Origin of the sequence: Vogesella facilis (genome assembly GCF_042648525.1) — a bacterium.
Taxonomy (GTDB): Bacteria; Pseudomonadota; Gammaproteobacteria; order Burkholderiales; family Chromobacteriaceae; genus Vogesella; species Vogesella facilis.
Genome location: NZ_JBHRXN010000022.1, coordinates 55,675 through 111,858 on the forward strand (window position 1 = coordinate 55,675; position 56,184 = coordinate 111,858).

The 56,184-nt window shown below is 66.3% G+C and carries 49 protein-coding genes (2 of these 49 cut by a window edge); 28 read left to right on the forward strand and 21 right to left on the reverse strand.

All coding sequences use genetic code 11. From position 1 onward, the window contains the following. The 4 genes in view from ACFOLG_RS08530 to ACFOLG_RS08545 are tightly spaced (at most 3 nt apart) and all read left to right on the forward strand, a layout consistent with a single transcriptional unit that may run on beyond the window. A protein-coding gene (locus tag ACFOLG_RS08530) for an ABC transporter permease (protein WP_386090745.1) crosses the window boundary here: on the forward strand, positions 1 to 1,088 show its 3' portion. Its footprint begins 97 nt before the window's first position; the window shows 1,088 of its 1,185 coding nt (coding positions 98-1,185); the start codon falls outside the window, past its left edge; its stop codon occupies positions 1,086 to 1,088. Next, entirely contained in the window at positions 1,072 to 2,007 is a 936-nt protein-coding gene (locus ACFOLG_RS08535) for an ABC transporter ATP-binding protein (protein WP_386090747.1), read from the forward strand. The genes ACFOLG_RS08530 and ACFOLG_RS08535 overlap by 17 nt, the downstream gene beginning before the upstream one ends. Then, positions 2,004 to 2,762 carry an ABC transporter permease gene (locus ACFOLG_RS08540; protein WP_386090749.1) on the forward strand — a complete coding sequence of 253 codons (759 nt, stop codon included), beginning with the start codon at positions 2,004 to 2,006 and terminating at the stop codon, positions 2,760 to 2,762. The genes ACFOLG_RS08535 and ACFOLG_RS08540 overlap by 4 nt, the downstream gene beginning before the upstream one ends. A gap of 3 nt (positions 2,763 to 2,765) precedes the next feature. Further along, a complete protein-coding gene (locus tag ACFOLG_RS08545; protein WP_386090751.1) occupies positions 2,766 to 3,557 on the forward strand; it encodes a phosphate/phosphite/phosphonate ABC transporter substrate-binding protein in 792 nt (263 codons plus the stop codon). Between the two features lie 145 nt (positions 3,558 to 3,702). Here the strand turns inward: ACFOLG_RS08545 and ACFOLG_RS08550 are convergent, their stop codons facing one another. Next, entirely contained in the window at positions 3,703 to 5,739 is a 2,037-nt protein-coding gene (locus ACFOLG_RS08550; protein ID WP_386090753.1) for a methyl-accepting chemotaxis protein, read from the reverse strand. 358 nt (positions 5,740 to 6,097) lie between these two features. Between ACFOLG_RS08550 and mnmC the strand changes: the two genes are divergently transcribed. The 11 genes from mnmC to ACFOLG_RS08605 all read left to right on the forward strand — a co-directional run bounded on the left by mnmC (position 6,098) and on the right by ACFOLG_RS08605 (position 22,451). Further along, the gene (mnmC, locus tag ACFOLG_RS08555) at positions 6,098 to 8,083 is read left to right on the forward strand and encodes a bifunctional tRNA (5-methylaminomethyl-2-thiouridine)(34)-methyltransferase MnmD/FAD-dependent 5-carboxymethylaminomethyl-2-thiouridine(34) oxidoreductase MnmC (protein ID WP_386090755.1); all 1,986 of its coding nucleotides are present in this window, start codon (positions 6,098 to 6,100) and stop codon (positions 8,081 to 8,083) included. A 179-nt stretch (positions 8,084 to 8,262) separates the two neighbouring features. Then, positions 8,263 to 10,836, forward strand: coding sequence for an ATP-dependent chaperone ClpB (clpB, locus tag ACFOLG_RS08560; RefSeq protein ID WP_386090757.1), 2,574 nt, complete (start codon positions 8,263 to 8,265; stop codon positions 10,834 to 10,836). 247 nt (positions 10,837 to 11,083) lie between these two features. After that, on the forward strand, positions 11,084 to 13,066 hold the full coding sequence (locus tag ACFOLG_RS08565) for a site-specific recombinase (protein ID WP_386090760.1): 1,983 nt from the start codon (positions 11,084 to 11,086) through the stop codon (positions 13,064 to 13,066). Between the two features lie 684 nt (positions 13,067 to 13,750). Further along, positions 13,751 to 14,683, forward strand: coding sequence for a ubiquinol oxidase subunit II (gene cyoA / locus ACFOLG_RS08570; protein WP_386090762.1), 933 nt, complete (start codon positions 13,751 to 13,753; stop codon positions 14,681 to 14,683). A 7-nt stretch (positions 14,684 to 14,690) separates the two neighbouring features. Next, positions 14,691 to 16,730: a cytochrome o ubiquinol oxidase subunit I gene (cyoB, locus tag ACFOLG_RS08575; RefSeq protein WP_386090764.1), complete on the forward strand. Its 2,040-nt coding sequence runs from the start codon at positions 14,691 to 14,693 to the stop codon at positions 16,728 to 16,730. A 6-nt stretch (positions 16,731 to 16,736) separates the two neighbouring features. Then, a complete protein-coding gene (gene cyoC, locus ACFOLG_RS08580) occupies positions 16,737 to 17,354 on the forward strand; it encodes a cytochrome o ubiquinol oxidase subunit III (RefSeq protein ID WP_386090767.1) in 618 nt (205 codons plus the stop codon). Continuing rightward, the gene (gene cyoD / locus ACFOLG_RS08585) at positions 17,354 to 17,680 is read left to right on the forward strand and encodes a cytochrome o ubiquinol oxidase subunit IV (protein WP_386090769.1); all 327 of its coding nucleotides are present in this window, start codon (positions 17,354 to 17,356) and stop codon (positions 17,678 to 17,680) included. Before cyoC ends, cyoD begins: the two co-directional genes overlap by 1 nt. Then, positions 17,638 to 18,606 carry a heme o synthase gene (cyoE, locus tag ACFOLG_RS08590; RefSeq protein ID WP_386090771.1) on the forward strand — a complete coding sequence of 323 codons (969 nt, stop codon included), beginning with the start codon at positions 17,638 to 17,640 and terminating at the stop codon, positions 18,604 to 18,606. Before cyoD ends, cyoE begins: the two co-directional genes overlap by 43 nt. Positions 18,607 to 18,742: 136 nt before the next feature. Then, a complete protein-coding gene (locus ACFOLG_RS08595) occupies positions 18,743 to 19,222 on the forward strand; it encodes a DUF805 domain-containing protein (protein ID WP_386090773.1) in 480 nt (159 codons plus the stop codon). Further along, entirely contained in the window at positions 19,219 to 21,432 is a 2,214-nt protein-coding gene (locus tag ACFOLG_RS08600; RefSeq protein WP_386090775.1) for an FAD-binding protein, read from the forward strand. The genes ACFOLG_RS08595 and ACFOLG_RS08600 overlap by 4 nt, the downstream gene beginning before the upstream one ends. Beyond that, entirely contained in the window at positions 21,432 to 22,451 is a 1,020-nt protein-coding gene (locus ACFOLG_RS08605) for a hypothetical protein (RefSeq protein WP_386090777.1), read from the forward strand. Before ACFOLG_RS08600 ends, ACFOLG_RS08605 begins: the two co-directional genes overlap by 1 nt. Before the next feature lie 64 nt (positions 22,452 to 22,515). Here ACFOLG_RS08605 and ACFOLG_RS08610 read toward each other — a convergent pair whose 3' ends face one another. After that, positions 22,516 to 22,941: an acyl-CoA thioesterase gene (locus ACFOLG_RS08610; protein WP_386090779.1), complete on the reverse strand. Its 426-nt coding sequence runs from the start codon at positions 22,939 to 22,941 to the stop codon at positions 22,516 to 22,518. Positions 22,942 to 23,101: 160 nt separating this feature from the next. Between ACFOLG_RS08610 and ACFOLG_RS08615 the strand changes: the two genes are divergently transcribed. The 3 genes from ACFOLG_RS08615 (at position 23,102) to ACFOLG_RS08625 (ending at position 25,770) form a co-directional block, all read left to right on the forward strand. Beyond that, positions 23,102 to 23,665 carry a thymidine kinase gene (locus tag ACFOLG_RS08615; protein ID WP_386090780.1) on the forward strand — a complete coding sequence of 188 codons (564 nt, stop codon included), beginning with the start codon at positions 23,102 to 23,104 and terminating at the stop codon, positions 23,663 to 23,665. Continuing rightward, positions 23,662 to 24,051 (forward strand): hypothetical protein, encoded by a 390-nt coding sequence (locus ACFOLG_RS08620; protein WP_386090782.1) that lies wholly within the window; start codon positions 23,662 to 23,664, stop codon positions 24,049 to 24,051. The genes ACFOLG_RS08615 and ACFOLG_RS08620 overlap by 4 nt, the downstream gene beginning before the upstream one ends. A 108-nt stretch (positions 24,052 to 24,159) precedes the next feature. Beyond that, a complete protein-coding gene (locus tag ACFOLG_RS08625) occupies positions 24,160 to 25,770 on the forward strand; it encodes a methyl-accepting chemotaxis protein (protein ID WP_386090784.1) in 1,611 nt (536 codons plus the stop codon). Positions 25,771 to 25,825: 55 nt separating this feature from the next. Here ACFOLG_RS08625 and ACFOLG_RS08630 read toward each other — a convergent pair whose 3' ends face one another. Further along, complete coding sequence (locus tag ACFOLG_RS08630) at positions 25,826 to 26,176, reverse strand: hypothetical protein (RefSeq protein ID WP_386090786.1); 351 nt, start codon at positions 26,174 to 26,176, stop codon at positions 25,826 to 25,828. A gap of 190 nt (positions 26,177 to 26,366) precedes the next feature. Here ACFOLG_RS08630 and ACFOLG_RS08635 point away from each other — a divergent pair, with 190 nt between their 5' ends. From ACFOLG_RS08635 to ACFOLG_RS08650, 4 genes are all read left to right on the forward strand, one after another. Beyond that, on the forward strand, positions 26,367 to 27,503 hold the full coding sequence (locus ACFOLG_RS08635; RefSeq protein ID WP_386090788.1) for an imelysin family protein: 1,137 nt from the start codon (positions 26,367 to 26,369) through the stop codon (positions 27,501 to 27,503). A gap of 83 nt (positions 27,504 to 27,586) precedes the next feature. Further along, positions 27,587 to 28,999: a di-heme oxidoreductase family protein gene (locus tag ACFOLG_RS08640; protein ID WP_386090790.1), complete on the forward strand. Its 1,413-nt coding sequence runs from the start codon at positions 27,587 to 27,589 to the stop codon at positions 28,997 to 28,999. A 58-nt stretch (positions 29,000 to 29,057) separates the two neighbouring features. Further along, positions 29,058 to 30,077 (forward strand): imelysin family protein, encoded by a 1,020-nt coding sequence (locus ACFOLG_RS08645; RefSeq protein ID WP_386090793.1) that lies wholly within the window; start codon positions 29,058 to 29,060, stop codon positions 30,075 to 30,077. Next, positions 30,067 to 31,137: a DUF1513 domain-containing protein gene (locus tag ACFOLG_RS08650; RefSeq protein ID WP_386090795.1), complete on the forward strand. Its 1,071-nt coding sequence runs from the start codon at positions 30,067 to 30,069 to the stop codon at positions 31,135 to 31,137. The genes ACFOLG_RS08645 and ACFOLG_RS08650 overlap by 11 nt, the downstream gene beginning before the upstream one ends. A 77-nt stretch (positions 31,138 to 31,214) precedes the next feature. Here the strand turns inward: ACFOLG_RS08650 and ACFOLG_RS08655 are convergent, their stop codons facing one another. Next, the gene (locus tag ACFOLG_RS08655; protein ID WP_386090797.1) at positions 31,215 to 31,565 is read right to left on the reverse strand and encodes a YkgJ family cysteine cluster protein; all 351 of its coding nucleotides are present in this window, start codon (positions 31,563 to 31,565) and stop codon (positions 31,215 to 31,217) included. Positions 31,566 to 31,637: 72 nt separating this feature from the next. On the opposite strand from ACFOLG_RS08655, the gene ACFOLG_RS08660 reads away from it, so the two are divergent. Beyond that, positions 31,638 to 32,813 carry an alkaline phosphatase family protein gene (locus tag ACFOLG_RS08660; RefSeq protein ID WP_386090799.1) on the forward strand — a complete coding sequence of 392 codons (1,176 nt, stop codon included), beginning with the start codon at positions 31,638 to 31,640 and terminating at the stop codon, positions 32,811 to 32,813. Here the strand turns inward: ACFOLG_RS08660 and ACFOLG_RS08665 are convergent, their stop codons facing one another. Further along, positions 32,814 to 33,806 (reverse strand): hypothetical protein, encoded by a 993-nt coding sequence (locus tag ACFOLG_RS08665; RefSeq protein ID WP_386090801.1) that lies wholly within the window; start codon positions 33,804 to 33,806, stop codon positions 32,814 to 32,816. It lies immediately after the preceding gene. A 142-nt stretch (positions 33,807 to 33,948) separates the two neighbouring features. On the opposite strand from ACFOLG_RS08665, the gene ACFOLG_RS08670 reads away from it, so the two are divergent. Beyond that, a complete protein-coding gene (locus ACFOLG_RS08670; RefSeq protein ID WP_386090803.1) occupies positions 33,949 to 35,205 on the forward strand; it encodes a methyl-accepting chemotaxis protein in 1,257 nt (418 codons plus the stop codon). An 84-nt stretch (positions 35,206 to 35,289) separates the two neighbouring features. Here the strand turns inward: ACFOLG_RS08670 and ACFOLG_RS08675 are convergent, their stop codons facing one another. Genes ACFOLG_RS08675 through ACFOLG_RS08685 form a run of 3 tightly spaced genes read right to left on the reverse strand, consistent with a single transcriptional unit; the run spans position 35,290 to position 38,800 of the window. Further along, complete coding sequence (locus ACFOLG_RS08675) at positions 35,290 to 36,882, reverse strand: GMC family oxidoreductase N-terminal domain-containing protein (RefSeq protein WP_386090805.1); 1,593 nt, start codon at positions 36,880 to 36,882, stop codon at positions 35,290 to 35,292. Then, positions 36,879 to 37,376, reverse strand: a complete 498-nt coding sequence (locus ACFOLG_RS08680; RefSeq protein ID WP_386090807.1) for a hypothetical protein — start codon at positions 37,374 to 37,376, stop codon at positions 36,879 to 36,881. The genes ACFOLG_RS08675 and ACFOLG_RS08680 overlap by 4 nt, the downstream gene beginning before the upstream one ends. Further along, positions 37,373 to 38,800 carry a coniferyl aldehyde dehydrogenase gene (locus ACFOLG_RS08685; protein ID WP_386090809.1) on the reverse strand — a complete coding sequence of 476 codons (1,428 nt, stop codon included), beginning with the start codon at positions 38,798 to 38,800 and terminating at the stop codon, positions 37,373 to 37,375. Before ACFOLG_RS08685 ends, ACFOLG_RS08680 begins: the two co-directional genes overlap by 4 nt. 83 nt (positions 38,801 to 38,883) lie before the next feature. Here ACFOLG_RS08685 and ACFOLG_RS08690 point away from each other — a divergent pair, with 83 nt between their 5' ends. Both ACFOLG_RS08690 and ACFOLG_RS08695 read left to right on the forward strand, forming a co-directional pair. After that, positions 38,884 to 40,068 (forward strand): vWA domain-containing protein, encoded by a 1,185-nt coding sequence (locus ACFOLG_RS08690; protein ID WP_386090811.1) that lies wholly within the window; start codon positions 38,884 to 38,886, stop codon positions 40,066 to 40,068. A 36-nt stretch (positions 40,069 to 40,104) separates the two neighbouring features. Further along, positions 40,105 to 40,257, forward strand: a complete 153-nt coding sequence (locus ACFOLG_RS08695) for a hypothetical protein (RefSeq protein WP_386090813.1) — start codon at positions 40,105 to 40,107, stop codon at positions 40,255 to 40,257. Between the two features lie 247 nt (positions 40,258 to 40,504). On the opposite strand, the gene ACFOLG_RS08700 is transcribed toward ACFOLG_RS08695, so the two are convergent. The 4 genes from ACFOLG_RS08700 to ACFOLG_RS08715 form a co-directional block, all read right to left on the reverse strand. Next, the gene (locus ACFOLG_RS08700; protein WP_386090815.1) at positions 40,505 to 40,828 is read right to left on the reverse strand and encodes a hypothetical protein; all 324 of its coding nucleotides are present in this window, start codon (positions 40,826 to 40,828) and stop codon (positions 40,505 to 40,507) included. 129 nt (positions 40,829 to 40,957) lie between these two features. Continuing rightward, complete coding sequence (locus ACFOLG_RS08705) at positions 40,958 to 42,283, reverse strand: DEAD/DEAH box helicase (RefSeq protein WP_386090817.1); 1,326 nt, start codon at positions 42,281 to 42,283, stop codon at positions 40,958 to 40,960. A 300-nt stretch (positions 42,284 to 42,583) separates the two neighbouring features. Next, on the reverse strand, positions 42,584 to 43,360 hold the full coding sequence (locus tag ACFOLG_RS08710) for a hydroxypyruvate isomerase family protein (protein ID WP_386090819.1): 777 nt from the start codon (positions 43,358 to 43,360) through the stop codon (positions 42,584 to 42,586). Continuing rightward, positions 43,354 to 44,328 carry an NAD(P)-dependent oxidoreductase gene (locus ACFOLG_RS08715; protein WP_386090821.1) on the reverse strand — a complete coding sequence of 325 codons (975 nt, stop codon included), beginning with the start codon at positions 44,326 to 44,328 and terminating at the stop codon, positions 43,354 to 43,356. Before ACFOLG_RS08715 ends, ACFOLG_RS08710 begins: the two co-directional genes overlap by 7 nt. 207 nt (positions 44,329 to 44,535) lie before the next feature. Between ACFOLG_RS08715 and ACFOLG_RS08720 the strand changes: the two genes are divergently transcribed. Next, positions 44,536 to 45,393 carry a hypothetical protein gene (locus ACFOLG_RS08720; protein WP_386090823.1) on the forward strand — a complete coding sequence of 286 codons (858 nt, stop codon included), beginning with the start codon at positions 44,536 to 44,538 and terminating at the stop codon, positions 45,391 to 45,393. Here the strand turns inward: ACFOLG_RS08720 and ACFOLG_RS08725 are convergent. After that, a complete protein-coding gene (locus ACFOLG_RS08725; RefSeq protein ID WP_386090825.1) occupies positions 45,377 to 46,171 on the reverse strand; it encodes a response regulator in 795 nt (264 codons plus the stop codon). The genes ACFOLG_RS08720 and ACFOLG_RS08725 overlap by 17 nt on opposite strands. 117 nt (positions 46,172 to 46,288) lie before the next feature. Beyond that, positions 46,289 to 47,173 (reverse strand): transcriptional regulator GcvA, encoded by an 885-nt coding sequence (gene gcvA / locus ACFOLG_RS08730; protein WP_386090828.1) that lies wholly within the window; start codon positions 47,171 to 47,173, stop codon positions 46,289 to 46,291. 177 nt (positions 47,174 to 47,350) lie between these two features. Between gcvA and acnB the strand changes: the two genes are divergently transcribed. Further along, positions 47,351 to 49,942: a bifunctional aconitate hydratase 2/2-methylisocitrate dehydratase gene (gene acnB / locus ACFOLG_RS08735; protein WP_386090830.1), complete on the forward strand. Its 2,592-nt coding sequence runs from the start codon at positions 47,351 to 47,353 to the stop codon at positions 49,940 to 49,942. Between the two features lie 80 nt (positions 49,943 to 50,022). Here acnB and ACFOLG_RS08740 read toward each other — a convergent pair whose 3' ends face one another. From ACFOLG_RS08740 to ACFOLG_RS08770, 7 genes are all read right to left on the reverse strand, one after another. Then, positions 50,023 to 51,720 carry a diguanylate cyclase domain-containing protein gene (locus ACFOLG_RS08740; protein ID WP_386090832.1) on the reverse strand — a complete coding sequence of 566 codons (1,698 nt, stop codon included), beginning with the start codon at positions 51,718 to 51,720 and terminating at the stop codon, positions 50,023 to 50,025. A 58-nt stretch (positions 51,721 to 51,778) separates the two neighbouring features. Continuing rightward, positions 51,779 to 52,267: a phosphatidylglycerophosphatase A family protein gene (locus tag ACFOLG_RS08745; protein WP_386090834.1), complete on the reverse strand. Its 489-nt coding sequence runs from the start codon at positions 52,265 to 52,267 to the stop codon at positions 51,779 to 51,781. Continuing rightward, positions 52,251 to 53,195 carry a thiamine-phosphate kinase gene (thiL, locus tag ACFOLG_RS08750; protein WP_386090836.1) on the reverse strand — a complete coding sequence of 315 codons (945 nt, stop codon included), beginning with the start codon at positions 53,193 to 53,195 and terminating at the stop codon, positions 52,251 to 52,253. Before thiL ends, ACFOLG_RS08745 begins: the two co-directional genes overlap by 17 nt. A 157-nt stretch (positions 53,196 to 53,352) precedes the next feature. Beyond that, positions 53,353 to 53,802, reverse strand: coding sequence for a transcription antitermination factor NusB (gene nusB, locus ACFOLG_RS08755; RefSeq protein ID WP_386090838.1), 450 nt, complete (start codon positions 53,800 to 53,802; stop codon positions 53,353 to 53,355). 38 nt (positions 53,803 to 53,840) lie between these two features. Further along, positions 53,841 to 54,308 (reverse strand): 6,7-dimethyl-8-ribityllumazine synthase, encoded by a 468-nt coding sequence (gene ribH, locus ACFOLG_RS08760; RefSeq protein WP_386090840.1) that lies wholly within the window; start codon positions 54,306 to 54,308, stop codon positions 53,841 to 53,843. A gap of 45 nt (positions 54,309 to 54,353) precedes the next feature. Beyond that, entirely contained in the window at positions 54,354 to 55,469 is a 1,116-nt protein-coding gene (gene ribBA / locus ACFOLG_RS08765; RefSeq protein ID WP_386090958.1) for a bifunctional 3,4-dihydroxy-2-butanone-4-phosphate synthase/GTP cyclohydrolase II, read from the reverse strand. Positions 55,470 to 55,842: 373 nt separating this feature from the next. Beyond that, positions 55,843 to 56,184, reverse strand: the 3' portion of a protein-coding gene (locus ACFOLG_RS08770; RefSeq protein ID WP_386090842.1) for a riboflavin synthase subunit alpha. The gene runs 273 nt beyond the window's last position; the window shows 342 of its 615 coding nt (coding positions 274-615); its start codon lies off the right edge, out of view; its stop codon occupies positions 55,843 to 55,845.

Here is a 56,184-nt window from a genome sequence, read left to right on the forward strand (position 1 = left end):
TTCTCACCCATGCGGCCAACCGTCTGCTTACCGGGCACGGCATTGTGCTGACCGCGCTGCCTGGCCAGCTGGCATGGCTGCTGCTCGCACCGCTCGGGCTACTGCTAGCCTCGCCCTGGCTGCCAGGCAGCCGCCGCTGGCTGTGGCTGCGGCTGTTGGCCGCCGCCCTGCTCGGCAATGCCTTGCCGTGGCTGGCCGGCAGCAGCGCATGGCTGCTGGACGGCGATATCGAGTCGCTGGCACGCATCTCCTTTGGCGGCGGCTTCTGGCTGCTGCTGCTGGGCAGCCTGCTGTGTTACATGGAAAGCTGCCGTCGCCTTGCACTGCCACCCCCGTACCGGGCCGCGCTGACACTGGCGGCGCTGCTACCCGCCGGCTGGTTGCTGGCCAGCGGCCAGCTGGATCAATTGTCGCTGCTGCGGGAGTACGACAACTTTCGCGACAGTTTCGACAGCGCGCTGCAGCAGCATGTGCAGCTGGTGCTGCTGTCGCTGCTGCCAGCGCTGCTGCTTGGCTCCGCGCTCGGGCTGCTCGCCTTTCGGCTGGCCCGCCTGCGCGACTGGGTGTTTCCCGCGCTCAATATCGTGCAGACCATCCCCTCCATCGCTCTGTTCGGCCTGTTGATCGGGCCGCTGGCATGGCTGGGCAAACAGCTGCCGGGCAGCGGCATCGCCGGCGTCGGCATGCTACCCGCGGTGGTGGCCCTCACCCTGTACTCACTGCTGCCACTGGCGCGCGGCACCTATGCCGGGTTGCAGCAGGTACCCGCCGAGGTGCGCGACGCCGCCCGCGGCATCGGCATGACCGGCTGGCAGATCTTCCTGCGCGTGGAGCTGCCGCTGGCGCTACCAGTGTTCATCGGCGGCGTACGCATTACCGCGGTGCAGGCAGTCGGGTTGGCCGTGGTCGCCGCGCTGATCGGCGCCGGCGGCTTTGGCGCCATCATGTTCCAGGGCCTGTCCGGCAGCGCACTGGACCAGGTGCTGCTGGGCGTACTGCCGGTAGTGGCACTGGCCATCGCCATGGATGCCGCTTTCAAACTGGCCATCGCCTGGCTAGACAGGAAAAACCATGATCGAGATTTCTAACGTCAGCAAACGTTTCCAGCACAGCAACGCGGTGGACGGGCTGACGCTGCAGATCGCCACCGGCGAGCTGACCGTGCTCATCGGCACCTCCGGCTCCGGCAAATCCACCACTCTGAAAATGATCAACCGCCTGATCGAGCCGGACAGCGGCAGCATCCGCCTGGCCGGCGCAGACATCCGCCAGCAGAGCCCGGAAGTGCTGCGCCGCCACATCGGCTATGCCATCCAGTCGGTCGGCCTGTTCCCGCACTGGACGGTGGAGCAGAACATCGCTGCGGTGCCGGCGCTGCTCAAGTGGCCGGCGGCACGCATCCGCGAGCGCGTTACCGAGCTGCTGGAACTGCTGCACCTGCCGGCGGAAACCTTTCGCCAGCGCTACCCGCACCAGCTGTCCGGCGGACAGCAACAGCGGGTAGGCGTGGCGCGGGCGCTGGCCGCCGACCCGGAAGTGCTGCTGATGGACGAACCGTTCGGCGCGCTGGACCCGGTCACCCGCGGCAGCCTGCAGCAAGAACTGGCGCGCATCCAGAAACTGTCCGGCAAGACCATCGTGCTGGTGACCCACGACATCGACGAAGCATTGCAGCTGGGGCAGCACATCGTGCTGATGGACAAGGGCCGCATCGTGCAGCAGGGCAAGCCGGAAAGCTTCCTGCTGCAGCCGGCCAATGATTTTGTGCGCGATTTTGTCGGCCAGAGCGATGCCGGCGTGCGCCTGCTGGGGCTGACCACCGTTGCCAGCCGGGTGCAAGCCACCGCCCGCGCCGACGGTGAGCCGATCCGCAGCGACTGCACCCTGCGCGAGGCCTTGTCGCAATTCGTCAGCCGCCAGGTGGACCGCCTGCCGGTGGTCAACGAACAGGGTCAGCATGCCGGCGCCCTGCTGTTCTGCGACTTGCTGGGCGGGCGGGCATCATGATGCGCCTCTTGCTACGCGCGCTGCTCGCCCGCCGCGCCCTGTTGCTGGCCGGCGGCCTGCAGCTGGCCGCCCTGCTGCTGTTGCCGCACGCCGCGCCGCTGTTTGCCTGGCTGTTTCCCGAGCTGGATCGCCCGCTGTACCTGCAGGAAGACTTCCTCACCCTGGTGCTGGCGCACCTGGGCATCGTGCTGGCCTCCAGCGGCATTGCCGTGCTGCTGGGCGCCGGCGCCGGGCTGCTGGTGTCGCGCACCGCCTGGCGCGAGCTGCGGCCGCTGTTCGAGACCGTCATCGCCATCAGCCAGTCGCTGCCACCGGTGGCCGTGCTGGCGGTGGCGGCGCCGCTGATCGGCTTTGGCGAATGGCCGGCACTGATCGCGCTGGTGCTGTACGGCCTGCTGCCGGTGGCACACGGCACGCTCAGCGGACTGGACGCCATCCCCGCCCACCTGCGCGAAGTGGCACTGGGCATGGGCATGACGCCGGCGCAGATTCTGCGCCAGGTAGAGCTGCCGTTGGCCGCACCGGTCATCCTGGCCGGCATCCGCACCTCGGTGGTGATCAATATCGGCACCGCGGCCATTGCCTCCACCGTGGGCGCCAAGACGCTGGGGCTACCGATCATCGTCGGGCTCAGCGGCTTCAATACCGCCTACGTGATCCAGGGCGCGCTGCTGGTGGCGCTGCTGGCGGTGGTGGTCGATCAACTGTTCGAGTGGCTGGCGCTGTGGCTGGCCCCGCAAACCGCGGCGGAGTGAGCCATGCTGTGCAGCCTGCCGATGTACCCGCACGCCGCGCCGGCGCTGGCCGAACTCTGGGGCGCACTGCGCCAGCGCCTGCAGGCCGGCGGGCTGGCAGAGCTGCCGGCCACGCTGATGCAGCCGGACGACTACCTGGCGCACTGGCGCGCGCCGCAACTGCTGCTGAGCCAGAGTTGCGGCTACCCGGTCGCCGCCTTGCTGGCGGACACGGTCACCGTACTGGGAGCGTTTCATTACGAGGTACCCGGCTGTCGCGGCTACCACTACAGCAGCCAGCTGCTGGTGCGCCACGACGACCCGCGGCAGCAGCTGGCCGATTTTCGCGGCGCCCGCGCCGCCTGCAACGAAGCTCACTCGCAGTCCGGCTACCATGCGCTGCGCAGCCTGGTGGCGGCACTGCCGCAGCCGCAACCGTTTTTCAGCGAGGTGCGGTTCAGCGGCGGCCACCGTTATTCCGCCCGTCTGGTGGCCGACGGCAGCACCGACATCGCCGCGCTCGACTGCGTCAGTGCCTGGCTGCTGGCCAGGGAGGAACCACAGGTATTCGCCCAGTTGCGCTGCATCGGCCACAGCGCCCTCGTCCCCGGCCTGCCGCTGATCACCGGAAGGCACACGCCGCCGGCCGTGGTGCAACTACTGCGCCAGTCGCTGGCTGACTGCGTTGCCGACCCCGCGCTGCAAGCCACGCTGCAGCTGCTGCGCATCCGCGGCTTTACACCACTGAGCAATGACGACTACCTGCCGTTGCGGCAACGGGCTGCGGCCAACCTTGCGCACCTGGGAGCGTGGTAGCGACCAGGGATGCACCGCCGCATGGCGACCCAAGACCGGCGGGTGTTCACGAGGGAAGCCGCCTGCGTCGCAAGCAACACAGCCGCCGCCGCGCATAAAAAAACGGGCCTTGACGGCCCGTTTTTGCTGGTAGGTCACCGCTGGCTCAGGTACGGAACACATTCACCTCATCGCGCAGCGCATTGGCCAGCCCGGTCATGTGCTGCGCGGTTTCCGCCGAGCGGTTGGCCGCCTCGTTGCTCACCCCGGCCAGGTTCGCCACCTGCTCCACCTGGGTCACGATCTGCTGTACGCTGGCGCGCTGCTCCACCAGCCGCTGGTGAATCTGCGTCACCACCGCCATGGTCTCGCGCGACGCCTCCAGAATGCTGTCGATGGCGTGACGCGCCTCGCCGGTGATGGCGGCGCCGTTGGCAGCCAAGGTTACCGACTGGCGCATGGCGTCCACCGCCGAGCCGGTGGCTGTCTGCATCGAGCCGATCATGCCGGAGATCTCGCCGGTGGCCGCGCTGGTGCGCTCGGCCAGCTTGCGCACCTCGTCCGCCACCACGGCAAAGCCGCGGCCCATCTCGCCGGCCCGCGCCGCCTCGATCGCCGCGTTCAGCGCCAGCAGGTTGGTCTGTTCGGCGATGTCGTGGATCACGCCGATGATGGTGGAAATCTGCTGTGCGCTGTCTTCCAGGCTGCGCAGGCTGCCGGCGGCGGCATCCAGCGTGCCGGAGATGCGGTTCACTTCCTCCACCGCCGCCACCAGGCTGCGACTGCCCTGCGTCGCCGCGTCGCTGGACGCGCTGGCGGCGCGGCTGGCTTCGCCGGCCACCTGCTCGATCTGGTGCACGCTGCCACCCAGCTGCTGGCTGTAGCCGTGCATCAGCGTGGCGCTCTCGCGCTGCTCGCCGGACGAGTTGGCCGCAGCAGCCGCCTTGTCCGCCAGCTCGCGTGCGGCCAACTCCAGCTCGGAGGCATGCTCGCTGGTGCGATTCAGCGCATGGCGGAAGTTTTCCAGCAGGCTGTTGATGGCATCAGCCACCTCGCCCACTTCGTCGCGGCGCGCCACGTCGATGCGCCGCGTCAGGTCGTGGCTGTCGCGCACCTCACCCACCGCCCGCACCAGCATGCGCACCGGGCGCCCCACCAGCCGGCCGGTCAGCACCCACAGCGCCAGCGACATCAGCACCAGCAGCAGCACGCAGCCGCCGATCAGCCCCTGCAGCAGCAGGCGGTTGTCACGCTGCAGCTCGCTGGCCAGCTCGTCGCTGACGATCAGCCAGCCCCAGGCATCCAGCCGCTGCCAGCTGAGCATGTGCTCCACCGGCTTGCCGTTGTCGCCCGGCAGCCGCACCGCCAGGCTGCCGCTCTTGCTGTCCAGCAGCGCCTGCAGGTACGGCTGGCCACTGGTGTCCAGATCCTTGTCCACGCCGCGGCCGGACAGCTTGGGGTGCAGCACGAAGCGGCCGTAATCCCGCCCGCCCTTGTTCACGTCCACGATATTGATATGGCCGGATTCGCCGATGCGCACCTTGGTCAGCCGCGCCAGAAGGCCACCCACGCCCTCGCTGGCGCCGATGGCCACCGAGGTGGCGCCCACCACCTTGCCCTGCTCGTCCTTGATCGGACTGAAGCTGACCACGTATTCCTTATCGAACAGCACCATCTTGCCCTGGTAGGGCATGCCCTTCAGCAGCCGCTCGTAGGCGGCGCTATCGCGCTCCAGCTTGCTGCCCACCGCGCGCTTGCCGTCGGCGGTCAGCAGCGAGGTGGAGATGCGTACGAAATCATCGCCCGCGCGCACCAGCACCGCGGCGGCATTGCCGCTGCGGATGGCGAACTCGCCGGCCAGATCGTGGTTGTTGTTGAGCACCATGTCGCCGGCCTTCAGCACCGGCACCTCGCCGGCGCCTTCCAGCGCCATATTCTGCCCCGGCACCAGGGTAATGGCAGCCGGGAAGCTGGCCACATACATGCGCTCGAATTGCGCCGCGGAAATCTTCAGCGCGTCGTCGAAGCCCTCGATCATGTTCACCGACTGGCTGATCAGCTGCTGCTGCACCGCCTGGGTGCGCGCCTGCAGCAGCTTTTGCGAGAAGTAATAGGCAGGCAGCATGAATGCCGCCACCAACAGCACCATCAGAACGACCTGGGCCAGCACCAGCCGCGTGCCGATACGCATCGCGTGTTTCATTTCCGTCTCCACGTTTCAAGGGCGCGCTGTCATGGATCTCATGCACCGCGTCTGTAATAGGCTGTCGATTCTATAGAACCTGTCACGACTGACATGCAAATTATCGGCCAGCTTTGCCGGCGCCCGCCGCACTGGCGACTGTAGACAATCAAATATCTATACATTTCATACGCTTGCCGGCGCCACCCGCCCTGCCGAGGCTGTACCCTGCGCACCACACTGGCGGCTGGCCGCGCCGGACACGGGGCAAAGCCGGCCGCAACGGCACAAATCTTGCGCCAGCGCGTGTCTGCCGGCGCCAACTGCGGGCATACTATGCGCCGTTCAGAAGTTACCTCGCTTGCAGCGCAGCACAATCATGTCCTCCCCCATTCAAAGCGCCCGTATCGACTGGAGCAGCGGCCAACCCCGTTCCAGCGATTACGACGACGTGTATTTCTCCCGCAATAGCGGCATCGACGAAACCCGCCACGTGTTCATCGCCAACAACCAGCTGCCGCAGCGCTTTGCCGCGCTGGGCGAGCACGGCCTGTTCTGCATCGGCGAAACCGGCTTCGGCACCGGGCTGAACTTCCTGGTGGCATGGCAGACCTTTCTGCAGCACGCGCCGCCCAGCGCGCGGCTGGCGTTTGTCAGCACCGAGAAGCACCCGCTGCGCCCGGACGACCTGCAGCGCGCACTGGCGCTGTGGCCGCAACTGGCGCGTGAGGCCGGGCAGCTGCTGCAGCAATACGCCGAACTGCCGCCCGGCTGGCACCGCTTCGTCCTGGAAAACGGCCGCGTCACGCTGACTCTGCTGGTAGGCGATGCGCTGGACACCCTGCCGCAGCTGGATGCCCGCATCGATGCCTGGTTCCTGGACGGCTTTGCCCCGGCGCGCAACCCGGAAATGTGGCAGCCGGCACTGTTTGCGCAACTGGTGCGGCTGTCCGCCGCCGGCGCCACCCTCGCCACCTTCACCTGCGCCGGCAGCGTGCGCCGCGGGCTGCGCGAGGCAGGTTTCAGTGTAGGAAAGGTGCCGGGCCACGGCAGCAAATGGGCGATGTGCCGCGGCAGCCTACCGCAGGCGCCGACCGCCAGCTGGCAGGCGCCGTGGTACGCCCGCCCGGCACTACCCGCCGGCGAGCGCAGCGCCATCGTGATCGGCGCCGGCATTGCCGGCGCCAGCGTGGCGCACAGCCTGGCGCTGCGCGGCTGGCAGGTGACGGTGCTGGATCGCCAGCCGGCGCCGGCCAGCGAAGCCTCCGGCAACCCGCAGGGCGTGCTGTACACCAAGCTGTCGCCGCACTTCACCCCGCTTACCCGCCTGCTGCTGGCCGGCTACAGCTACAGCCTGCGCACCCTGCACGCGCAGCTGCCGCCGGGCGAAGACAGCTGGCAGCCCTGCGGCGTCTTGCAGCTGGCGCACGATGCCGGCGAGCAAAAACGGCAGCAAGGCTTGGCCGCCGCCGGTCTGCCCGAGGGCCTGCTGCGCGCAGTCGATGCCGACGAAGCCAGCACGCTGGCCGGCATCCCGCTAAGCCAGTCGGCGCTACACTTCCCGCAAAGCGGCTGGCTGCACCCGCCGGCGCTGGTGCGGCAGCTACTGGCGCATCCCAATATCCGGCTGCTGCAGGGCGTCAGCGTCAGCGAGCTGGTACAACGCGGCAGCGACGGCCACTGGCTGGCCCACGGCGCGCAGGGCGAACTGGCCAGCGGTCGCATCGCGGTGCTGGCCAATGCCAACGATGCCCGCCTGTTCCCCGCCAGCAGCCACCTGCCGCTGAAAGCCATCCGCGGGCAGGTGTCGGTGCTGCCCGCCACCGCCGCCAGCCGGGCATTGCAGAGCGTGATCTGCGGCGAAGGCTATATCTCGCCGGCGCGTCATGACAGCCACTGCTTTGGCGCCACCTTCAAGTTTGAGCAGCCGGCCGGCGACACCACGCCGGGCGAGCACGAGGAGAATCTGGCCATGCTGGCCGATATGGCGCCGGCGCTGTACCAGGCGCTGGGCGGCGAGCGGCTGGGCGCCGACGACTGCAGCGGCCGCGCCGCACTGCGCTGCACCAGCCCGGACTACCTGCCCATCGCCGGGCCGCTGGTGGACCGCGACGCCTTTGCCGCGCAGTACGCGATGCTGGCGCGCGACGCCACGCTGCAGCCGGAGACGGCGGCGCCGGAGCTTCCCGGCCTGTTCGTGACCACCGCGCACGGCTCGCGCGGCATGGTCACCGCGCCGCTGTGCGGCGAAGTGCTGGCCAGCCTGCTGGAAGACGAGCCGCTGCCGCTGCCCAAACCGCTGATGGACGCCATCCACCCCAGCCGCTTCCTGCTGCGAGCGCTGATCCGCAAGCAGCCGCAATAGATCAAAGGTTGGCCGCATGCGGCCAACCTTTGCCCACCAGCCCGCGCCCTTCGCGGGCTGTTTTTTTGTCTACCATCAAACCACGCCGCAAACGCAGCGCCTGTTGCCGGCAGGTGCTTGAAATCCGGCAACGCCTGCCCAAACTTGCAGGTATTCAAGCGTTACACGAGGTGCATGGCATGCGATTCGAAAAACTGACCACCAAGTTTCAACAGGCGCTGGCCGAGGCGCAAAGCCTGGCGCTGGGCGAGGACAATGCCTACATCGAGGCACAGCACGTGCTGCTGGCGATGCTGGACGACGCCGACAGCGGCGTCGGCAGCCTGCTGGCGCGCGCCGGCGTCAACAGCGGCGCGCTGAAGAACAGCCTGCGCGACGCGCTGGCCCGGCTGCCGAAAGTCACCGGCACCGGCGGCGAGATCACCGTGTCGCGCGAGCTGGGCAATCTGCTGAACCTCACCGACAAGGCGGCGATGAAACGCGGCGACCAGTTCATCGCCAGCGAGCTGTTCCTGCTGGTGCTGGCCGACGACAAGGGCGAAACCGGCCGTCTGCTCAAGCAGCACGGCGGCAGCAGCGCCGCCATCCACGCCGCGGTAGACGCGGTGCGTGGCGGCGACAACGTGGACAGTGCCGATGCCGAGAACCAGCGCGAGGCGCTGAAGAAATTCACCCTCGACCTGACCGAACGCGCCCGCGCCGGCAAGCTGGACCCGGTAATCGGCCGCGACGACGAGATTCGCCGCGCCATCCAGGTGCTACAGCGCCGCACCAAGAACAACCCGGTGCTGATCGGCGAGCCGGGCGTGGGCAAGACCGCCATCGTCGAGGGCCTGGCGCAGCGCATCGTCAACGGCGAGGTGCCGGAAAGCCTGAAGCACAAAAAATTGTTGGTGCTGGACATGGCCGGGCTGATCGCCGGCGCCAAGTTCCGCGGCGAGTTCGAAGAGCGGCTGAAGGCGGTGCTGAACGACATCGCCAAGGATGAGGGCAACATCATCCTGTTCATCGACGAGATCCACACCATGGTCGGCGCCGGCAAGGCCGACGGCGCCATGGATGCCGGCAATATGCTCAAGCCGGCGCTGGCGCGCGGCGAGCTGCACTGCCTGGGCGCCACCACGCTGGACGAGTACCGCAAGTACATCGAGAAGGATGCCGCGCTGGAGCGCCGCTTCCAGAAGGTGCTGGTGGACGAACCGACGGTGGAAGACACCATCGCCATCCTGCGCGGCCTGCAGGAAAAGTACGAGATCCACCACGGCGTGGACATCACCGACCCGGCCATCGTCGCCGCCGCCGAACTGAGCCACCGCTACATCACCGACCGCTTCCTGCCGGACAAGGCCATCGACCTGATCGACGAGGCCGCCTCCAAGATCAAGATGGAGCTGGACTCCAAGCCGGAAGAAATGGACAAGCTGGACCGCCGCCTGATCCAGCTGAAGATCGAGCGCGAGGCGGTGAAGCGTGAAACCGACGAGGCCTCCCGCAAGCGCCTGCAGCTGATCGAGGACGAAATCGACGAGCTGTCGCGCGACTACGCCGACCTGGAGGAAATCTGGAAGGCGGAGAAAGCCAGCCAGCAAGGCAGCCAGTCGATCAAGGAAGAGATCGAGCAGCTGAAAGTGGAGATGGATGAACTGAAGCGCCAGGGCAACTGGCAGCGCCTGGCCGAGCTGCAGTACGGCAAGCTGCCGCAGCTGGAAGGCCGCCTCAAGGATGCCGAGGCCGCCGGCAGCAACGACAAGCCCAACCGCCTGCTGCGCACCCAGGTCGGCGCCGAGGAGATTGCCGAGGTGATCTCGCGCATGACCGGCATTCCGGTGGCCAAGATGCTCACCGGCGAGCGCGAGAAGCTGCTGCATATGGAAGAGGTGCTGCACCAGCGCGTGGTGGGCCAGAACGAGGCAGTGACCGTGGTGGCCGACGCCATCCGCCGCTCGCGCTCGGGCCTGGCCGACCCCAACCGCCCGTACGGCTCCTTCCTGTTCCTCGGCCCCACCGGCGTGGGCAAGACCGAGCTGTGCAAGGCGCTGGCCGGCTTCCTGTTCGACAGCGAGGAGCATCTGATCCGCGTCGACATGTCCGAGTACATGGAGAAGCACTCGGTGGCGCGGCTGATCGGCGCGCCACCCGGCTATGTCGGCTACGAGGAAGGCGGCATGCTCACCGAGCAGGTGCGCCGCAAGCCGTACAGCGTGATCCTGCTGGATGAAGTGGAAAAGGCGCACCCGGACGTGTTCAACGTGCTGCTGCAGGTACTGGACGACGGCCGCCTGACCGACGGCCAGGGCCGCACCGTGGACTTCAAGAACACGGTGATCGTGATGACCTCAAACATGGGCAGCCAGCACATCCAGAGCATGGCCAGCGACGACTACCAGGTGGTGAAGTTGGCGGTGCTGGCCGAGGTGAAGGCGCACTTCCGCCCCGAGTTCGTCAACCGCATCGACGAGCTGGTGGTATTCCACAGCCTGGGTGAGGCGCAGATCAAGTCCATCGCCCGCATCCAGCTGAAACGGCTGGAACAGCGGCTGGCCAAGCTGGAGATCAGCCTGCAGGTGAGCGATGCGGCGCTGAGCCTGATCGCCGACGCCGGCTTCGACCCGGTATACGGCGCGCGACCGCTGAAACGGGCGATCCAGAGCGAGATCGAGAACCCGCTGGCCAAGGCGATTCTGGCCGGCAACTACCCGCCAAAATCCACCATCATGGTGGACGCGCGCGCCGGCCAGCTGCAGTTCGACTAGGCCATCCGCCACGCCAAGCATGCGGCCAACCTGCCCAGGGTTGGCCGCATTTTTCTTGCCCGCTGCGCTGCGGCCGGCAAAAAATTATTGAACTCCGGCCCGCAACGGCTTGTCTGTCATGAAGCCTGTTCAGGCTATTCGCCTGGTGTGCAGCCCTCGCGGCCGGCATGCCACTTGTCTTGCCATTCCCCGTCCGCCCGGCCAAGGCGCCGTCACGACGGGCATCGACCCTCATTCTGGAAACCGCATGGATCAACTGCTTAACAAGCTGGCCACGCGCCAGCCGGATGAATCCCCCGTCGCCGCCCTGGCCACGCTGCTGGCCCAGCTGCGGCCGGACGATGCCGACGACTTTGTGCAGGCCACCAGCAACCTGCGTGCCCTCACCTACCTGCTGAGCCGGCATGACTCGCATCGCGCCGCGCTGCGCCACGCGCTGCTGGACCTGATGGCGCAAGCGCGCCAGGTGCAGCTGTACACCGACACCGGCCTGCTTTCCAACGAAACCTTCGCCCAGGCCATCAAGCGCCGCATCGGCGAGCGGCTGCTGCCGCCGGCGCGCTCCAGCGCGCACCTGGCCGACCAGTTCGGCGTGATTTTTTCCGGCAAGGACGACTACCGCTGGGTGGGCGCCGTCGCGGCGGAGGTGTGGCAGGAGCTGTGGCAGGCGCTGGCCTGGCACGAAGAAACGTTGGCCGCGGCCAACCCTACCCGGCTGCAGCTGCTGGAGGCGGTGCAGGTGCTGACCGCGCGCATCACCGCCATCGGCCTGGAGCCGGAGCTGGTGCGGGTGTACCCGGACATCGAGCGCTTCGAGTCGCCGTTCCTGCACCTGTCGGCCGAGGCGCTGCATTTTGTCGAATCCGCGCGCCAGGCGATGAGCGAGCCGACGCTGCAGCCGGAAGACAACAAGCAGATGCTGGTGCTGCTGGAGCAGTGCGAGCAGCTGCTCGGCCGGCTGCGCAAGGTGGCGGCCGAGCGCGGCGTGTCGGTCAGCCTGACCTACCACCTGCAGCGGCTGGCGCAGCACATCGAGCGGCTGCGCACCGTGCTGCGGCTGCTGGACCAGGACATCAGCCCGGCGCAGGACGGTGCACTGTTCCACCTGCTGGCGGAGCTGGTGCGCGCCGAGAACCGCAAGTACAGCGTGCGCGACGTGTTCACCAGCAACACCGAGCTGCTGGCGCGCCAGGTCACCGAGCATGCCGGCCGCCACGGCGAGCACTATATCGCCGAGAACCGCAAGGAATGGAAGGACATGGCGCGGGCGGCGATGGGCGCCGGCATGATCGTCGGCTTCATGGCGCTGTTCAAGCTGCTGCTGGCCAAGCTGCACCTGCCGCTGCTCTGGGAGGCGCTGGCCTTCGGCCTCAACTACGCGCTGGGCTTCATGCTGGTGCACGTGCTGCACTTCACCATCGCCACCAAGCAGCCGGCGATGACCGCGGCGCGCATTGCCGCGGTGATTCACCAGGCCAACGGCAAGCCGCAGCTGAAGGAGCTGGCCGAGCTGGTGGCCAAGGTGCTGCGCACCCAGCTGGTGGCGATTCTCGGCAATGTGCTGGTGGCGATTCCGGTGGCGTGGCTGATCGCCGCCGGCTGGAAGGCGGTGACCGGCAGCCCGGTGATTGACATCGCCAAGGCCAGCCATTTGCTGCAGGACCAGAACCCGATCGGCAGCCTGGCGCTGCTGCATGCCGCCATTGCCGGCGTGTACCTGTTCCTGGCCGGGCTGATCGCCGGCTACTACGACAACAAGGCCATCTACCGGCAGATTCCGCAAAGGTTGGCCGCATTGCCGTGGCTGAACCGGCTGCTGGGCGAGCGCCGCACCCGCCGGCTGGCGCACTACGTGGAACACAATCTGGGCGGCCTGGCCGGCAATTTCTACTTCGGCATGTTCCTCGGCATCACCGGCACGGTGGGTTTCCTGCTGGGGCTGCCGCTGGACATCCGCCATATCACCTTCTCGTCGGCCTACCTGTCCTACGCCGCGGTGAGCTACGACTACCAGCTGCCGCTGAGCATGGCGCTGTGGGCGCTGGGCGGGGTGGTGCTGATCGGCATGACCAACCTGCTGGTGAGCTTCACCCTGGCGCTGTGGGTGGCGCTGCGCGCGCGCAAGCTCAAGGGCACCGATGCGTTGCCGCTGCTGCCGGCGGTACTGCAGCTGGCGCTACGGCGGCCGAAGGATTTCCTGATTCCACCGGCCGACAAGAGCGGGCACTGAGCAGCGGCCGGCGCCACCCAGGGCAGCGCAATGCGCTGCCCTTTTTTCGACCGGCATCAAACAATGCCGAATCTGCCACGCCATTTTGCAAAACTCATGACATAGATCATGGCGACACTTGCATTTTCATGAATCTTTTTTGTAACAACTTGTAACACAAGCAAAACAGGCCGTAAGCATAGTCGCTGTGATTTCAAGCACTTGCTGCACAGCAGCAAAATAGTTGGCCACACGCAAGGCCAGAATGCGACCGCTTTGTATCCGTGCCTCGCCGCCACACCTTGAAGCGGATCGCGAAATCGCTTTCAATCGCGCCCGTCCAGTCATACCAAGGATGGAATGACCACCCCATTCCATTCGCTTTTCCGTTCTTCAAAGCGAAGTACCTGACTCGTTCCGCCAGCCTTTTACCGGGCACGGCAAGCGTTGCGCCCGCCCACCCCTGCCGTGGCGCCCCGCTTGCCCTGGCCGCAGTCGCCAGTCGGGCAGCGAATGTTCGCTGTCATGCCATCAGGTTTGGACAGCCGCCGGGCCACCTGCCCGCGGCGGTGCACCGGCGCACTGTCCGACCCGGCCGTTTCCGGCCCGCCTCCCACCGTCCGCACACAGCACGTACCCGGCCTGTCGCACCGCCAACGCGGTGTCCGCAAGCAAAGTTACGTTTAAAACCACCAAGGTCGCAGGATGATAAAACGCACACTTCCCCACATTTCAAGATGGCTAGGGCTTGGCATTACCGCCCTGCTCGCCGGCTGCAAGGGGGGCATTCTCGACCCCAAGGGCCAGGTAGCCGCCGACGAAAAATCCCTGATCATCACCGCCACGCTGCTGATGCTGCTGGTGGTGGTGCCGGTGATCGTGATGACCATCGCCTTCGCCTGGAAATACCGCGCCAGCAACGAAAGCGCCACCTACACGCCGAAATGGTCGCACTCCGGCAAGATCGAAGCGGTGGTGTGGATCATCCCCATCATCATCGTGACCTTCCTGGCCATCGTGACCTGGAACAGCACCCACAAGCTGGACCCGTACCGCCCGCTGGATTCCAGCGTCAAGCCGATCAACGTGCAGGTGGTGTCGCTGGACTGGAAATGGCTGTTCATCTACCCGGACCTGAACATCGCCTCGGTGAACCAGCTGGCGTTCCCGGCCAACACCCCGGTGAATTTCAAGATCACCTCCGACGCGGCGATGAACTCGTTCTTCATTCCGCAGCTGGGCGGCCAGATCTACTCGATGGCGGGCATGCAGACCAAGCTGCACCTGATCGCCAACGAAGCCGGCAGTTATGACGGCATGTCGGCCAACTACAGCGGCGCCGGCTTCTCCGGCATGAAGTTCAAGGCGCTGGCGCTGAACAGCCAGGCCGAGTTCGACAGCTGGGTGCAGAAGGCCCGCGCCGGCCAGCCGCTGGATGCGGCCAACTATGCCGCGCTGCTCAAGCCGAGCGAGAGCAACCCGGTGCAGTACTTCTCTTCCGTCACCCCCGGCCTGTTCTACGGCGTGCTGAACAAGTACATGGCCGGCCACCAGACCGCGATGGAATCCGGCCTCAGCGCCAGCCAGCTGGCCGTGCTCAGCAAGAGCCTGTGCGCCCCCGCAGCAGTCAAGGAGTAATCAAGCAATGTTCGGAAAACTGACTCTGGAAGCAATACCCTTCCACGAGCCCATCATCATGGGGGCGCTGTCCGGCGCCGGCCTGCTCGGCCTGGCCCTGATTGCCGCCATCACCAAGTTCGGCAAGTGGGGCTACCTGTGGAAAGAGTGGCTGACTTCGGTCGACCACAAGAAAATCGGCGTGATGTACATCATCGTGGCGCTGGTGATGCTGCTGCGCGGCTTTGCCGACGCACTGATGATGCGCACCCAGCTGGCGATGGCCACCGGTGGCGCGCACGGCATCTTCCCGCCCGAGCACTACGACCAGATCTTTACCGCCCACGGCGTGATCATGATCATCTTCATGGCCATGCCGTTCATGACCGGCCTGATGAACATCGTGGTACCGCTGCAGATCGGCGCCCGCGACGTGGCCTTCCCGTTCCTGAACTCGCTGAGCTTCTGGCTGCTGGTGGCCGCTGCGGCACTGGTGAACCTGTCGCTGGGCGTGGGTGAATTCGCCCGTACCGGCTGGGTAGCCTACCCGCCGCTGTCCGAGCTGGCCTACAGCCCGGGCGTGGGGGTGGATTACTACATCTGGGCGCTACAGATATCCGGCATAGGCACCACGCTGACGGCGATCAACTTCCTGGTGACCATCCTCAAGATGCGCGCCCCGGGCATGAAGCTGATGCAGATGCCGATCTTCACCTGGACCTGCACCTGGGCCAACGTGCTGATCGTCAGCTCGTTCCCGATCCTGACCGGCGCGCTGGCGATGCTGACCCTGGACCGCTACCTGGACTTCCACTTCTTCACCAGTGAAGCCGGCGGCAACCCGATGATGTACCTGAACCTGTTCTGGGCATGGGGCCATCCTGAGGTGTACATCCTGGTACTGCCGGCCTTCGGCGTGTTCTCCGAAGTGATCTCCACCTTCTCCGGCAAGCGCCTGTTCGGCCACACCTCGATGATCATCGCCTCCGGCGTGATCACCGTGCTGGGCTTCATGGTATGGCTGCACCACTTCTTCACCATGGGCTCCGGCGCCAGCGTCAACGCCTTCTTCGGCATCGCCACCATGGTGATCTCGGTGCCTACCGGCGTGAAGCTGTTCAACTGGCTGTTCACCATCTACCGCGGCCGCCTGCGCTTCACCGCGCCGGTACTGTGGACCCTGGGCTTCATGATCACCTTCTCCATCGGCGGCATGACCGGCGTGCTGATGGCGGTACCGGGCGCAGACTTCGTGCTGCACAACAGCCTGTTCCTGATCGCCCACTTCCATAACACCATCATCGGTGGTGCGGTGTTCGGCTACCTGGCCGGCTTCGCCTTCTGGTTCCCGAAAGCCTTCGGCTTCAAGCTGGACGAGCGCCTGGGCAAGGCATCGTTCTGGTTCTGGCAGACCGGCTTCTACTTCGCCTTCGTGCCGCTGTACATCCTGGGCTTCCTGGGCATGACCCGCCGCCTGAACCACACCGACAACCCGCTGTGGACCCCGTGGCTGTACGCCGCCTGCATCGGCGCAGTGCTGATCGCCATCGGCATCGGCTGCCAGCTGCTGCAGCTATACGTGAGCCTGCGCAAGCGCAAGGAACTGGTGGATGTGTCCGGCGACCCGTGGAATGGCCATACCCTGGAGTGGTCCACTTCCTCGCCGCCGCCGTTCTACAACTTCGCCACCCTGCCGCAGGTGCATGACATCGACGCGTTCACCGACATGAAGGAAAAAGGCGTGGCCTACGACATTCCCAAGCAGTACGCGCCGATCCACATGCCGAAGAACACCGCGGCCGGCGTCTACATCGGCGGCTTCACCCTGGTGTGCGGCTTCGCGCTGATCTGGCACATCTGGTGGCTGTCCATCGTTGGCCTGGTGGGCATCATCGCCAGCATGCTGGCCCGCGCCTACGACAACGACAAGGACTACTACGTGCAGCCGGAAGAAGTGGCAGCCATCGAGCGCGAGCGCTTCGAGAAGATGGGCATCGACTTCGACCGTTACGAGGAGCGCGATACCAGCGCCCGTCCGCACAAGGCCAAAACTCTGGAGCAGGTGTAAGCAGCCATGACTTCGCAAGTAAACGCATTGCATGACCACGATCATGCGCACGACCACGAGCATCACGACGCCGGCGCCAGCGTAGAGCTGGGCTTCTGGCTGTACCTGATGACCGACTGCATCCTGTTTGCCAGCGCCTTTGCCGCCTATGCGGTACTGGTGGGCAACGTGGCAGGCGGTGTTGCCGGCCACGACATCTTCGAACTGAAGTTCGTGCTGGTGGAAACCTTCGCGCTGCTGTTCTCCAGCATCACCTACGGTTTCGCCATGATCAGCGGCCACAAGGGCAACAAGGCCGGCCTCCTGGGCTGGCTGGCGGTGACCTTCCTGTTCGGCGCCACCTTCATCGGCATGGAGCTGCACGAGTTCGGCGCGCTGATCGCCGAGGGCCACGGCCCGGACAAGAGCGCCTTCCTGTCCGGCTTCTTCGCCCTGGTGGGCATGCACGGCCTGCACGTGACCGCCGGCCTGCTGTGGATGGTGGTGATGATGCTGGAAGTGCTCAAGACCGGCCTCACCGGCCGCGCCATGACCCGCCTGAACTGCCTGAGCATGTTCTGGCACTTCCTCGACATCGTGTGGATCTGCGTATTCACCGTGGTGTATCTGAAAGGGGCGATCTGATGAGCCACTCTCACGACCACGCCGCCAGCCATGGCAGCGTTTCGTCCTACCTGACCGGCTTCGTGCTGTCGGTGATCCTGACCGTGATCCCGTTCTGGCTGGTAATGAACGGCGGCCTGAACCCGCACGACACCCTGCTGACCATCGCCGGCTTCGCCGTGGTACAGATCCTGGTACACCTGAAGTACTTCCTGCACCTGAACTTCAGCAGCGAGGGCCGCGTCAACAGCCTGGCCTTCCTGTTCACCGCGCTGGTGATCGTGCTGCTGGTGGTGCTGTCGGTATGGATCATCTTCAGCGCCGACGCGCTGATGATGCCAAGCTGAGTGCGGCCAACGTGAAGCTCAAGCGCTATCTGCAGGTCACCAAGCCGGGCATCATCTTCGGCAACCTGATCTCCACCGCCGGCGGTTACCTGCTGGCGGCACAGGGTCATGTCGACCTGCTGCAGATGCTGGCCACCCTCATCGGCTTGTCGCTGGTGGTGGCTTCCGGCTGCTCGCTGAACAACTGCGTGGACCGCGACATCGACAGCAAGATGGCGCGCACCAAGGGCCGCGTACTGGTAACCGGCGCCATGTCGCTGCGCGCGGCGCTGGCGCACGGCATCGTGCTCGGCATCGCCGGCTTTGCCACCCTGTGGTTCGGCACCAACGCGCTGGCCACCGCCTGCGCGCTGTTCGGCTTCGTGATCTACGCCGGCGTGTACAGCCTGTACATGAAGCGCAAGTCGGTATACGGCACCGTGGTGGGCAGCCTGTCCGGCGCGGTACCGCCGGTAGCCGGCTACTGCGCCGCCACCGGCCGCTTCGACCTGGGCGCCGCCATCCTGCTGCTGATGTTCTGCCTGTGGCAGATGCCGCATTCCTACGCGATTGCCATCTTCCGCTTCCAAGACTACCAGGCGGCCGGCATCCCGGTGCTGCCGGTGGTGCGCGGCGTATCGGCGGCCAAGCGCCAGATCGTGCTGTACATCCTGGCCTTCACCGCCGCCACCTGCATGCTGATGCTGGGCGGCTACGTCGGCTACGGCTACCTGGTAGTGGCGCTGGCCACCAGCCTGTGGTGGCTGAAGATGGCACTGTCCGGCCGCAAGGCCGACGTGGACGATCGCGTGTGGGCACGCCAGGTGTTCGCCTTCTCCATCGTCACCATCACCGCGCTGAGCGTGATGATGGCAGTGGACAGCCGCATGGCGGTGCCCAGTGCCGCCGGCGGGCAGTTGGCCGCACTGCTGCAGGTGTTTGCCTGAGACGGGGCTACACGGGTATCAATCCGGCAGCAATGACAATCGGCCGCAGAGCAATCTGCGGCCGATTTTTATTTGCCGTTCGCTTGGCTATACCTGCTTGCCCGGCCGCGGCCCGGCTTTGCCCATATCTGAATTATTGGCTATCACTGAAACTGCTGATGACAGCACTCTTGCCATCGGGATATCTTGCGGGGTCGTTTCCAAGCAAAACCGTCAAAAAACATCGGAGGACGCCGTGGCCTGGGTTCAGCTGTTTTTCTCATTCTCTGGACGCTTGCGCCGCAGCAGCTGGTGGGCGAGCACAACTTTGCTGCTGGCGGCTTTCATCACCCTGAGCCTTGCCCTTGATTCCCAGCTGGGGCGTATTGCTTCGCTGCTACTGCTGCTGCCATTTGGCTGGATGGCAATGGCGCTGGCGGTCAAGCGCCTGCACGATGGCGGCCGCTCGGTCTGGCAGCTGCTGTGGCTACTGCTGCCGGTCTTCGGTCCACTATTGATTGCCTTCCGGCTAACTTGCCTGCGCGGCACGGTGGGCGAGAACCAATACGGCGAAGACCCCTATATCGTTCATCGCGACTACTTGCAGGTGAATATCCACACAAAGGGGCCGGCATGATCGTCAACGATGTTACCCAGCTTAATCCAGTGCCGGTATTTGCGATCTCGGCACCAACGTCGGTGGCAGAAGTCCAAGATGCACTCGCTCGCACAGACGGCCCGGTATCGGTCGGCGGCGGTCATTTCAGCATGGGCGGGCAGACGGCAAGCCCCGGCAGCCTGCACCTGGATATGCGCCAGCTAAACCGGGTACTGGGCTTCGACCCTCAGGCAAGGACGATACGCGTACAGGCCGGCATCCGCTGGTGCGACATCCAGGCCTTTATCGATCCGCATGAACTATCGGTCATGATCATGCAGACCTATGCCAACTTCACTGTCGGCGGCTCGCTGTCGGTCAATGCGCATGGACGTTATATGGGCGTGGGGCCGATTGTCCTGTCGGTGCGGCAAATCGCCCTGGTCTTGCCGGACGGTCGGCTAGAACAAGCCAGCCCCAGCCAGCAGCCTGCGCTGTTCTATGCCGCCATTGGCGGCTATGGCGCCATCGGCATCATCGTCGAGGTCGAATTGCAGCTGACCAACAATGTGCGCGTGCAGCGCAGCAGCCGCAAGATGTCACTGGCCAATTACGGCCCGTGGTTCGGCCCGCAGGTACGAGAGGAGCGCGGCGTGGTGTTCCACAATGCCGACCTCTACGCGCCACACTACCAAAAGCTCAGGGCGGTCAGCTGGACGGAGACCAAGCACCCGGTCACGGTGACGCAGCGCCTGCACAGCCATCGCCGGCTATACCCGCTGCACAAATACTTGCTGTGGGCCATGTCCGAAACCCCGTTGGGGCGCGAACGCCGCGAGCACCTGCTCGACCCCCTGCTGTACCTGGGCAAGCCGGTGCACTGGCGCAACTACGAGGCGGGTTACGATGCCGCCGAACTGGAGCCGCTATCACGCCTGCAGCGCACCTATGTGCTGCAGGAATACTTCATACCTGTCGGCCAGCTGGAGCAGTTTGTGCCGAAAATGGCAGAAATCCTGCAGCGCCATCGTGCCAATGTGCTCAACATCTCCATTCGCCACGCCGCCGCAGACCCCGGCACCCTGCTGGCCTGGGCACGGGGCGAGACATTTGCCTTCGTGCTGTACTACAAGCAGCGAACACGCCGCAACGCCTGCAACCGGGTAGCCATCTGGACACGGGAGCTGATCGAGGCGGTGCTGTCGGCAGGTGGAACCTATTACCTGCCCTACCAATTGCACGCCACACCCGAGCAATTCCACCGTGCCTATCCGGGGGCCTTGTCCCTGTTTGCCCTCAAGCGGCAACTCGACCCACACTACCGACTGCGCAATGCGCTGTGGGACAAATACTACGCGCCCACCCTCAACGCCACCCCGCCGCCGCGCCCACCGCGTGGCGACTTCGATGCCATCTACAGTGACACCGTCTGGCAGGATCACTTCTACCGCTTTCTGCAAAACGTCTTCCATCTTTACCCGGAAGACCGCTTCCACACTTTGATTCTGGATTCAGTGCTCGAGGGTGGCGGCGACGAAGCCATCTACCGCCGCATCCAGGCGAACCTGCGGACCATCAAGCCCATCCTCGCCGAGCTCCGCTACGCGCTGCCCGCCCTGGCCAAACAAAAGCGCGAAATGACACGCCAGACCCTGCAACTGCTGGGCGAGCGGCGACGCTTTCTTGGCTATGTCGAGATCGGCAGTACCGGGCGCTACCTCAGCCAGCTGCAGCACGCCTTGCGGCTACAGGGCGATCGGGTACTGATTCATGATCGCGCCCCAGGTAACAGCCCCGTCGATGTTGTCGAACGCGGCGGTCTGCGGCAGCTGGCCCGTTTTGTCCCGCTAGGCGATTACGCCCCCATCGCCAGCAATGACATTGCCGACCAGAGCGTGGAGCTGGTGAGCTGCTACATCGGCCTGCATCACATCGCACCGGACAAGTTGATGCCTTTCCTGGCAAGCATCGCGCGGATCCTGGCACCGGGCGGCACCTTCATCCTGCGCGACCACGATGTCAATAATCCGCAGATGGCGGCATTCGTATCCCTGGCGCACACAGTGTTCAATGCCGGCCTGGGCGAGCCGTGGTCGGTCAATGTCGCCGAGCGCCGCCATTTCGTCGATATCGCCACCTGGGTCGAACGCCTGGCGCAAGTCGGCCTGCGTGACAGTGGCCAACGCCTGCTGCAAGCGCACGACCCCAGCCACAATGTGCTGATGGCCTTCACCAAGGAGGCTTACTGATGCGCCGCCTTGTCTTGCTGAGCCTGCTGCTGGTTAGCCTGCTGGCTGTCAGCGGCCCCATCACCCCCGATGCCAACCGCCGCAACGAGGAGCAGACTTTCCTGACCTATCCCGAATGGTTTCTGGTGCACAGCCCGGCTGAATACGCGCGCTATGCAGCGGCCGACCGGCCGCTGAGCGACTTCCCGTTCTGGGGCCATATCCGTCAACTGTGGGCCAGCTATGCCCGCGTGACCGAGGCCACCGCCAGCTACCCGCTCAACACCGGCTATCACGTCATGATTCTGGTGATCGCCAGCAGCTCCACCGTCGAATACGGCCTGCGGCTGGCCTACGAACGCACCCTTGGCCGACTGGGCGAATGGCTGCGTGGCCCGGCCCCGACCGTGGAAGAACGCTACGCGGCCCGGGTTGCGCAGGATTATGTGAACTTCATCCGCGTCCTGCCCTGGTATGAATACGATTTCGCGCAGGCCATGCATGGGCTATGGCAACTCCCCGCCGGTGGGGACAGCCTGTTCCGCAAATGGGAGCGGCGCTACGCGCTGAGCAGCGAATATCTGGTCAAGGCAGGCTATGGCTGGTTGATCAAGCAAGCCACCCAGGCCAGCTATGGCAAGGAGCTGCTGACCACCCTCGTGGTACTCGACCAGCCTGCCGCTCCAGACGCACAGCTGCCGGATGTTCACCTGCTGCAAACACTGCCGGATGGCCGCCAATTGCTCAGCCTGCCGCGCTACGAAGCCTTCCGCTCCCATGCAGAGGCGTTGGCGCAGCAAGGCGCCAATTTTCACGAAATTGCCGGCAACCCGCCACACGCCAAGTTACTGCTCACCATACTGGCGCCAGCCAACTGGCAGCCGGGCAGCGGCAAAGACCAACTGCTATTCGAGCAGCCACTACTAACCGAACCCACGCGCAAGCGCGTTGCACTGGTCACGCGTGTTGGCCAGCTTGGTGAGCGTCTGCGCCAGCTACACAAGCAACCGGTCGAGCTTGAGCATATCTACGACTACTGAGCGACGGCTTGCTTTGCCACCTCCCCCGCCCAGCGCCACGCGCAGGCGTGGAAGGTTGGCCGCATCAAGCCTCCGCCCCGGCGGCGCGCAGCAGCGCGCGAATCGGCTCCGGAATCGATACCGTCTTGCCGGCCTGGTAGTCCACCCATACCAGCGTGGCCTCGCCCACCGCGTATACGGTGGCAGGGTCGCCCTGCAGGTAGAAGTGATGCCGCAGCTTGAGGCTGCTGCGGCCAACCTTTTCCACTTCGATGCTGATCGCCACCGTGGCCGGGTAGGTCAGCTCGCGCTTGTAGCTGCAGCTGGTCTGCCCCAGCACCGGGCCGATGCCGGCCGGGTCGATGGGGAAGCCGGCGTTTTCCAGCCACTCCACGCGAATCTGCTCCATGTAGCGGAAGTAATAGGTGTTGTTCAGATGCCCAACCGCATCCATGTCGCCCCAGCGCATGGTGATGTAGCGGGTATCCATCAGCGGCAATTGCTTTTCCATGTATCAGCCCTTGTTGTTGCAGCCTGCCCATGAAGCAGGCTGTTTATATGTGCAGCGCAGCAATGATAACCGCACAGTGACGTTAACGTAAGGAACGCGCTGTTCACCCCGCGCCGGCCGGCGGGTACAATGGCCGCCCTTTTCGCTCCACACCGCCGCCATGGCCAAACTCTTCTACCGCTACGCCGCGATGAACAGCGGCAAGAGCACGATGCTGCTGCAGATCGCCCATAACTACGAAGCCATGGGCAAGCAGGTGCGGCTGTTCACCGCCGCCATCGACGACCGCTACGGCCGCGGCAAGATCACCTCGCGGCTGGACATCCAGCGCGACGCCGACACCTTCGATGCCGAGCATGATTTCCTGGCCGGCGATTACGGCGACCTGGCCTGCATCCTGCTGGACGAGGCGCAGTTCCTCACCCCGCAGCAGGTGCGCCAGCTGCATCGTCTGGCGCACAGCCGCAAGCTGCCGGTGATCTGCTTCGGCCTGCGCAGCGATTTCCGCGGCGAGCCGTTTCCGGGCGCAGCCTGGCTGTTGGCGCTGGCCGAGGACATCGAAGAGATCAAGACCATCTGCACCTGCGGCCGCAAGGCCACCATGCACATCCGCACCGATGCTGCCGGCCGGCGCCTGCATCACGGCCCGCAGGTGGAAATCGGCGACGAAAGCCGCTACCACGCGGTGTGTGCCGAATGTTTCTACGCTGGAGAATCCGCATGAACGACAAGAGCCGCAAGCCGGGCAACCATAAGCAAGCGGAGCAGCAGCGCTTCGCCCAGGCCGAGAGCGCCTGCCAACTGGCGCTGACGCTGTTTGCCGGCCTGGCCGAAGACACCGCCTGGCAAGACTGCGAGCTGGCCGGCAAGTACGCGCAGATGGCGGCGGTGTACGGCCGTCGCATCCGCAACGGCAAGGTGCTGTGCGCCGCCGACTTCAACGCCGCGGTCGAGGTATGCACCAGCGTGCGCCGCGCGCTGCGCGCATTCGATGCCGAACTGCAGTTCGCCGATCACCCGCAGGCCGCGGCGCTGCAACAGCTGGCCCGCGACAGCTACCTAGTACTGGCCGCCCATCACCAGCTGACCGGCGGCAAACGCCAGAGCTAGACCCTTGGCCTTAGCCGTACGGGACGCATAAGCAAAGCGTAAAAACTCGCTTGTCACAATCTTTTGTCATACTGTAAATGATGTTTCATTACATGACGAAAGACTGACATGAAAATCTCGCAACGCTTGGCCCTGATGATCGCCGTTGCCGTGCTGGGCACCCTGCTGCTGGCCGGCAACTCCTTCCTGCAGATGCAGCGGCTCAACAGCGAGCTTGCCAGCCTGGGGCACGACGTGCTGCCCACCACACAGGTCCTCGGCGTTGCCGGCAAGAGCCTGGTGGAAACCCGCAACTCGCTGCTGGCGCACGTGATGGCCAGCGATCCGGCGAAGAAGGCCGAGATCGAAGCCGATTACCAGGCCAATCTGGCCAAGCTGCAACAGAACCTGACCCAGTACGAGGCGCTGGCCTCCGGCGAGCAGGAAAAGAGCTATCTCGCCCGCCTGAAAAGCGGGCTGGAACTGCTGCAAGGCAAATATCAGGCAGTGCTGGCGGCATCGCGCGACGGCCAGACCGAGCAGGCGATGCAGCTGGCACGCGACGCGCGCGACCACTTCAAGGCCACCCAACAGGTAGTGGACGAGCACATCCGCTTCAACCAGCAGCAGGCCGATGCCGCGCTGCAGCAGGCGGAACAGGTCAGCAGCAGCGCCAGCCTGATTTCCGGCATCATCACTGCGGCCAACATCGTCCTGCTGGCACTGCTGGGGCTGTGGAGCTACCGCCGCATCGTCGGCAGCGTCAAGCGCGGTCAGCACAGCATCCAGCAGCTGACCGAATCGCTGGATTTCACCACCCGCTGCCAGGCCGATGGCCGCGATGAGATCGCCGACATGCTGGGCGCCTTCAACCGGCTGATCGAAAAACTGCACGGCAGCCTGCGCACCATGGTGGCCGCCTCGCGCGATGTCACCCAGTCGGCCACCGAGCTGGCCGGCTCGGCGCGGCAAGTGGCGGCCGGCTCCAACACCCAAAGCGAGTCGGCCTCCACCATGGCCGCCGCGCTGGAGCAGATCACCGTCAGCATCAACCATGTCGCCGACCGCAGCCACGAGGCCAACGATCTGGCCAAGGACACCGGCAGCCGGGCGCAAAACGGCGAAGTGGTGATCCGCGATACCAGCCAGTCCATCGAAAGCATCGCCGGCGCGGTGGAACATGCCGCCAGCGAAATGGCGCAGCTGACGGCCCGTACGCGGGAAATTGCCGTGGTGGTGAACGTGATCCGCGACGTGGCCGACCAGACCAACCTGCTGGCGCTGAACGCCGCCATCGAGGCCGCCCGCGCCGGCGAAACCGGCCGCGGCTTTGCCGTGGTAGCCGACGAGGTGCGCAAGCTGGCCGAGCGCACCTCGCACTCCACCCAGGAAATCGCCGATATCATCGCCGCCATCCAGCACGTGTCCAGCAGCGCCAGCGAGCGCATGCAGGGCGTGGTGAACAATGTCGCCACCGGGGTGGAAGACGCCGACAAGGCGCGCGGCGCGATCCGCTCCATCGTCGAGGTGGCCGACCAGAACCGCCACCTGGCCGGCGAGATCAGCCACGCCATTCGCGAACAGGGCACCGCCGCCAACAGCATCGCGCTGCAGGTGGAAAGCGTGGCGCAGATGGCGGAGGAAAACTCGGCCGCCGCGGCGCTGGTGACCGAGCTGGCCAGCCGCCTGCACCAGCTGTCGGAAGCCATGCAGCAAGAAGTCGCCAGCTACCGCGTCTGAAGCCGCCGGCCGGCGGAGCAACAAAAAAGGTTGGCCGCGGCCAACCTTTTTACTTTCACGCCTTGTGCCGCCGCGACTTGCGCTTGGCTGCCGCCGGCTCCAGCTCGAATTCGAACAGCGAGGCGGTACGGCCGGTCTGCGACTGGCAGGCGATCAGCATGGCGCGGTTGATCGCCTCTTTCTTGCTCACCCCCCACCACTCGATCATCTTGTCCAGCGCCTTCTGCGCATCGCGCGACAGCTCCACCGTTACCGACAGCTCCTGCAGCCGGTTGCGCCGCAACTCGCGGCTGCGCCGCTTGCGCTCGGCCGGTGTCATCGCGCGCTCCCCCAGCGGCTTGCGACCGGGTTTGGCGCGGATGCCGCCAATCAGGTCGATGGTGAAATGATCGCAGGGGTCTCGCATGGGTTGGGTGACGCGTCACGCAGAAAAAAGGGGCGCAAGCATAGCACGAAGCGCCGCGATAACCCAGCCTGCAGCGCGCTTGTAGCCTGCAAAAACCCGCAGCGCATAAAGCGGCCGCCGCTTGACCGTGTAAATGCCAATAATTATCATCCCTGTCATCTTTCAGCCAACCACCCCGAGATACCCCAACATGCGCAAAACCCTGCTCGTCCTGGCGCTGGGCACTGCCCTGCTGTCGCCGCTGGCTACTGCCGCCGAAATCAACCGCGCCGCGGTGGCGGAAACCTATGGCCAGATCGTCTTCGCCAGCTACGAAGACACCTACCAGGCCGCCCGCACCCTGCAGAACGCGGTGAATGCCTTTGTCGCCGCGCCCAGCGAGCAGGGCCTGCAGCAGGCACGCCAGGCATGGCTGGCCGCGCGTGAGCCGTACGGCCAGACCGAGGCGTTCCGCTTCTACGGCGGCCCGGTGGACGACGACAAGGGCCCGGAAGGCCAGCTCAATGCCTGGCCGCTGGACGAAGCCTATATCGATGGTGTGAAGGGCAAGCCGGGTGCCGGCATCATCAATAACCGCAAGCTGGCGATCACCAAGGACAAGCTGTCGGCGCTGAACGAGCGCGGCGGCGAAGAGAACATCGCCACCGGCTACCACGCCATCGAGTTCCTGCTGTGGGGCCAGGATTTTGACGCCGCCGGCGCCGGCAAGCGCGCGGTCAGCGATTTTGTCGACGGCAAGGCCGCGAATGCCGACCGCCGCCGCGCCTACCTGAAAACCGTGGCCGAGCTACTGGTGGACGACCTGGCCACGCTGGTGGAAGCCTGGAAACCGAATGCGGCCAACTATCGCGCCCGCTTCGTGAAAGACAACGACGCCGTGCGCAAGATGATGGTGGGCATGGGCGTGCTGTCGCGCGCCGAACTGGCCGGCGAGCGCATGGAAGTGGCGCTGGACAGCCGCAACCAGGAAGACGAGCACTCCTGCTTCTCCGACAACACCCACCGCGACGTATTCACCAACGCCAAGGGCATCCAGAACGTGTGGCTGGGCGAGTACAAGCGCACCGACGGCAGCGTGGTGAAAGGCAGCAGCCTGCGTGAACTGGTGGCCACCAGCAATGCCAAGGCCGCCGAGCGCGTGACCGGCGACATGGAAGCCACCATGCAGGCGGCAGCCGGCATCCAGGCACCGTTCGATCAGGAGATCGTGCGCAAGGACGGCCGCCAGCGGGTACAGGCTACCGTGGCCGCGCTGAAGAAACAGGCCGGCAGCCTGGTGGAAGCCGCCAAGGCCATCGGCATCAAGAAACTGAACGTCAACGGCTGATGCCGCTCCGGCTCCGCCGGGCTTGTTTACCCCCGCAAACCCGCCGGCACACCCCGGCGGGTTTGGCACTTGCTGGAACACAGATGAAAGCACCGTATTTGCAGGCGCTGAGCGCGCTAGGCGGCACCGCCGCGCTGCTGGGCACGCTGGGCTTCACCGCGGCGCCGGAGCTGGCGCCGTATCGGGAAGGCGACGAAAAACTGGGTGGCGACACCACGGTGTACGAGGTTGGCCGCAACGCCTTCTCGCTGCCGGCGGCCAATATGGCCAGCGACCGCCAGACGCAATTCTTCGTCGGCAATTCCTTCTTCAAGAAAGCCTGGGTGGAGGCGCCGTCGTCCACCGCCGCGCGCGACGGCCTGGGGCCGCACTTCATCGCCCGCTCCTGTGGCGCCTGCCACACGCTGGACGGCCGCGGCAGCACCCCGGCGTTCGACAACGGTCTGCAGAGCGAGCAGCCGATGGCGCTGCTGTTCCGGCTGTCGATTCCCGGCGCCAAGGGCACGCTGCCGGAGCCGAACTACGGCGGCCAGTTCAACAACGACGCCATTCCCGGCGTCAAGCCGGAGGGCAAGGTCAGCATCAGTTACACCGAGCTGCCGGGCCGCTTTACCGATGGCGAAGCCTACAGCCTGCGCCAGCCGCAGTACCGCTTCGATGAGCTGGGCTACGGCCCGCTGCACCCGCAGCTGCAGGTGTCGCCGCGCATTGCACCGCAGATGATAGGCCTCGGCCTGCTGGAGGCGATCCGCGAGCAGGACATCCTGGCCAATGCCCGCCAGCAGGCCGCCGCCGGCCAGGGCATCAGCGGCCGCGCCAACTACGTGCATGACGCCTACGCCGGCAAGACGCTGCTCGGCCGCTACGGCTGGAAGGCCAACGTCGCCACCATCGCGCACCAGGCCGCCGGCGCCTTCAACGGCGACATGGGCATCACCTCGCCGCGCTTCCCGCGCGAGGAATGCATGCCGGCGCAGCGCGACTGCCGCCGCGCGCCGCATGGCGGCCAGCCGGAGATCGCCGCCGGCAAGATGAACGCGGTGATCTTCTACAGCCAGACGCTGGCGGTGCCGGCGCAGCGCAATACCGACAGCGCCGAGGTGCGCCGCGGCAAGCTGCTGTTCGGCCAGCTGCAATGCAGCAGCTGCCACGTGGCCGGCTACACCACCGGCGTCCTGCGCGGCCTGCCGGAAGTCTCCGGCCAGAAGATCAGCCCGTACACCGACCTGCTGCTGCACGATATGGGCGAGGCGCTGGCCGACCACCGCCCGGACGGTCTGGCCGACGGCCGCGAGTGGAAGACGCCGCCGCTGTGGGGCATTGGCCTGTTCAAGGATGTGAATGGCCACAGCGAGTACCTGCACGATGGCCGCGCGCGCAACCTGACCGAAGCCATCCTGTGGCACGGCGGCGAGGCGGCGGCCGCCCGCCAGCGCTATGCCGCGCTGGACGGCACCGACCGCGCGGCCGTGCTCGCCTTTCTGAATTCGCTCTAACCGTAGTCCGCGGCGGCCGTCCAGCCGGCGACCGCCGCGACCCAATCAGGACACCACCATGCCCAAGACCCTGCCTGCCACCTGCGGCCTGCTGGCCGCGCTGCTGCCCGCACTGGCTGCGGCCAACCCTGCGGCCGAGCAGCAGTTTCTGCAACAACTGGCGCAGCGCGAGCTGCTGCCGCGCTATCAGCAGCTGAACGACAGCAGCCGCCAGCTGGCCGCCAGCATCGACACCCTGTGCCGCGCGCCGGGCAAGGCCGCGCAGGCCAATAGCCGCCAGGCCTGGCTGGCTGCCTACAGCCGCTGGCAGGCGCTGGCCCCGCTGAACTGGGGCCCTACCGCCGAGCGCCGCAGCCAGCGCGTGATCGCCTTCCGTCCGACGCGGCCGGCGCTGATCGAGGCCGCCATTGAGCAGCAGCTGGGCGCCAGCGCCGAGGCTTACGAACAGGCCGGCTCCGCCGCCAAGGGCTACAGCGCCATCGAGTACGCGCTGTACGAGCGCGCCGGCCAGCTGGCGCAGCCGGCCCGCTGCCAGTGGCTGCAGCGCAATGCCGCCGAAATCGCCGGCCACACCCCGCCGCTGCTGGCCGACTGGCAGCGCTTCGCCGCCGACCTCGGCCGCAGCGGCGAAGCCGGCGCGCCGTACAGCAACAGCAAGCAGCCGCTGGAAGAAGTGGTCAACCTCACCCTGGCCGGGCTGAACGAGCTGCACAAGGAGCTGGCGCGCATCGGCAGCGTCAAGCCGGAACAGGTGATCGGCCAGCGCAGCGCCAGCGGCAAGCAGCTGGTGCGCGCCCAGTTCGGCCTGCTGCACGCGGTGCTGCTGGGTGGCGACGGCCAGGGCGGGCTGACGCTGCTGCTGGCCGACAAGCCGGCACTGGCCAGCGAGCTGCGGCAACGCGTCGCAGCGGTGGAAAGCGGCCTGCAGCAGCTGCCGGACAATCTGCTGCAGGTGGGCAACGGCCCGCGTGCAGCCGCCAGCACCGACGCGCTGGAAGCACTGATGGACACGCTGGAAGGCCCGCTGACGCAGGCGCTGGACATCACCCTCAGCTTCAATGAATCCGATGGCGATTGATACGGGCCGCCGCCGCCTGCTGCAGGCCGGCGCGCTGGCGCTGGCGGCGTGGCCGCTGTATGCCCGCGCCGGCGAAGAGCGCTTTAGCGTGCTGGCCGCCTACGACGTTGGCCGCAACCAGCACCGCGCCGGCGCGGCCGGCGGCGACGCGGCGCTGACCCTGCCGGCGCGCGGCCACCACCTGGCGCTGCTGCCGGGGCAGGAGGCCATCGTGTTCGCGCGCCGCCCCGGCTACCAGATCGCCCGCTTCAACTGGCACAGCGGCGCCACCGTGGCGTGGTACGACTACCCGGACCAGCGCCACGGCTTTGGCCACGGCATCGTGCATGGCGGCCGGTTGCTGACCACCGACAGCGACATCGACAGCGGCAACGGCCTGCTCACCGTGCGCGACCTGGCCACGCTGCAACCGCTGGCCGAACTGCCCTCCGGCGGCATCGGCCCGCACGAGCTGGTGGGCATGGACGACGGCCGCGTGCTGGTGGCCAACGGCGGCATCCTCACCCTGCCGGAAAGCGGCCGCATCAAGCTGAACCGGCACAGCATGCAGCCCAGCCTGGACGTGATCGACCTCGCGCAAGGTCGCAGCGTGGCGCAGTACACGCTGCCGGATTCGCGCTATTCCATCCGTCATCTGGCGCGGCTGGCGGCCGACCGCTACGCGGTGGCACTGCAGTACGAGGGCGACGACGACAGCGTGCCGGTGGCGGCACTGTGGCAGCCGGACCGCGGCCTGCGCATGCTGCCGCAGCCGGACGAACTGCTGCGCCGCTGCGATGGCTACGCTTCCAGCGTGGCGGCCAGCGCCAACCGCATTGTCGCCACCGCCACCCGCGGCGACGCGGTGCTGTGCTGGGACGGCGCCGGCAACTATCTGGCGGCGGTGCCGCTGGCCAAGCCGTCCGGCGTGGCGGCGACGCGCGACGGCCGCCATTTCATCGTCAGCAACGAGCTGGGCGACATCGTGTGGCTGGACAGCGCCACGCTGCAGCTCGACGCCAGCCGCAGCCGGCGCTACCCGGTGAAGTGGGACAACCACCTGAGCCTGGCCTACGGCTAGGCGGAGATAAAGGTTGGCCGCAACGACAAGGGCGCCCCGCGGGGCGCCCTTGTTCCATGCGAACGGCCAGTGGCCGGCTACCAGCTGTCCACCGGCAGCGGCGGCAGACCGTGGCGGCTGCGGGCGCGATTGCAGGCTTCCTCGTAGATGCCCACCGCCGCCAGCTGGCCGAACTCGCGGCACGGCGACGGCCGCACCGGGTAGATGCTGCACGACACCTGCTTGCCCACCTCGCCTACCAGCGCCACGCAGCGCGATACCGCTTCGTCAGTGCCGCACATGCGCATGGTGTTGGCCACCTCGTGCACCGCCATCGCCGGCGGCACGCCCGGCTCCTCGCCGTGCGCCAGCTCGGACTTGTGGAACGACACGCGGAAGGCGGCGCAGCAGGCGCCGCACTCGGTACAGCTGACTCGAAGTGCTTGCATGGCGGTGGAATGGGCAGCGGGCCGCCCGGCATGGTAAAACCGTGACTATACCCGCCACTTGCCGACATCACCATGCACACCCCCGCCCAACTGCCCGCCGATCTTGTGGCACCCGACTACCAGCACAGCCTTGCCAACCTGGCGGCGCGCCTGCACGGCACGCCGGGGGTGGCGCCGCTGCAGCACCCGCTGCTGGACGACCTGGAACAGGCGGAAACCCTCATCCTGCTGCTGATCGACGGCATGGGCGAGGCACAGTTGGCCGCACTGGCGCCGGACGGCTGGCTGGCGCGCCAGCCGCGCTGCAGTCTGCGCTCGGTGTTTCCCAGCACCACCACCGCGGCGATCACCACGCTGCTGACCGGCGCCGCGCCGTCGCAGCACGGCCTGCTGGCGTGGCATATCTGGGCGCCGGAGGCCGGCTGCATCGCCACCCCGCTGCCGCTGCGCGAGCACTGGCGCGAACATGGCGAGCCGCTGCCGGACGACACCCTGGCCACCACGCTGTACCGGCAGCCGTCGGCGCTGCTCGCCGGCGCGCGCCGCCCCTACGTGCTGCAGCCGGAATACATCGCCGATTCGCGGTACAGCCGCCACCACGGCGGCGAGGCGGCGGCACTGCCATGGCGCGGCTACGATGCGCTGTTCGGCCAGCTGGCGGCACTGGCGCAGCAGCCGGGGCGCAAGTTCGTGTATGCCTATATCCCGGATCTGGATTCGCTGATGCACCACAAGGGCACCCGCCACGTGCGGGCGCAGTTGCTGCTGCAGCGGCTGGACGCCCACTGCGCGGCGCTGGCGCCGCAGCTGCCCGCCAGCTGCCGGCTGCTGATCACCGCCGACCACGGCCAGCTGGACATCCCGCCGGAAAAGCTGCTGTTTCTCAACGATTACCCGGAGTTGGCCGCCATGCTGGCACGGCCGCTGTCCGGCGAGCCGCGGGTGGCGTTCTGCCAGGTGCGGCCGGAGTGCCGCGACAGCTTCCCCGCCGCGGTGGCCGCCACGCTGGGGCATGCGCTGTGGGTGCTGCGCGCGGAAGACGTGCTGGCCGCCGAGTGGTTCGGCCCGCCGCCGCATCACCCGCAGCTGGCGGCACGGCTGGGCGATTACGTGTTGCTGCTGAAGGACGACTGGGGCCTGCTGCAGATGGTGGACGACAAGGAACGGCCGCGGCTGATCGGCAACCATGGCGGCATGAGCCGCGCCGAGATGGCGATCCCGCTGATCGTCCACGCCGGCACCGCGTAGCTACAGCACGCTGCCGCTGTCCTGCTGCGGCCAACGTTGCTGCCATTCGCGCCAGGCGTCGCGGCTGAGCGTGGCCGGAAACACCACGCGGCGGCGCTGCTGCACATAGCCCAGCAGCACTTCGGCGTAGTCCAGCTGCTGGCCACCCTGCTCCGGCGGCGTCAGCACCCCCATGCGGTTCACCCACACCGTGTCCTGCCGCGCCTTGATGTATTCCTCCGGCCCTTCCACGATCTGCTGCAGCAGCTGCAGCTTGCCGGCCAGCGAGCCAAGCTTGCTGCCGTCGGTCAGCTCGCGCTGCACCTGCGCCAGCCGCTCGGCCGCCTGTTCGCGCGTCAGCACCCCGCTCAGGTTCAGCGCCTCGGCGTTCAGCACGCCGGCGCCGGTTTTCAGCTGCAACTGCAGCGCCTGCCGTTCGATCTCCAGCAGCCGGCGGCGCGCCTCCAGCTCCTGCATGCCCTGCCCCAGGCTGGCGCACCACACCGCGTAGGCATGCTCGCGCCCCTTGCGCACCGCCTCGTCGCGGGTGTTACCGGCGGCGATGAAGCGGTGGCGGTCGAAACTCAATATCGTCTGCGGCACATCCTTGCGGATCGAGCCGTCCGGCATCAGCATGCTGCCGAGGCGATGGGTCTCGCTCGGCTGCATCGACAGCATCAGCTGCACGGTATCCGCCGACGACGGGCGGGCAAAATAATCGTGCAGCGACTCGCTGCCGGCCAGGATGTCGCTTAGCGACTGCGGCGAGGAAAACAGCAGCCCGACGCGGCGATCCAGGCTGTAGCCGGGCAGGCTCAGGTCCAGCGATTCGGGCAGCGCCTCGCCCAGCTCGTGCATGTATTGCAGCGTGCGTTTCACCCCGCGGCGCAACTTGCGCCGTCCATCCGGCAGCAGCCGCAGCCGTGGCTCCACCTGCTCCACCAGCATTTCCACCGCGGCTTCCACATCCTGTCTGGATACCGGATGCCCGCTACCCAACAGCCAATCCCACATGATTTTGCCTTTTTGCTGGCCTTAAAAAGACCGGTATCGATATATTACCCTAAGCGGTCTTGCCACCCCGGAAGATGCCCGGATAATACACGCCCGCCGTGTAGGGTCATGCCGTACAACAAGAAAATCAGGGAACCTCCAGATGAAGTCCTTCTCCTTTTATTTTATCGCCCCCGCCCTGCCAGTGCTGCTGTTGCCCTTCGCCGGCCTGTGGCTGCCGGCCGGCGGCGGCCTGCAGCTGGGCCTGGCCCTGCTCAGCTGCCTGTTGATCCTGGCGCTGCTGGGCTGGCGGGCGCAGCGCCATTTCCTGCGCCCGCTGACGCACATCAACCAGCATCTGCAGGCACTGGCGGTCGAGCCGATCAACCTGGCGCGGCCGATGCAGGAGCAGCACGCCGGCGTCTGGCAGGACTGCGGCAAGCATTTCAACGGTGTGTTCCAGCGCATCGACGGCGCCTTCGGCGAGGTGATCGCCTCCGCCGCGCGGCTGATGCCGATGGCGCAGGAGCTGACCGACACCTATAGCGCCATCCTGCAGAAAAACATGCTGCAGTCCTCGCATGGCGAGGTGCTGATCCACGGCATCGGCAGCATGATCGCGCAGGCAGAGCAGCTGCGCGGCCAGCTGCAGGCCATTACCGCGGCGGCCAGTACCGCCGAGCAGGACATGGCCATCAGCCGCGAGGCCACGCTGACCGTGATCGACGGCGTCACCGAAGTCGCGCGCATGCTGGAGCAGTCGGAGCGCGACGTGCAGGCGCTGTCGGCGGCCTCCGACCGCATCGGCAACATCCTCGACACGATCCGTGACATTGCCGACCAGACCAATCTGCTGGCGCTGAACGCCGCCATCGAGGCGGCGCGCGCCGGCGAGGCCGGCCGTGGCTTCGCCGTGGTGGCGGACGAAGTGCGCAAGCTGGCACACCGTACCCAGGAGGCCACCACCCAGGTGCGCGACATCATGGGCGAGGTGCAGCATGGCACGCGCACGGTGGTGAACACCATGGCCGCCTCGCAGCAGCGTGCCGACGATACCGCCACCCATGCCGGCAGCTCGCGCAGCAAGCTCGATCAGGTCACCAGCGCCATCACCGACATCACCGTCGCCGCCAGCGGCATCGGCGCGGCCGTGGCCGCCCAGGCCGAGGCGGTGAACGCCTCCAAGAGCTCCTGCGACATCCTGGTGCAGCTGAACCAGGATGCGCTGAGTGCCAGCCGCATCCACGCGGTATCGCCGGAAGACCTGCGCAAGCTCGGCGAGCAGCTGAAAGCCGCACTCGCCCATTTCGAACTGAGTCACTTCCAGTGGAACGACCAGCGCCGCAACCGCGCCCGCACCAGCGAGCTGACGCTGGGCAGCGAAGGTGTGGCTAGCAGTGGCGATATCGAGCTGTTCTAGACGCCCCGATGCCAAGCCGGCAGCAGAAAAATGCGGCCAACCTTTCGCCAAGGTTGGCCGCATTGCTTTGCCTGCCGCGCCGGCTCAGGCCAGGCGCCGCCGCAGCGCTTCCGCCGCGCGCAAGGCAAAGGCATACACCGACAGCTTCGGGTTGGCGCCGACGCTGGTGGGAAACAGCGAGCCGTCGATCACGGTCAGATTCGGCAGCTGCCAGTGGCGGCCGTAAGCGTCCACCACGCCGTGGCGCTCGTCGGCGGCCATCGCCGCGCCGCCCATCACGTGCGCGCTCACCACTCGCGTGCGCAGCGTCTGCATCGGCAGTGCGGCTATCATCTGCCGTGCCGCGTGCCAGCTGCGCGCCAGGCCGGCGTCCTCGTGCACCGGCAGCACCGCGCGGGCGCCGGCGGCAAACTGCAGCTCGGCCATGCTCAGCAGCGCCCGCCGCGCCGCCTGCCATTCCAGCTCGCCCAGCGGGTAGTCCAGCAGCGGCGAGCCGTCGGCGCGCAGCCGCACCTGGCCGCCGACGCTGCGCGGGTGGAAACCGTCGCGCAGCAGCGCCAGGGTGACATTGAGCTGCGGCATCCGCTGCATCAGCCGCTGGTGCACGGCGGCGTTGCCGGGCAAGGTGGCGGCCATGATCAGCGGGTGGATCGGCGGCACCTCCAGCTTGTAGCCCAGCGGCCCGTCGATGGCATCGACGTGCAGGAAGTGGTCGCTATACACCGACTGCGGCGCGCCGTAGTAGCCATCGATGCGCTCGGCGAACAGCGCGCCGGACAACAGCACCGGGTGCAGAAAGGTGCGCTTGCCCAGCTGGCGGTACGGGTCTGGCGCGCGGCTGCGCAGCAGGATGGCGGGCGTGCCGATGGCGCCGGCGGACAGCACCACCTGCCGCGCCGTCACCGTTACCCGCCGCCCGCTGGTGCGCACGCCATCGGCCTGCAGCGCCTCCGCCAGCACGCCGGCCACCCGCCCGCCGGCCAGCTGCAGCTGGCGCACCCGCAGCCGCGTCAGCAGCTGTGCACCGGCCGCCAGCGCCGCCGGAATGGTGGTGACCAGCATCGACTGCTTGGCATTGGTGGCGCAGCCGGTGCCGCAGTAGCCCAGGTTCCAGCAGCCGCGCACATTGCGCCGCATGCGGCCGTGGCTCAGCCCCAGCGCCGCGCAGCCGCGCGCCAGCACCGCATTGTTGGCATTGGGGTCGCTCTGCCACGGCGCGATGCCCAGCCGGGCTTCGGCGCGCTCGAACCACGGCGCCATCGTCGCCTCCTCCAGCCCGGCTAGGCCGTGTGCCTGGCGCCACCAGTCCAGCGTGGCGGGCGGGGTGCGAAAGCTGCTGGTCCAGTTCACCGTGCTGCTGCCGCCGACGCAGCGCCCCTGCAGGATGGTGATGCCCTTGTCGGCAGTCTGGCGGTTGGCGGATTCCTGATACAGCTGCGGGTAGGCCTGCGCTTCGTCGAGGCGGAAATCCTGCGAGCTATGCAGCGCGCCCTCTTCCAGCAGCACCACGCGCAGGCCGGCCTGCGCCAGCAGCTCGGCGGCCATGCCGCCGCCGGCGCCGCTGCCGACGATGGCCACGTCACACTCCAGCTGCAGGTCAGCCGTCAACTGGCTGGCGTCGCGCACCCGCCAGCCTGCGGCCAACCCTGCCTGCCACGGATCAGGCAAACGGCTCATAGCAATCCTTTCATCATCGCCGGCAGACGGTAGTCGATGCCCGGCCAGCTGGCGGCATCGCCATACCAGCCTGCGTACAGCAGGCTGTGCAGCGCCTGGTAGCCGCTGCGCGGCAGGCTGAAGCGGCTATGGCGCCAGCGCTGCAGAAAGGCGCGCACCTGCTCGTCACTGGCGTCTGGCCACGGCACGGCCACGCCGGCCAGCAGCCGGCGCGCCAACGGGTTGTGCAGCAGGTCGAACAGCTGGCGCAGCTCGGCCTGCAGCGCCAGTGGCAGGCCGGCGATGGCGGTCAGCACATTGTCGACCACCGGCAGCGGCGCACTGGCCGGCAGTGGCCCCAGCATGCCGCGCGCCAAGGCGGCGAGCAGCTGCCGGTCGGCAAGGTTGGCCGCAAAGCCCGGCGCTGCCGGCGGTACGGCCAGACGCCCGGCCAGTGTCAGCGCCAGGCCGCCCAGCAGGCCGGTGTGCAGCAGCTCTCGCCGCGTCAGCCTCATTTGATGCGCCCCAGCATCAGCCGCAGCAGGACTTGCACGCGCTGGCCGTATGGCGGCCGGATCAGCGCCGTGCCGGCCAGCCGCGATTGCCGGAACACCGGCAGCAGCTTGCTGAAGGTCAGGAAGCCCTCGTGGCCGTGGTAATGCCCCATGCCGGAGTGGCCGACGCCGCCAAACGGCAGTTGCTCCTGCACCACGTGCAGCAGGGTGTCGTTGATGCTGACGCCGCCGGCCACGGTGGCATCCAGCACGCGGTCGATGCGGGCGCGGTCGTCGTCGAACAGGTACAGTGCCAACGGCCGCGGCTGGTGCAGGATGTGCGCCAGCGCCTCGCCCAGCTGGCGATAGGTGACGATGGGCAGCAAGGGGCCGAAGATTTCCTCGCGCATCACCGCGCAGTCCGCCGGCGCCTGTTCGATCAGCGTCAGCGGCAGCTTGCAGGCGGCGGCCAGGCTGGCATCATCCTCGTCGCTCAGCACCTCCACCCGCGCGCCACGCTGGTGCGCCTCGTCGCGCCAGGCCAGCAGGCGCTGATGGTGCTGGCGATTGATGATGGCGGTGTAGTGCGGGTTGTCGGCCAGCCGCGGGTAGGCGCGGCGCGCGGCGCTACGCAGCGCGGCCAGCAGCGCATCCCGGTCATCGGCATGCACCAGTACGTAGTCTGGCGCCACGCAGGTCTGGCCGGCATTCAGCAGCTTGCCGGCGACGATGCTGCCCGCCGCCCGCGCCATGTCGAAGCCGGGCGCCAGCAGTAGCGGGCACTTGCCGCCCAGCTCCAGCGTTACCGGCGTGAGGTTGGCCGCAGCGGCCTGCATCACCATGCGGCCAACCCGGGTGGAGCCGGTGAACAGCAGGTGATCGAACGGCAGGCTGGCGAACGCCGCCGCCACGTCCAGCCCGCCGTTGACCACCCGCACCACCTCCGGCCCCAGGTAACGTTCGCACAACCGCGCCAGCAGCGCGCCGCTATGCGGCGACAGCTCCGACATTTTCAGCATGGCGCGGTTGCCCGCCGACAGCGCGCTGGTCAGCGGCCCCAGCGCCAGGAAGATCGGGTAGTTCCACGGCACGATGATGCCGGCCACGCCCAGCGGCTGCGGCTGCACCGCGGCACGCCCCGGCCAGAACCACAGCGACACGCCACGGCGCTGCGGCCGCATCCAGCCTTTCAGCCGGCGCCGGGCCAGGCGGATGCCCTCCAGCGCCGGAAACAGCTCGGCCAGCCGCGTCTCCACCGCGCTGCGGCAGCCAAAATCGGCATTCAGCGCCGCGATCCACTCGGCCTGGTGCTCGGTGACGATGCGCTGCAGGCCGTCCAGCCAGCGCTGGCGCGTGGCATAATCCGGCCGCGCGCGGACCGCCTGTTGTTGCAGCTCGGCAAGGCTTGCGCGCAGACTGTCGGCGATGGGGCTGCCTGCTTTCATGTGCTATGCTCCGGCGTTATCAAACACTCGTTTAGAGCTGAAACTCTAGGCTGGTTTTCTGCGTTTGTCACCGGTTTTCTATCATGCTGCTCGATTTCTTCCTCGCCCTGCGCGATGCCGGCCTGCCGGTGTCGCTGAAAGAACACCTCACCCTGCTGCAGGCGCTGCGCCAGCAGCTGGCCTTCGGCAGCGTGGACGCCTTCTACCAGCTGGCGCGCACGGTGCTGATCAAGGACGAGAAATACTTCGACCGCTTCGACCAGGTGTTCGCCCACTACGCGCACGGCATCGAGCTGGCACTGGCCGATCTCAAGACCGACATCCCAGAAGACTGGCTGCGCAAACAGGTGGAGAAATACCTGAACGAGGAGGAGAAGCGCCAGATCGAGGCCATGGGCTGGGACAAGCTGATGGACACCCTGCGCCAGCGGCTGGCAGAACAGCAGGAGCGCCACCAGGGCGGCAACAAGTGGATAGGCACCGGCGGCACCAGCCCGTTCGGCGCCTACGGCTACAACCCGGAGGGCGTGCGCATCGGCCAGCAGGAATCACGCCACCGCCGCGCGGTGAAGGTGTGGGATCAACGCGAGTTCCGCAATTTCGACGACTCGGTAGAGCTGGGCACCCGCAATATCAAGGTGGCGCTGCGCCGGCTGCGCGAATTCGCCCGCGCCGGCGCCGCCGAGACGCTGGACCTGCCGGCCACCATTGCCGCCACGGCGAAGAACGGCGGTCTGCTGGACGTGCAGCTGACGCCGGAGCTGCACAACACGGTGAAGGTGCTGGTGCTGTTCGACGTGGGCGGCTCGATGGACGACCACATCCGCGTGTGCGAGGAACTGTTCTCGGCCGCCAAGGCCGAGTTCAAGCACCTGGAGTACTACTACTTCCACAACTGCGTGTACGAGAAACTGTGGCAGGACAACGGCCGCCGCTTCAGCGAGCAGACAGCCACCTGGGACGTGATCCACACCTTCGGCCATGACTACAAGCTGATCTTTGTCGGCGATGCCAGCATGAGCCCCTACGAGATCGTGCTCAAGGGCGGCAGCGTGGAGCACATGAATGCGGAGCCGGGCGAAACCTGGCTGCGGCGTTTGCTAGAACAGTTCCGCCACGCGGTGTGGCTCAACCCGCTGCCGCAGGAACACTGGCAGTACACCCAGTCGGTAGGCATGATCGGCGAACTGATGGGCGAGCGTATGTTCCCGCTCACCGTGGCCGGGCTCAGCGACGCCATGCGCGCGCTCAAGCGCGGCGCGGCCTGACCCATCAATGCCAAAAACATAATCTGGCGTCCCGCTATGCCAGGAAACCCGCATGAAACCCAGCCGCAACCACGCTTTCACTACCCATTACTACCGGATGCGCTGTTTCGCCTGCTGCGCCTGCTGCTGGCAGCCGTACTGACCGGCCAGCTGCTGCGCCATAGCGGCCTGAGCACAGACGGCCAGTAGCCGGGGTTTGCGCTGCTGACCCGGTATCTGCTGGCCTTCTGGCAACTGGCCACCCTGCTGGCGCGGCTGGATGGCTGCTATCTGCGCCGGGCGCGCACGCGCCACCCCCGGGCAATCGACAGCCACGGCCGTTAAGAACACGGCCGCACGGCGCCATCGCGCAACACGGACAGCCGTAGCAGCCGCCGCCACTGCCCCCGACCGCATCATCAAGGTTGGCCGCAACCACCAGCCGGCGGATCGCGCCTTATTCCCCTTGCGCCTTCTCGATGCGGCGCGCGAACACCTTCATTTCCTTGGCCGCCTGGATGTCGCCCTTGGCCTCGGCAATGGCGATACCCTCGTGGTAGGCAGCCAGTGCCGCCGCCGCGTCGCCGGCATTCAGCAGCGCCTTGCCCAGAAGCTTCCAGGCGGCGGAAAAATCGTGCTGTTTCGTTACCGCCTGGCGCGCGTAGTTGGCCGCCTGCGGCCAGTCCTGCAGGTGCGCGTACTCGTTGGCGATGCCGAAGCGCAGCATGGCGCCGTCGCGCGGGCCGTCCAGCAGTTTCAATAGATTGTCCAGCATGCTCATGGCGACTCCTATCGATAGTGCCTGCAGCATGCGCCCGCCATCCGCAGCAGGCAACCCTGCGGCCAACGTGGTGGCTGGCGGCAGGCAATAAAAAACCCCGCCGGGGCGGGGTTTTTTATTGTTTAGCGCTTACTCGGCGCGCGGTGCGCGACGCTCGCCACCGTGGCCGCCCTGACGCGGGCCGCTGCTGCCACGACGGTCGCCGTAGCCACCGCTCTTGCCAGCGTAGCCACCGCCCGGCTTGCGATCGCCGTAGCCACCGCGACGCTGACCGTCACGGGCACCGGCGCCATTCGGACGACGGCCTTTCGGCGGACGACGGGTCGGCTCCATGCCCTGGATCACAGCCTCGGCCAGCTGGCGCTTCAGGTATTGCTCGATACGGCGTACGCGGTGGAATTCGCGCGATTCGGCGATGGTGATCGCCACGCCGCTACGGCCGGCACGGCCGGTACGGCCGATACGGTGCACGTAGTCTTCCGCCTGTTTCGGCAGGTCGTAGTTCACCACCAAGCCGATGCCCGGGACGTCGATACCGCGGGCGGCCACGTCGGTCGCCACCAGGATCTTGATGCGGCCACGACGCAGGTCGTTCAGGGTGCGGTTACGCCAGCTTTGCGGCATGTCGCCATGCAGGCAGGCAGCGGAGTAACCCATGTCGCACAGCTTGTCGGCGATTTCTTCGGAACCGATCTTGGTGGCGGTGAATACCACGGCCTGGTCGAAGTTGGATTCTTTCAGGATCGCGTCCAGCAGACGGTTCTTGTGGTTGTTGTCATCGGCGTACAGCAGATGCTCTTCGATGTTGCCGCTTTCTTCCTTGCGCTCGATCTCGATACGCTGCGGTTCGCGGGTCATGCGCTCGGCCATCTTGCCGACGATACCGTCCAGGGTAGCGGAGAACAGCAGGGTCTGGCGCTCGGCCGGGGTGGCGGCAACGATGGTTTCGATGTCTTCGATGAAGCCCATGTCCAGCATGCGGTCGGCTTCGTCCAGCACCAGCATTTCCAGGCGGGAGAAGTCGATGCGGCCGGAGCGCATGTGGTCCATCAGGCGGCCCGGGGTGGCCACGATGATGTCCACCGGGCGCGACAGCGCGCGGGTCTGGAAGCCGAAGGAAGCGCCGCCTACCAGGGTAACGGTGCGCAGGAAACGCATGCCTTCACCGTAAACCAGGGCGTTCTTTTCCACCTGCTGCGCCAGTTCGCGGGTCGGGGTCAGCACCAGTACACGCGGGCCGTTGCCGGAACCCTTGGAGCGCTCGCTGACACGGGTCAGTGCCGGCAGCAGGAAGGCAGCGGTCTTGCCGCTACCGGTTTGTGCGGAAACCAGCAGGTCGCGGCCGGCAATGGCGGCCGGAATGGCTTCGGCCTGCACCGGGGTCGGGGTGTCGTAACCGGCGGTTTCCAAGGCCTTGGCAACAATGGTCGGCAGTCCGAGATCGGAGAAATGCATGTCTATCCTTTCAGTCCAGCCGGATAGGCTGGGTGTAAGCCCGCTTGAGGGGTAACAGGTCATCGAACCAACCTGACAAGCGGCAAACAGCGGTCCTGAAAAGAGGACATGGCGGCAACAGGCCAAAAGGCGTCAGAGGCGATGAAATATCAGAGGCCGACGGTGCGGGTGGATCCGCCGGCTAATTTCGAAGAGGGCGCACTATAACGAAAATATTTCCCTATTGCAAGAAATTTCCATGACAAGCTGCGACAAGCTACTGATTTTTCAGCATCGGGCAGAATTGTATGCAAAAAATCGTCAAGTAAGCGGCGGCAGCCACTGCAACGTGTCCTGCGTACGCGCGGTGGGGCGATATTCTGCGGCGCACCAGCCGGTGTAGCCCAGTTCGGTCAGCAAGGCAAAGTATTGTGCCAGCGGCAGCGCGCCGCTACCCGGTTCGCCCCTGCCCGGCGCATCGGCAAACTGGATGTGCGCGATGGCCGGCAGATGGCGGCGCAGCAATTGCGGAATATCCTGCTGCATGCGCGCCATGTGATACAGGTCGATTTGCATGCCAACGTCACAACTATTGTCATCCGCCAGCAATGCCGCCAATTCATCGGCAGTACGCAGCAGGAAGCCCGGCATGTCCAGGTCGTTGATCGGCTCGCACAGCACGCGAATGCCGTGCGGGCGGAAGTAGTCCGCCGCCCGCGCCAGGTTGGCCGCCAGTGTCGCCAGCGCCTGCCTGCGGCCAACCCCTGCCGCCAGGCGCCCCGGCAACACGTTGACCATCCCTACCCCCAGCGCTTGCGCGTACGCCAGCGCCAACGGCAGCGCGGCGGCAAACTCGGCCACCCGCTGCGGATGGCCCGCCAGCCCTGCCCCGCCCTGCATCAGGTCGCCAGCCGGCACATTGATCAGGATGACCGGCGTCCCGGCGGCGCGCGCCGCTGCCGCCAGTGCGTCCGCCGGGTAATCGTAGGGAAACTGGATCTCCACCGCGGCAAAGCCGGCTGCCGCGGCGGCAGCAAAGCGCTGCGGCACCGGCTGCTCGGTAAACAGCAGGCTAAGGTTGGCCGCAAACTTCAGCATGGCCCGGCTCCGGCATACAGTTCGATAATGCTGGCCAGGTCGCGCTGCGCATTGCCGTCCAGCGCCGCGTGCTGCAGCAGCTGCTGCTGCGCCAGCGTTGCCAGCGGTAGCGCACTGTCGCACTGCTGCCCCAGCGCCAGCGCATTGCCCAGATCCTTCAATAGCGTAGCCACCTTCCACTGCAGCGGTTCGAACTGCCGCGCCGCCATGCGTGGCGCCAGAATCTGCAGCGGCAGGGAATCGGCAAAGCCGCCAGCCAGCGCTGGCGCCAGTTTGGCGGCATCCACGCCGGACAGCTCGGCCAAGCGCACGGTTTCGGCGATCAGCATGGCGTTGCTGGCCACGATCAGCTGATTGCACACCTTGGTCACCTGCCCGGCACCCACCGGCCCCATGCGGGTGACGCGCTGCCCCAGGTGTGTCAGCAGCGGGCGCAGCGTGTCGATGTCCGCCTCCTCGCCACCGGCCATGATCACCAGTTGGCCGCTTTCCGCGCCGCGCACGCCGCCGGAAACCGGCGCATCCACCCAGCGCATGCCACACTGCACCAGCAGGCTGGCGGCCATGTCGCGCGTCGCCGCCGGCGCGATGCTGGAGAAATCCACCAGCAGCTGGCCGGCCTGCGCATGCTCGGCGATGCCGCCGGGGGCGAACAGCAGCTGCCGCACCGCGTCGGTGTCCGACACGCACAGCATCACCACCTGACACTGCTGCACCAGTTCGGCCACGCTTGGCGCCAGTAGTGCACCCTGCCGGCACAGCTCGTCCGCCTTGCCCGGGCTGCGGTTCCACACCATCAGCGGCAGCCCCGCCTGCAGCAGGCGCCGGCACATGGGCACGCCCATCAGCCCCAGACCAATGAATCCGATACGCACATTTCCTCCGCTGCGGCCAACCCTGCCGCCGTGTCGACGAAACGCGATGATGCCCGCGCCAAATGACGCATTGCAAAAAAAGCGGGCCGGCACATGGCCAGCCCGTCAAGGTATTGCAACAAGGGAAGGACTGATGGCGGCACGGTGGCGCCGCCGATCACTCCGCGCAGAGATAGCAGAATCTCGACGCGCCAGCAGATTACCCATAATGCAATGACATTTCAATTACATGCCAATACGAGCCCGCCGCCGCTTTGCGCTACAATCGCGCCCTTTTGAACGGCGCAGGACAGCAGTCGTATGGATTTTCACAGCTCCCGTTATCAGGCCAGCCGCCCCTGGGCCAAGCGCATCGCCCAGGTTTTCCAGCAGGCCACCAGCGTGTCGCAGGCATGCAGCGAGGCCGCCAGCATCGTGCAGCGCGAGCTGGAACAGGCCGCCAGCCGGCATCCGCTAAACGACACCCAGCGCGAAACCGAGTTCGTGCTGGCCGAAGCCTATGGCCAGTTCGTGCGTGACGGCCGCCGCATTTACGCGCTGGCGCCGACACTGCAGGCTGCGCTGGCGCACACCCGCGCCCCGGCCGCCCTGCCAGCGCAACCGGCGCTGCCCGATGGCAGCTTCATGCTGCAACTGGCGCACTGCGGCCAACATGGTGCCGCGGTAGTCAGCCACGACGCCGCCGCCAAGCGGCTGGACATGCTGCTGCTGTTGCCGGACTTTGCGCCGGCGGACGCGCCGTGGTTTGCCCGCATGGAAGCGGCACTGACGCTGGGGGTGAATTACCCGGAGTCGGTGCAGGTACCGGACACTGCGGCGCTGGCAAACTGGCGGCCGTGGCTGCAGACCGCGTTTGGCAGCCTGGCGCTACTGACCCAGCCGCGACTGCAGCTGGACAGCAGCTGGCTGCAGCCCTTGCCTGCCGCCACCAGCGCACTGCTGGCGGCGGGCGGCCCGAAGGAACGGCAAAAGCTGCGGGCGGAACAACTGAAAAACGGCAACCAGGAAGTGCTACTGGCCAGCATGCCGGGCCTGCCGGCAAGTTGGCCGCAAGCGGTGCGCGCCGGCTACTGGCGCAGCCAGGCCGGCAAGAGTGCAACGGCGGAAAAACTGGTGTGGGTGGCGCCGCGCGCCGAGGCGACTACAGAAACTGCGTAACCAGCTGGCGCAGGGTGTCGATCTCGAACGGCTTGTCGCAGATGGCCGACACCCCCGCCTCCTCCACTGCCGCCAGCCGCGCGAAATCCTGCTCGCCGGAGATCATCAGCACCGGACAGGACATGTTCACCGGGTGGCTGCGGATGTACTCGATCAGCGCCTTGCCATCCATTTCCGGCATGTTGTAGTCGGTGAGAATCAAGTCGAAACGCTGCACGTCCAGCAGCGGCACCGCCTCGGCGCCGTTGCCAGCCTCGCTGATGTGCTCGAAGCCCATGCGCTCCAGCACCGAGCGCAGGTAATGGCGCGAGGTTACGCTATCGTCCACCAGCAGTACCTGGCGCGCGTCCAGATCGTAACCTTCCAGGCTGGCACGCAGATCGGCCGCGTTCAGGTAGTCCAGCGCCGAACACAGCGCGCGATCCAGCTGCGTCAGGCTGAACGGCTTGGGCAGGATGGCCATGGCGCCGGCCTGGCGGATGGCGTCCAGCTGCTGCGGCCGCGTTTCGCTGGAGATCAGCACGAAGGGCATCTCGCGCAGGTCTTCGTCTCCGCGCATCGCCACCACCAGATCGGCGCCGGTCATGTCCGGCAGGTACATGGCGCTCACCACGATATCCGGGCGCGGCACCGCGCGCATGCCGGCCAGCGCCGCGGCGCCATCGGTGCACAGCATCACCCTTTCGATACCCAGCTGTTGCAGATAGCCCTGGATGATGGTGCCCTGCGGGCGCGATGGCTCGACCAGGCAAACGGTCAGATGGTGCAGATCAAACATGGTGTCCCTGTCCTGTAGCTAGCTGCCCGCCAGCATACCGATAAAGCCGCGGCCAACCACTGACAATGCCACATAAACGCGCATTTATTAAAAAGCCAATGCTTAACAGTGCGGCTTTTACACCACCGCCGCCTGCTGCTCCAGCCACTGGCAGAAGGCGTGGATCGCGCCATCGTCCAGCGCCGCACGCGGCGCGATCCAGCAGTAGTCGCGCACCGGCACCAGCGGTGCGGCCAACGGTGCCAGCAGCTTGCCGCTATCCAGCGCCTGCTGTGCCATCGGCAGCGGCCCCAGCACCACTCCCAAGCCATCGATCGCCGCCTGCAACGCCAGCGAGAAGCGGTCGAAATGCAGGCTGCTGGCCGCCTTCAGGTCCGGCACCCCGGCCAGCGTGAACCAGCGCTGCCAGGCGGTCGGGCGGGTATCGGCGTACAACAGGGTGTGTCGCGCCAGATCGGCCGCCGTCTGCAGCGGCTTGGCTGCCAACAGCGCCGGGCTGCACAGCGGCAGCTCCCACTCCTTCATGAACGGCTTGGCGATATGCCCCGGCCAGTCGCCCGGACCGCGACGAATGGCGATGTCGAACGGCGACTCCAGCCGGCTGATGTCGCGATCGGAAGTCACCAGATGCAGGTCGATGTCCGGATACTGCGCCCGGAAGCCGGCCAGCCGCGGCAGCAGCCAGAACATGGCCAGCGTGGGCGTGGAGTTGATCGACAGCCGGCGCTGGCGGTCCGGCTGCAGCAGCTGCGAGGTGGCGTTGGCGATCAGGTCCAGCCCGTCCTGGATCTGCACCAGGTAGCGCCAGCCGGTCTCGGTCAGCTTGACGCGACCACTGGCGCGCTCGAACAGCGGCACATCCAGCCATTCCTCCAGCTGCTTGATCTGCTTGCTCACAGCACCGTGGGTAACGTGCAGCTCGTTGGCCGCGGCAGAAAAGCTTTCCAGCCTTGCTGCCGCCTCGAAAATGCGTAATGCGTTGAGAGGGGGATAAGTGCTCATGATGTGATTTTAACTCACAGCCAGTGTTTCGATTACTCGTTTGTGCTCACCGGTGCTTGCGCGTAATCTTCCTGTAGTCACCACCGGGTAGAACCATCGCGTCCCCGGGTGCCTGTCGCAGACACCCCGCTGTCGACAGACTTGTTGCAAACAACCCAAGCACAAAGGTCCCGAGCCATGCTACAAGCTTACCGCCAACACGTTGCAGAGCGCGCCGCACTGGGCATTCCGCCGCTGCCGCTGAACGCCAAACAGGTTGAAGAACTGGTTGAACTCCTGAAGAACCCGCCGGCCGGCGAAGAGGAGACCCTGGTTGAGCTGATCACCCACCGTGTTCCGCCGGGCGTGGACGATGCCGCCAAGGTAAAAGCCTCCTTCCTGGCCGCCGTGGCCGAGGGCAGCGTGAAGTCGCCACTGGTTTCGCGCGCCAAGGCCACCGAACTGCTGGGTACCATGCTGGGTGGCTACAACGTCAAGCCGCTGATCGACCTGCTGGCCGATGCCGAAGTCGGCGCCGTGGCCGCCGAAGGCCTGAAGAAAACCCTGCTGGTATTCGACTTCTTCCACGACGTGCAAGTGCTGGCCGAAGGCGGCAACGCCAACGCCAAGGCCGTGCTGCAAAGCTGGGCCGACGCCGAATGGTTCACCAGCCGCCCGGAAGTGGCACAGAAAATCACCGTTACCGTATTCAAGGTACCGGGCGAAACCAACACCGACGACCTGTCGCCGGCACCGGACGCCTGGAGCCGCCCGGACATCCCGCTGCACTACCTGGCGATGCTGAAAAACACCCGCCCGGACGCAGCGTTCAAGCCGGAAGAAGATGGCAAGCGCGGCCCGATGCAGTTCATCGAAGAGCTGAAGCAAAAAGGTAACCTGGTGGCCTACGTCGGCGACGTGGTCGGCACCGGCTCCTCGCGCAAATCCGCCACCAACTCGGTGGTGTGGGCTACCGGCCAGGACATTCCGTTCGTACCGAACAAGCGCTTCGGTGGCGTGACCCTGGGCGGCAAGATCGCGCCGATCTTCTTCAACACCCAGGAAGACTCCGGCTCGCTGCCGATCGAGGTTGACGTTTCCAAGCTGGAAATGGGCGACGTGATCGACGTGTACCCGTACGACGGCAAGATCGAGAAAAACGGCCAGCTGGTCGAGAAATTCAGCCTGAAATCCGACGTGCTGCTGGACGAAGTGCGCGCCGGCGGCCGCATCAACCTGATCATCGGCCGCGGCCTAACCGCCAAGGCACGCGAAGCGCTGGGTCTGCCGGCTTCCACCGAATTCCGCCTGCCGAAAGATCCGGCCGACAGCGGCAAGGGCTTCTCGCTGGCCCAGAAAATGGTTGGCCGCGCCTGTGGTCTGCCGGAAGGCCAGGGCGTGCGTCCTGGCACCTACTGTGAACCGCGCATGACCACCGTCGGCTCGCAGGACACCACCGGCCCGATGACCCGCGACGAGCTGAAAGACCTGGCGTGTCTGGGCTTCTCCGCCGACCTGGTAATGCAGTCGTTCTGCCACACCGCCGCCTACCCGAAACCGGTAGACGTGAAGATGCACAAGGAACTGCCGGCCTTTATCAGCAACCGTGGTGGCGTGGCACTGCGCCCGGGCGACGGCGTGATCCACAGCTGGCTGAACCGCCTGCTGCTGCCGGATACCGTGGGCACCGGTGGCGACTCGCACACCCGCTTCCCGATCGGCATCTCCTTCCCGGCCGGCTCCGGTCTGGTAGCGTTTGCCGCCGCCACCGGCGTTATGCCGCTGGACATGCCGGAATCGGTGCTGGTGCGCTTCAAGGGCGAACTGCAGCCGGGCGTCACCCTGCGCGACCTGGTGAACGCCATCCCGCTGTACGCCATCAAGCAAGGCCTGCTGACCGTGGCCAAGGCCGGCAAGAAGAACATCTTCTCCGGTCGCGTACTGGAAATCGAAGGCCTGCCGGATCTGAAGGTCGAGCAGGCGTTCGAACTGTCCGACGCTTCCGCCGAACGTTCCGCCGCCGGTTGCACCGTGCACCTGAACAAGGAACCGATCGTCGAATACATGCGCTCCAACATCACCCTGATGAAGACCATGATCGCCGACGGCTACGCCGATGCCCGCACCCTGGAGCGCCGCATCAAGAAGATGGAAGAGTGGATCGCCAATGGCGAGCTGCTGAAGGGTGATGCCGATGCCGACTACGCCGCCGTGATCGACATCGATCTGGCCGACGTGAAAGAGCCGATCGTGGCCTGCCCAAACGACCCGGACGATGTGAAGTTCATGTCCGAAGTCGCCGGCACCCCGATCGACGAAGTGTTCATCGGCTCCTGCATGACCAACATTGGTCACTTCCGTGCCGCGTCCAAGCTGCTGGAAGGCAAACGCGACCTGCCGGTAAAACTGTGGCTGGCCCCGCCGACCAAGATGGACGCCCAGCAGCTGACCGACGAAGGCCACTACGGCGTGTTCGGCATGGCCGGTGCGCGCACCGAAATGCCGGGCTGCTCGCTGTGCATGGGTAACCAGGCGCAGGTACGTGAAGGCGCCACCGTGATGTCCACCTCGACCCGTAACTTCCCGAACCGTCTGGGCAAGAACACCAACGTGTTCCTGGGCTCCGCCGAACTGGCCGCCATCTGCTCCAAGCTGGGCAAGATTCCGACCGTGGAAGAGTACAAGGCCAACATCGGCATCATCAACGAGAAAGGCGCCGAGGTTTACAAGTACCTGAACTTCGACCAGATCAAGGACTACCAGGACATCGCCGACACCGTGAAGGTGTAAGCGCCCCTGAGCGCAACGACAAACGCCGCAGAGATCTGCGGCGTTTTTTTATGCCTTGCGGCCAACGTGGGCACTACATCTTAACCGCGCCGCGCCGCCGGTCTTTTCTCCTGGTACATGCGGTCATCGGCAAAGCGCAGCAAGGCCCCGGCGTCGCCGCCATCCTGCGGGTAGCTGGCCATGCCAATGCTGGCGGACACCCGATAGTGGTGGCGACCATCGCGCACCGGGCGCTCGATCTGCGCCAATACTTCCTGCTGCAGGCGCAGCAGGTTGCGCCCCGGCGCCAGGCCGGGCAACAGCAGCACGAATTCGTCGCCACCGACCCTGGCCACGGTGTCGGAACTGCGCAGCATGCGCTGCAGGCGGTCGGCAATCGCCATCAACACCTTGTCGCCGGCATCGTGGCCGTGATGATCGTTGACCTGCTTGAAGTGATCCAGATCGATGAACAGCAGGCTGAACGACTGCTGCAGGCGTTCGCAGCGCCGGATTTCCTGCGTCAGGCGGTCGAACAGCAGCACGCGGTTGACGCAGCCAGTCAGGCCGTCATGCGAGGCCTGGTACAGGATCAGCTGCTGCGACTCCTTGGCCTCGGTCACGTCCATCAGCACGCCGAACAACAGGGGCCCGTCATCCCGTTCCACCAGCTGCGCGCGCAGCGACAACCAGCTGACGCGATCCTCCTGCTGCCGCAGCCGCACCTCCTGCTGCAATTCGCCGCTGTCGTACAGGCAGCTGGCAAACGCCTTGCGCCAGCGCTGGCGGTCCTCCACCACCATGCGCCGCTCCACCTCGCTCAGCGGCAGATGCTGCCGCGGCAGCTCCAGCAGCGCACAGGCCTCGGCAGACAGCGTCACCCAGCCGCTACGCGGCGAATAGCTCCAGTGTCCCAGCCGCGCCACCTGCCCCGCCAGCCGCAGCCAGTCCAGTTGCTCTTCCAGAATGCGATAAGACAGCGACAGCTCGTCTGCGGCCAACTTGCGCTCCAGCACCGCCCCGGTCCAGCGCGCCAGATGGCGCACAAACTGCGCGTCCGCCTCGGTAAACGGCGCATGCTGCGGCACCGCACAGAATGCCAGCGTGCCGTAGCACTGCCCGTCCACCTCCAGCGGCACACCGATATAGCTGCGGATGCCGGTCTGCCGATAACAGCCGCTGTGCGCCAGCGTGCTCTCCAGCACGTCGTGCAGCGCGAGCAGACCTTCATTGCGCAAGGTCTGCTCGCAGTAGGCCAGCTCCAGCGGCAGGGTCGCACCGTGGCTGAACAACTGCGGCGCGCTATGCGCAATCACTTCCAGTTGCGCGCCATCGCGGCGCAGCACCAGCCCCATCTGCATGCCCAGGGCTTCCGCCGCCTGCGCCAGCGCCTGATCCAGCCGCCGCACACGGTTTTTTTCCGACAGGCTGGCCAGCGCCGACAGCACCGCCAGATACTGTTCACGCTGACGCCGCTCGCGCTCCTGCTGCAGCACCGGCGTCAGATCCAGCACCCGGCACAATTGCAGGCCCGCCACGGCCGGCTGCAATTGCACGCCCAGCGTCAGCTCGCCCAGCTGCAGTTGCAGCAGTTCGAGCGAGCCACAGCAGTCGCGCAACAGCGCGTCATGCGCCAACGCCGGCAACGGCTGCCCCGTCGGCAGTGCATCGCCCAAAAGCAAACTGGCCGGCGGGTTGCGATGGCGAATCACGCCATGCGCATCCAGCACCAGCCAGCATTGTTCCGTCTGCCCCAGGCTTGCGATCAAGCCATCGTCCACATGAAACTGCATAGCCATTGCCGCTCGAATTTTTGCCACATGCTACGCAGACAAAAGCGGCCTAACAATGCCTATTTCATAACTGGGCCAGCAATTTCAATACCACTGTGGCAAAGATGCCCGCCACAAGATCGTCCAGCATCACCCCGAAACCGCCATGCACATGCGCATCCAGCCAGCGGATGGGCCACGGCTTGATGATGTCGAAACAGCGAAAGGCAATGAAGGCGGCCAACCATGCCAGCGGCGTGGCCGGCACAAACGCCAGCACCAGCAGCATGGCGACGATTTCATCCCACACGATGTGGCCGCTGTCCGCCACGCCCAGCGCGCGGCCGGTCACATCGCACAGGTACACGCCAAGGACAAACAGCGGCAGCGCCAGTAGCGCCAGCCAGAGGCCGCCCAGCCCCAGCTGTAGCAACCCCCAGGCCAGCGGCAATGCTGCCAGCGTACCCCAGGTGCCCGGCGCCGGCGTGAGCAACCCGCTGCCAAAACCCAGTGCCAGGAAATGCGCCGGGCGAGCCAGCAGAAAACGCCAGTCCGGCTTAGGCAAAGTGGTCATAGCCCAGCCTTTCCAGTTGCACCTCGCTGCCGTCGCCGGCCAGCAGGCGCAGCCCGGGCACCGTGCTGATGCGGCCAACCTTGCTGACCGCCACGCCGGCGACCGCAGCGGCGGCCAGCACGGCCGCGGCGCGCTCCGGTGGCGCGGTAAAACACAGCTCGTAGTCGTCACCGCCGGCGGCGATGCACGGCAGCAGCTGCGCACGCAGCGGCTGCAGCGCCGGATGGGTGGGCAAGGCGTCCAGCCAGATTTCGGCGCCGCAATGCGAGCGCTGCAGGATGTGCGACAGGTCGGCGGCAAAGCCGTCGGACACATCCAGCGCGGCATGGGCGATGCCCAGCAATTGCTGCCCCAGCGCCACGCGCGGCTGCGGCCGCTCCAGCTGCCGCAAGCAGTCCGCCGGCAGCGCGATGCCCGGCAACTGGCCCAGCCGGCTGCGCAGCGCGGCGGCAGCCAGCCCCAGCTGGCCGGACACCCAGATGTCGTCGCCGGAGCGCGCACTATCGCGGCGCAGCGCCTGGCCCTGCGGCGTCTCGCCCATGATGGTCACCGACAGCGTCAGCGGGCCGCGGGTGGTATCGCCGCCCACCACGCCGACGCCGTGCGCGGCGGCCAGGCCGAAGAAACCGCGCGCGAACGCCGCCACCCAGGCCTCATCCAGTTGCGGCAAGGCTAGCGTCAGCAAGGCCCAGCGCGGCGTGGCGCCCATGGCGGCCATGTCGGACAGGTTCACCGCCAGCGCTTTGTGGCCCAGTGCCTCCGGCTCGACATCGGCAAAGAAATGGCGGCCGGACACCAGCATGTCGGCGGAAACGTGCAGATCATGGCCGGCAGTCGGCCGCAGGATGGCCGCATCGTCGCCCACCCCCAGCACCGCCGCCGGCGTGCTGTGCGTGAAGTAGCGGCGGATCAGATCGAACTCGTTCATCGATACCTCGGGTTATCGAGCAAAGCGCAGCCGCCCGGCCGGGCCAGGATGCCGGCGGCAGCCACATATGACAAGGCCCGGCATTGCCGGGCCTTGCGCTGCCTTGCGGCCAACCTTGCGGCAGGCGGCGGGCATTCGGTGCGACGCCAGTACGCGATTACGCGCCCTGACGACGGTTACGGATGGCTTGCACTTCGTCGGCACGCACTTCTGCGGCCAACTTGTCCAGCACGCCGTTGACGAACTTGTGGCCGTCGGTACCGCCGAACGTCTTGGCGATCTCGATGGCCTCGTTGATGATCACCGGGCACGGCGTCTGCGGATGCGCGGTCAGTTCGAACGCGGCCATCAGCATGATGGCGCGCTCCACCGGGCTGACTTCGGCGGCGTCGCGATCGTAGAACGGCGCCAGCAGCTTGGACAGGTGCGCGGAATCGTTCAGCACGCCAAACAGGATCTCGCGGAACAGGGCCTCATCGGCCTTGGGGAAGTAATCGTTTTCGCGCAGGTGCTTCTCGATCAGCGAAGCCGGACGGTCGGCATTCAGCTGCCACTCGTAAATGCCCTGAACGGCATATTCACGGGCACGGCGACGGGCGGTTTTCATTACGGCAATTCCTTCGGTAAAGAGCAGGCGCTACCTGATCAGGCGCGCAGGGCTTTGTGCAGATTGACCATTTCGATCGCCACCTGCGCCGCCTCGCGACCTTTTACCGTCATGCGCACTTCGGCTTGCTCGTCGGTTTCGGTAGTGAGGATGGCGTTGGCGATCGGGATGTTGAAATCCAGGCCGACACGGGTGATGCCCGCGCCGGATTCATTGGATACCAGCTCGAAGTGATAGGTTTCGCCGCGAATCACCGCACCCAGCGCGATCAGCGCATCGAAGCGGCCGGACTTGGCCATGCTTTGCAGCACCAGCGGCACTTCCAGCGCCCCCGGCACGGTGGCCAGGGTGATGTCGCCGGCGGCAACGCCCAGGTTGAGCAGCTCGGCCAGGCAGGCATCACGCAGGCCGTGGCAGACGTTTTCGTTGAAACGCCCCATGACCACACCGATTTTCAGACCCTTACCAAAAACATCGGGGGCTATAGTGTTGACCTGATCCAGCATGCGGCAGCTCCTCGCGGCAAAAACCAATCACAAAAGGGGTCTATTCTAGCCCAAATCGATGTGCACGTGTTCCGGCTGAGCAAAGCCGGTCACTTCCAGCTCGAAGCCGGTCATTGACGGCAGGTTCACCGGCGACGCCATCAGCTTCATCTTGCCCACGCCCAGCGCGCGCAGCATTTGCGCACCGATGCCGAAGGTCTTGCTGTCCCAGCGCTGGCGCACGCCGGTATCCGCCTTGCCCGGCAGCGCGCGCGTCAGCAGGTCAGTGCCGGATTCCGGGCGGTGCAGCAGGATCACCACGCCGCAGCCGCGCTCGGCGATTTCTTCCAGCGCGCCCGGCACCGTCCAGCTGTGCTGGCCGCCCAGCGGATCAAGGATGTCCATCACCGACAGCGGCTCGTGCACGCGCACCAGCGTCTCGCGCTCGGCATCCGGCTGGCCGCTGACCAGCGCCAGATGGGTCGCCTTGCTCAGCACATCCTGAAACACATGCAGCTTGAAGGTGCCAAACGGGGTATCCACCGGGCGCTGGCCCACTTCTTCCACGAAGCACTCGGTGCGGCTGCGGTGGTGAATCAGGTCGGCGATGGTGCCCACTTTCAGGCCGTGCTGCTGCGCGAACTCCAGCAACTCCGGCAGCCGTGCCATGGTGCCGTCGTCGTTCATGATTTCACAGATCACCGACGCCGGCTCCAGCCCGGCCAGGCGCGACAGGTCACAGCCGGCCTCGGTATGGCCGGCGCGCACCAGCACGCCACCCTTCTGCGCCTTGAGCGGGAACACGTGACCCGGCTGCACGATGTCGGTCGGACGGGCATCGCGTGCCACCGCCACCAGCGTGGTATGGGCGCGGTCGGCGGCGGAAATGCCGGTGGTCACGCCCTCGGCGGCCTCGATCGACACCGTGAAATTGGTGCCGAAGCTGGTGCCGTTGTTGCTGGCCATCATCGGCAGGTTGAGCTGCTTGCAGCGCTCCTCGGTCAGCGTCAGGCAGATCAGGCCGCGGCCATGCTTGGCCATGAAGTTGATCGCCTCCGGGGTGACGTGCTCGGCGGCCATCACCAGGTCGCCTTCGTTCTCGCGGTCTTCGGCGTCCATCAGCACCACCATCTTGCCGGCCTTGATGTCGGCGATGATGTCCTGGATCGGAGAGATAGTCATTGTGTTGCCCTCGTTGTCCGTTTGTTGGTTCACGGCCTGCTGCACCAGATGATAGAGCTCGCTGGCGGCCAGCCGCGCCCGGTTCAGTTCCAGCCGGGTAAAAGTCACCATGCCGTCTTCGATAAAGCAGCCGGAACGGCTGCCGGCATGGCGCCGAAAGATGGTTTCCACCGCCTGCCGGTTGATGGCGAACAGCGCCTGGTCCAGCAGCGGGTTATAGGTAATGTGATCCCAGCATACATCGGCATGTCCCATGCCGGTGACACGCACGGCGACGAACGGCTGCTGCCGCTCGCGGCAGAGCTGCTGCCAGGCGTTTTCCTGCACCAGCCCGCGCGTCGAATCCGGAATCTCGACAAACAGCGTCACCGCGTCACTGCCCTGCCCGTGCGGCCAACACGCGCTCCACGGTATCGACGATCGCCTGCGTCTGCGGATCGATCTCGATATTCACCCGGTCGCCCACCTGGCGCACGCCCAGCAGCGTACGCTGCAGCGTTTCCGGGATCAGGTGCACGCAGAAAGCATCGCCCTGCACGTCGCCGATGGTCAGGCTGCAGCCATCAATGCCGATATAGCCCTTTTTCAGCACGTATTTGCTCAGCTCTGCCGGCAGGCGGAACCACACGGTGCGGTTGTCCGGGGTGATGATCACGTCGCTGACCTCGCCGGTGCACATGATGTGGCCGGACATGGCGTGGCCGCCAATGTCGTC

Bases quoted from the DNA above. Each gene is read 5' to 3' on its own strand.
- ribBA (WP_386090958.1), bottom strand. From the start codon at position 55,469: ATGACTATCTCTCCGATCCAGGACATCATCGCCGACATCAAGGCCGGC.
- nusB (WP_386090838.1), bottom strand. From the start codon at position 53,802: ATGAAAACCGCCCGTCGCCGTGCCCGTGAATATGCCGTTCAGGGCATT.
- acnB (WP_386090830.1), top strand. From the start codon at position 47,351: ATGCTACAAGCTTACCGCCAACACGTTGCAGAGCGCGCCGCACTGGGC.
- ACFOLG_RS08690 (WP_386090811.1), top strand. From the start codon at position 38,884: ATGCTGCTCGATTTCTTCCTCGCCCTGCGCGATGCCGGCCTGCCGGTG.
- ACFOLG_RS08705 (WP_386090817.1), bottom strand. From the start codon at position 42,283: ATGCATTTCTCCGATCTCGGACTGCCGACCATTGTTGCCAAGGCCTTG.
- ACFOLG_RS08700 (WP_386090815.1), bottom strand. From the start codon at position 40,828: ATGAGCATGCTGGACAATCTATTGAAACTGCTGGACGGCCCGCGCGAC.
- gcvA (WP_386090828.1), bottom strand. From the start codon at position 47,173: ATGAGCACTTATCCCCCTCTCAACGCATTACGCATTTTCGAGGCGGCA.
- ACFOLG_RS08610 (WP_386090779.1), bottom strand. From the start codon at position 22,941: ATGGAAAAGCAATTGCCGCTGATGGATACCCGCTACATCACCATGCGC.
- ACFOLG_RS08655 (WP_386090797.1), bottom strand. From the start codon at position 31,565: ATGCAAGCACTTCGAGTCAGCTGTACCGAGTGCGGCGCCTGCTGCGCC.
- ACFOLG_RS08745 (WP_386090834.1), bottom strand. From the start codon at position 52,267: ATGACCACTTTGCCTAAGCCGGACTGGCGTTTTCTGCTGGCTCGCCCG.
- ACFOLG_RS08545 (WP_386090751.1), top strand. From the start codon at position 2,766: ATGCTGTGCAGCCTGCCGATGTACCCGCACGCCGCGCCGGCGCTGGCC.
- ACFOLG_RS08620 (WP_386090782.1), top strand. From the start codon at position 23,662: ATGAACGACAAGAGCCGCAAGCCGGGCAACCATAAGCAAGCGGAGCAG.
- ACFOLG_RS08565 (WP_386090760.1), top strand. From the start codon at position 11,084: ATGGATCAACTGCTTAACAAGCTGGCCACGCGCCAGCCGGATGAATCC.
- ACFOLG_RS08725 (WP_386090825.1), bottom strand. From the start codon at position 46,171: ATGTTTGATCTGCACCATCTGACCGTTTGCCTGGTCGAGCCATCGCGC.
- ACFOLG_RS08680 (WP_386090807.1), bottom strand. From the start codon at position 37,376: ATGAGGCTGACGCGGCGAGAGCTGCTGCACACCGGCCTGCTGGGCGGC.
- cyoA (WP_386090762.1), top strand. From the start codon at position 13,751: ATGATAAAACGCACACTTCCCCACATTTCAAGATGGCTAGGGCTTGGC.
- ACFOLG_RS08660 (WP_386090799.1), top strand. From the start codon at position 31,638: ATGCACACCCCCGCCCAACTGCCCGCCGATCTTGTGGCACCCGACTAC.
- ACFOLG_RS08670 (WP_386090803.1), top strand. From the start codon at position 33,949: ATGAAGTCCTTCTCCTTTTATTTTATCGCCCCCGCCCTGCCAGTGCTG.
- ACFOLG_RS08535 (WP_386090747.1), top strand. From the start codon at position 1,072: ATGATCGAGATTTCTAACGTCAGCAAACGTTTCCAGCACAGCAACGCG.
- ACFOLG_RS08640 (WP_386090790.1), top strand. From the start codon at position 27,587: ATGAAAGCACCGTATTTGCAGGCGCTGAGCGCGCTAGGCGGCACCGCC.
- ACFOLG_RS08635 (WP_386090788.1), top strand. From the start codon at position 26,367: ATGCGCAAAACCCTGCTCGTCCTGGCGCTGGGCACTGCCCTGCTGTCG.
- ACFOLG_RS08695 (WP_386090813.1), top strand. From the start codon at position 40,105: ATGCCAGGAAACCCGCATGAAACCCAGCCGCAACCACGCTTTCACTAC.
- ACFOLG_RS08710 (WP_386090819.1), bottom strand. From the start codon at position 43,360: ATGCTGAAGTTTGCGGCCAACCTTAGCCTGCTGTTTACCGAGCAGCCG.
- ACFOLG_RS08665 (WP_386090801.1), bottom strand. From the start codon at position 33,806: ATGTGGGATTGGCTGTTGGGTAGCGGGCATCCGGTATCCAGACAGGAT.
- clpB (WP_386090757.1), top strand. From the start codon at position 8,263: ATGCGATTCGAAAAACTGACCACCAAGTTTCAACAGGCGCTGGCCGAG.
- ACFOLG_RS08625 (WP_386090784.1), top strand. From the start codon at position 24,160: ATGAAAATCTCGCAACGCTTGGCCCTGATGATCGCCGTTGCCGTGCTG.
- ACFOLG_RS08645 (WP_386090793.1), top strand. From the start codon at position 29,058: ATGCCCAAGACCCTGCCTGCCACCTGCGGCCTGCTGGCCGCGCTGCTG.
- mnmC (WP_386090755.1), top strand. From the start codon at position 6,098: ATGTCCTCCCCCATTCAAAGCGCCCGTATCGACTGGAGCAGCGGCCAA.
- ACFOLG_RS08600 (WP_386090775.1), top strand. From the start codon at position 19,219: ATGATCGTCAACGATGTTACCCAGCTTAATCCAGTGCCGGTATTTGCG.
- ACFOLG_RS08605 (WP_386090777.1), top strand. From the start codon at position 21,432: ATGCGCCGCCTTGTCTTGCTGAGCCTGCTGCTGGTTAGCCTGCTGGCT.
- ACFOLG_RS08550 (WP_386090753.1), bottom strand. From the start codon at position 5,739: ATGAAACACGCGATGCGTATCGGCACGCGGCTGGTGCTGGCCCAGGTC.
- ACFOLG_RS08630 (WP_386090786.1), bottom strand. From the start codon at position 26,176: ATGCGAGACCCCTGCGATCATTTCACCATCGACCTGATTGGCGGCATC.
- cyoE (WP_386090771.1), top strand. From the start codon at position 17,638: ATGGATCATCTTCAGCGCCGACGCGCTGATGATGCCAAGCTGAGTGCG.
- cyoC (WP_386090767.1), top strand. From the start codon at position 16,737: ATGACTTCGCAAGTAAACGCATTGCATGACCACGATCATGCGCACGAC.
- ACFOLG_RS08740 (WP_386090832.1), bottom strand. From the start codon at position 51,720: ATGGCTATGCAGTTTCATGTGGACGATGGCTTGATCGCAAGCCTGGGG.
- cyoD (WP_386090769.1), top strand. From the start codon at position 17,354: ATGAGCCACTCTCACGACCACGCCGCCAGCCATGGCAGCGTTTCGTCC.
- ribH (WP_386090840.1), bottom strand. From the start codon at position 54,308: ATGCTGGATCAGGTCAACACTATAGCCCCCGATGTTTTTGGTAAGGGT.
- ACFOLG_RS08720 (WP_386090823.1), top strand. From the start codon at position 44,536: ATGGATTTTCACAGCTCCCGTTATCAGGCCAGCCGCCCCTGGGCCAAG.
- ACFOLG_RS08540 (WP_386090749.1), top strand. From the start codon at position 2,004: ATGATGCGCCTCTTGCTACGCGCGCTGCTCGCCCGCCGCGCCCTGTTG.
- cyoB (WP_386090764.1), top strand. From the start codon at position 14,691: ATGTTCGGAAAACTGACTCTGGAAGCAATACCCTTCCACGAGCCCATC.
- ACFOLG_RS08685 (WP_386090809.1), bottom strand. From the start codon at position 38,800: ATGAAAGCAGGCAGCCCCATCGCCGACAGTCTGCGCGCAAGCCTTGCC.
- thiL (WP_386090836.1), bottom strand. From the start codon at position 53,195: ATGAACGAGTTCGATCTGATCCGCCGCTACTTCACGCACAGCACGCCG.
- ACFOLG_RS08675 (WP_386090805.1), bottom strand. From the start codon at position 36,882: ATGAGCCGTTTGCCTGATCCGTGGCAGGCAGGGTTGGCCGCAGGCTGG.
- ACFOLG_RS08650 (WP_386090795.1), top strand. From the start codon at position 30,067: ATGGCGATTGATACGGGCCGCCGCCGCCTGCTGCAGGCCGGCGCGCTG.
- ACFOLG_RS08615 (WP_386090780.1), top strand. From the start codon at position 23,102: ATGGCCAAACTCTTCTACCGCTACGCCGCGATGAACAGCGGCAAGAGC.